At 68.3% G+C, this 56,395-nt stretch carries 55 protein-coding genes and 1 pseudogene (1 of these 56 running past the window's edge); 23 read left to right on the forward strand and 33 right to left on the reverse strand.

Annotated features, from left to right (window positions below):
- Positions 1 to 28 precede the first annotated feature (28 nt).
- The 5 genes from AC4D12_RS07670 (at position 29) to AC4D12_RS07690 (ending at position 6,727) form a co-directional block, all read left to right on the forward strand.
- Positions 29 to 391 (forward strand): VOC family protein, encoded by a 363-nt coding sequence (locus AC4D12_RS07670; RefSeq protein WP_490949298.1) that lies wholly within the window; start codon positions 29 to 31, stop codon positions 389 to 391.
- A 911-nt stretch (positions 392 to 1,302) separates the two neighbouring features.
- Complete coding sequence (locus AC4D12_RS07675) at positions 1,303 to 1,662, forward strand: heavy-metal-associated domain-containing protein (RefSeq protein WP_490949299.1); 360 nt, start codon at positions 1,303 to 1,305, stop codon at positions 1,660 to 1,662.
- Positions 1,663 to 1,792: 130 nt separating this feature from the next.
- Positions 1,793 to 3,961: a heavy metal translocating P-type ATPase gene (locus AC4D12_RS07680; protein WP_490949517.1), complete on the forward strand. Its 2,169-nt coding sequence runs from the start codon at positions 1,793 to 1,795 to the stop codon at positions 3,959 to 3,961.
- A 973-nt stretch (positions 3,962 to 4,934) separates the two neighbouring features.
- A complete protein-coding gene (locus AC4D12_RS07685) occupies positions 4,935 to 5,627 on the forward strand; it encodes a DUF305 domain-containing protein (RefSeq protein WP_490949300.1) in 693 nt (230 codons plus the stop codon).
- Between the two features lie 278 nt (positions 5,628 to 5,905).
- Positions 5,906 to 6,727 carry a F510_1955 family glycosylhydrolase gene (locus AC4D12_RS07690; RefSeq protein ID WP_490949301.1) on the forward strand — a complete coding sequence of 274 codons (822 nt, stop codon included), beginning with the start codon at positions 5,906 to 5,908 and terminating at the stop codon, positions 6,725 to 6,727.
- Between the two features lie 36 nt (positions 6,728 to 6,763).
- On the opposite strand, the gene AC4D12_RS07695 is transcribed toward AC4D12_RS07690, so the two are convergent.
- The 3 genes from AC4D12_RS07695 to AC4D12_RS07705 all read right to left on the reverse strand — a co-directional run bounded on the left by AC4D12_RS07695 (position 6,764) and on the right by AC4D12_RS07705 (position 9,221).
- Positions 6,764 to 8,338, reverse strand: a complete 1,575-nt coding sequence (locus AC4D12_RS07695; RefSeq protein ID WP_490949302.1) for an arsenic transporter — start codon at positions 8,336 to 8,338, stop codon at positions 6,764 to 6,766.
- 87 nt (positions 8,339 to 8,425) lie between these two features.
- A complete protein-coding gene (locus AC4D12_RS07700) occupies positions 8,426 to 8,848 on the reverse strand; it encodes an arsenate-mycothiol transferase ArsC (protein WP_490949303.1) in 423 nt (140 codons plus the stop codon).
- Positions 8,849 to 8,936: 88 nt separating this feature from the next.
- Positions 8,937 to 9,221, reverse strand: coding sequence for an ArsR/SmtB family transcription factor (locus AC4D12_RS07705; RefSeq protein WP_490949304.1), 285 nt, complete (start codon positions 9,219 to 9,221; stop codon positions 8,937 to 8,939).
- Positions 9,222 to 9,517: 296 nt separating this feature from the next.
- On the opposite strand from AC4D12_RS07705, the gene AC4D12_RS07710 reads away from it, so the two are divergent.
- From AC4D12_RS07710 to AC4D12_RS07730, 5 genes and pseudogenes are all read left to right on the forward strand, one after another.
- Positions 9,518 to 10,003: an arsenate reductase ArsC gene (locus AC4D12_RS07710; protein ID WP_490949305.1), complete on the forward strand. Its 486-nt coding sequence runs from the start codon at positions 9,518 to 9,520 to the stop codon at positions 10,001 to 10,003.
- 31 nt (positions 10,004 to 10,034) lie between these two features.
- Positions 10,035 to 10,499, forward strand: a pseudogene (locus AC4D12_RS07715) (NAD(P)/FAD-dependent oxidoreductase); the annotation flags it as partial.
- The gene (locus tag AC4D12_RS07720; protein WP_490949306.1) at positions 10,492 to 12,096 is read left to right on the forward strand and encodes an FAD-dependent oxidoreductase; all 1,605 of its coding nucleotides are present in this window, start codon (positions 10,492 to 10,494) and stop codon (positions 12,094 to 12,096) included. The pseudogene AC4D12_RS07715 and the gene AC4D12_RS07720, both read left to right, overlap by 8 nt.
- Before the next feature lie 100 nt (positions 12,097 to 12,196).
- Complete coding sequence (locus AC4D12_RS07725; protein ID WP_490949307.1) at positions 12,197 to 12,841, forward strand: arsenate reductase ArsC; 645 nt, start codon at positions 12,197 to 12,199, stop codon at positions 12,839 to 12,841.
- An 832-nt stretch (positions 12,842 to 13,673) separates the two neighbouring features.
- Entirely contained in the window at positions 13,674 to 13,964 is a 291-nt protein-coding gene (locus tag AC4D12_RS07730; RefSeq protein WP_490949308.1) for a hypothetical protein, read from the forward strand.
- Between the two features lie 38 nt (positions 13,965 to 14,002).
- Here AC4D12_RS07730 and AC4D12_RS07735 read toward each other — a convergent pair whose 3' ends face one another.
- Both AC4D12_RS07735 and AC4D12_RS07740 read right to left on the reverse strand, forming a co-directional pair.
- Positions 14,003 to 14,509, reverse strand: a complete 507-nt coding sequence (locus tag AC4D12_RS07735; RefSeq protein WP_490949309.1) for a DUF1990 family protein — start codon at positions 14,507 to 14,509, stop codon at positions 14,003 to 14,005.
- A 73-nt stretch (positions 14,510 to 14,582) separates the two neighbouring features.
- Positions 14,583 to 16,139, reverse strand: coding sequence for an alpha/beta hydrolase domain-containing protein (locus tag AC4D12_RS07740; protein WP_490949310.1), 1,557 nt, complete (start codon positions 16,137 to 16,139; stop codon positions 14,583 to 14,585).
- A gap of 198 nt (positions 16,140 to 16,337) precedes the next feature.
- On the opposite strand from AC4D12_RS07740, the gene AC4D12_RS07745 reads away from it, so the two are divergent.
- The 3 genes from AC4D12_RS07745 to AC4D12_RS07755 are packed head-to-tail and all read left to right on the forward strand — an operon-like array spanning position 16,338 to position 19,674.
- A complete protein-coding gene (locus AC4D12_RS07745; RefSeq protein WP_490949311.1) occupies positions 16,338 to 18,347 on the forward strand; it encodes a M3 family metallopeptidase in 2,010 nt (669 codons plus the stop codon).
- A 25-nt stretch (positions 18,348 to 18,372) separates the two neighbouring features.
- Positions 18,373 to 19,143 carry a GNAT family N-acetyltransferase gene (locus AC4D12_RS07750; protein WP_490949312.1) on the forward strand — a complete coding sequence of 257 codons (771 nt, stop codon included), beginning with the start codon at positions 18,373 to 18,375 and terminating at the stop codon, positions 19,141 to 19,143.
- Between the two features lie 30 nt (positions 19,144 to 19,173).
- The gene (locus AC4D12_RS07755; RefSeq protein WP_490949313.1) at positions 19,174 to 19,674 is read left to right on the forward strand and encodes a DinB family protein; all 501 of its coding nucleotides are present in this window, start codon (positions 19,174 to 19,176) and stop codon (positions 19,672 to 19,674) included.
- A gap of 104 nt (positions 19,675 to 19,778) precedes the next feature.
- Here AC4D12_RS07755 and pdxS read toward each other — a convergent pair whose 3' ends face one another.
- On the reverse strand, positions 19,779 to 20,693 hold the full coding sequence (gene pdxS / locus AC4D12_RS07760; protein ID WP_490949314.1) for a pyridoxal 5'-phosphate synthase lyase subunit PdxS: 915 nt from the start codon (positions 20,691 to 20,693) through the stop codon (positions 19,779 to 19,781).
- A gap of 329 nt (positions 20,694 to 21,022) precedes the next feature.
- Here pdxS and AC4D12_RS07765 point away from each other — a divergent pair, with 329 nt between their 5' ends.
- A complete protein-coding gene (locus tag AC4D12_RS07765; RefSeq protein ID WP_490949315.1) occupies positions 21,023 to 21,223 on the forward strand; it encodes a hypothetical protein in 201 nt (66 codons plus the stop codon).
- Between the two features lie 52 nt (positions 21,224 to 21,275).
- On the opposite strand, the gene AC4D12_RS07770 is transcribed toward AC4D12_RS07765, so the two are convergent.
- The 10 genes from AC4D12_RS07770 to thrS form a co-directional block, all read right to left on the reverse strand.
- Positions 21,276 to 22,223: an oxygenase MpaB family protein gene (locus AC4D12_RS07770; RefSeq protein WP_490949316.1), complete on the reverse strand. Its 948-nt coding sequence runs from the start codon at positions 22,221 to 22,223 to the stop codon at positions 21,276 to 21,278.
- Between the two features lie 252 nt (positions 22,224 to 22,475).
- A complete protein-coding gene (locus AC4D12_RS07775; protein WP_490949317.1) occupies positions 22,476 to 22,934 on the reverse strand; it encodes an ACT domain-containing protein in 459 nt (152 codons plus the stop codon).
- Positions 22,935 to 23,175: 241 nt separating this feature from the next.
- Positions 23,176 to 23,634 carry an AAA family ATPase gene (locus tag AC4D12_RS07780; RefSeq protein ID WP_490949318.1) on the reverse strand — a complete coding sequence of 153 codons (459 nt, stop codon included), beginning with the start codon at positions 23,632 to 23,634 and terminating at the stop codon, positions 23,176 to 23,178.
- 43 nt (positions 23,635 to 23,677) lie between these two features.
- Positions 23,678 to 25,081, reverse strand: coding sequence for a DUF6297 family protein (locus AC4D12_RS07785; RefSeq protein WP_490949319.1), 1,404 nt, complete (start codon positions 25,079 to 25,081; stop codon positions 23,678 to 23,680).
- 139 nt (positions 25,082 to 25,220) lie between these two features.
- On the reverse strand, positions 25,221 to 25,907 hold the full coding sequence (locus tag AC4D12_RS07790) for an ABC transporter ATP-binding protein (protein ID WP_490949320.1): 687 nt from the start codon (positions 25,905 to 25,907) through the stop codon (positions 25,221 to 25,223).
- Between the two features lie 85 nt (positions 25,908 to 25,992).
- Positions 25,993 to 26,448, reverse strand: coding sequence for a serpin family protein (locus AC4D12_RS07795; RefSeq protein WP_490949321.1), 456 nt, complete (start codon positions 26,446 to 26,448; stop codon positions 25,993 to 25,995).
- Between the two features lie 40 nt (positions 26,449 to 26,488).
- Positions 26,489 to 27,610: a spore photoproduct lyase family protein gene (locus tag AC4D12_RS07800; RefSeq protein ID WP_490949322.1), complete on the reverse strand. Its 1,122-nt coding sequence runs from the start codon at positions 27,608 to 27,610 to the stop codon at positions 26,489 to 26,491.
- 211 nt (positions 27,611 to 27,821) lie between these two features.
- On the reverse strand, positions 27,822 to 28,439 hold the full coding sequence (gene pgsA, locus AC4D12_RS07805; protein ID WP_490949323.1) for a phosphatidylinositol phosphate synthase: 618 nt from the start codon (positions 28,437 to 28,439) through the stop codon (positions 27,822 to 27,824).
- Positions 28,439 to 29,125 (reverse strand): HIT family protein, encoded by a 687-nt coding sequence (locus AC4D12_RS07810; RefSeq protein ID WP_490949324.1) that lies wholly within the window; start codon positions 29,123 to 29,125, stop codon positions 28,439 to 28,441. The genes pgsA and AC4D12_RS07810 overlap by 1 nt, the downstream gene beginning before the upstream one ends.
- Complete coding sequence (thrS, locus tag AC4D12_RS07815; RefSeq protein WP_490949325.1) at positions 29,125 to 31,137, reverse strand: threonine--tRNA ligase; 2,013 nt, start codon at positions 31,135 to 31,137, stop codon at positions 29,125 to 29,127. Before thrS ends, AC4D12_RS07810 begins: the two co-directional genes overlap by 1 nt.
- Before the next feature lie 244 nt (positions 31,138 to 31,381).
- On the opposite strand from thrS, the gene AC4D12_RS07820 reads away from it, so the two are divergent.
- The 3 genes from AC4D12_RS07820 to AC4D12_RS07830 all read left to right on the forward strand — a co-directional run bounded on the left by AC4D12_RS07820 (position 31,382) and on the right by AC4D12_RS07830 (position 33,548).
- Positions 31,382 to 31,639 (forward strand): mycoredoxin, encoded by a 258-nt coding sequence (locus AC4D12_RS07820; RefSeq protein ID WP_490949326.1) that lies wholly within the window; start codon positions 31,382 to 31,384, stop codon positions 31,637 to 31,639.
- 194 nt (positions 31,640 to 31,833) lie between these two features.
- Complete coding sequence (locus AC4D12_RS07825) at positions 31,834 to 32,919, forward strand: S-(hydroxymethyl)mycothiol dehydrogenase (protein WP_490949327.1); 1,086 nt, start codon at positions 31,834 to 31,836, stop codon at positions 32,917 to 32,919.
- Positions 32,919 to 33,548 carry an MBL fold metallo-hydrolase gene (locus tag AC4D12_RS07830; protein ID WP_490949328.1) on the forward strand — a complete coding sequence of 210 codons (630 nt, stop codon included), beginning with the start codon at positions 32,919 to 32,921 and terminating at the stop codon, positions 33,546 to 33,548. The genes AC4D12_RS07825 and AC4D12_RS07830 overlap by 1 nt, the downstream gene beginning before the upstream one ends.
- Before the next feature lie 81 nt (positions 33,549 to 33,629).
- On the opposite strand, the gene AC4D12_RS07835 is transcribed toward AC4D12_RS07830, so the two are convergent.
- The 5 genes from AC4D12_RS07835 to AC4D12_RS07855 form a co-directional block, all read right to left on the reverse strand.
- A complete protein-coding gene (locus tag AC4D12_RS07835) occupies positions 33,630 to 34,373 on the reverse strand; it encodes a lipoate--protein ligase family protein (protein WP_490949329.1) in 744 nt (247 codons plus the stop codon).
- A 51-nt stretch (positions 34,374 to 34,424) separates the two neighbouring features.
- The gene (locus tag AC4D12_RS07840) at positions 34,425 to 35,030 is read right to left on the reverse strand and encodes an alpha/beta hydrolase (protein ID WP_490949330.1); all 606 of its coding nucleotides are present in this window, start codon (positions 35,028 to 35,030) and stop codon (positions 34,425 to 34,427) included.
- Between the two features lie 286 nt (positions 35,031 to 35,316).
- The gene (locus tag AC4D12_RS07845; protein WP_490949331.1) at positions 35,317 to 36,348 is read right to left on the reverse strand and encodes an aldo/keto reductase; all 1,032 of its coding nucleotides are present in this window, start codon (positions 36,346 to 36,348) and stop codon (positions 35,317 to 35,319) included.
- 58 nt (positions 36,349 to 36,406) lie between these two features.
- A complete protein-coding gene (locus AC4D12_RS07850) occupies positions 36,407 to 36,691 on the reverse strand; it encodes a DUF427 domain-containing protein (protein ID WP_490949332.1) in 285 nt (94 codons plus the stop codon).
- A gap of 108 nt (positions 36,692 to 36,799) precedes the next feature.
- The gene (locus tag AC4D12_RS07855) at positions 36,800 to 37,576 is read right to left on the reverse strand and encodes a thioesterase family protein (protein ID WP_490949333.1); all 777 of its coding nucleotides are present in this window, start codon (positions 37,574 to 37,576) and stop codon (positions 36,800 to 36,802) included.
- Positions 37,577 to 37,890: 314 nt separating this feature from the next.
- Between AC4D12_RS07855 and AC4D12_RS07860 the strand changes: the two genes are divergently transcribed.
- Positions 37,891 to 39,513 (forward strand): DHA2 family efflux MFS transporter permease subunit, encoded by a 1,623-nt coding sequence (locus AC4D12_RS07860; protein WP_490949334.1) that lies wholly within the window; start codon positions 37,891 to 37,893, stop codon positions 39,511 to 39,513.
- A gap of 46 nt (positions 39,514 to 39,559) precedes the next feature.
- Here AC4D12_RS07860 and AC4D12_RS07865 read toward each other — a convergent pair whose 3' ends face one another.
- On the reverse strand, positions 39,560 to 40,417 hold the full coding sequence (locus tag AC4D12_RS07865; protein ID WP_490949335.1) for a Rieske (2Fe-2S) protein: 858 nt from the start codon (positions 40,415 to 40,417) through the stop codon (positions 39,560 to 39,562).
- A 361-nt stretch (positions 40,418 to 40,778) separates the two neighbouring features.
- On the opposite strand from AC4D12_RS07865, the gene AC4D12_RS07870 reads away from it, so the two are divergent.
- Both AC4D12_RS07870 and AC4D12_RS07875 read left to right on the forward strand, forming a co-directional pair.
- Positions 40,779 to 41,897: an SGNH/GDSL hydrolase family protein gene (locus AC4D12_RS07870; protein ID WP_490949336.1), complete on the forward strand. Its 1,119-nt coding sequence runs from the start codon at positions 40,779 to 40,781 to the stop codon at positions 41,895 to 41,897.
- A 61-nt stretch (positions 41,898 to 41,958) separates the two neighbouring features.
- Positions 41,959 to 42,723 carry a glycosyltransferase family 2 protein gene (locus AC4D12_RS07875; RefSeq protein ID WP_490949337.1) on the forward strand — a complete coding sequence of 255 codons (765 nt, stop codon included), beginning with the start codon at positions 41,959 to 41,961 and terminating at the stop codon, positions 42,721 to 42,723.
- Positions 42,724 to 42,739: 16 nt separating this feature from the next.
- Here the strand turns inward: AC4D12_RS07875 and AC4D12_RS07880 are convergent, their stop codons facing one another.
- From AC4D12_RS07880 to AC4D12_RS07890, 3 genes are all read right to left on the reverse strand, one after another.
- The gene (locus AC4D12_RS07880; RefSeq protein ID WP_490949338.1) at positions 42,740 to 43,741 is read right to left on the reverse strand and encodes an extracellular catalytic domain type 1 short-chain-length polyhydroxyalkanoate depolymerase; all 1,002 of its coding nucleotides are present in this window, start codon (positions 43,739 to 43,741) and stop codon (positions 42,740 to 42,742) included.
- Positions 43,742 to 43,858: 117 nt separating this feature from the next.
- Positions 43,859 to 44,482, reverse strand: coding sequence for a DNA alkylation repair protein (locus AC4D12_RS07885; RefSeq protein ID WP_490949339.1), 624 nt, complete (start codon positions 44,480 to 44,482; stop codon positions 43,859 to 43,861).
- A complete protein-coding gene (locus tag AC4D12_RS07890) occupies positions 44,479 to 45,261 on the reverse strand; it encodes a CPBP family glutamic-type intramembrane protease (RefSeq protein ID WP_490949518.1) in 783 nt (260 codons plus the stop codon). Before AC4D12_RS07890 ends, AC4D12_RS07885 begins: the two co-directional genes overlap by 4 nt.
- A gap of 240 nt (positions 45,262 to 45,501) precedes the next feature.
- Here AC4D12_RS07890 and AC4D12_RS07895 point away from each other — a divergent pair, with 240 nt between their 5' ends.
- From AC4D12_RS07895 to AC4D12_RS07905, 3 genes are all read left to right on the forward strand, one after another.
- The gene (locus tag AC4D12_RS07895) at positions 45,502 to 46,389 is read left to right on the forward strand and encodes a ribonuclease Z (protein ID WP_490949340.1); all 888 of its coding nucleotides are present in this window, start codon (positions 45,502 to 45,504) and stop codon (positions 46,387 to 46,389) included.
- Positions 46,390 to 46,438: 49 nt separating this feature from the next.
- Positions 46,439 to 46,861 carry a hypothetical protein gene (locus tag AC4D12_RS07900; protein ID WP_490949341.1) on the forward strand — a complete coding sequence of 141 codons (423 nt, stop codon included), beginning with the start codon at positions 46,439 to 46,441 and terminating at the stop codon, positions 46,859 to 46,861.
- 207 nt (positions 46,862 to 47,068) lie between these two features.
- Positions 47,069 to 48,103, forward strand: coding sequence for an AAA family ATPase (locus AC4D12_RS07905; protein ID WP_490949342.1), 1,035 nt, complete (start codon positions 47,069 to 47,071; stop codon positions 48,101 to 48,103).
- 95 nt (positions 48,104 to 48,198) lie between these two features.
- Here the strand turns inward: AC4D12_RS07905 and nrdF are convergent, their stop codons facing one another.
- The 8 genes from nrdF to AC4D12_RS07945 form a co-directional block, all read right to left on the reverse strand.
- Positions 48,199 to 49,173, reverse strand: a complete 975-nt coding sequence (gene nrdF / locus AC4D12_RS07910; RefSeq protein WP_490949343.1) for a class 1b ribonucleoside-diphosphate reductase subunit beta — start codon at positions 49,171 to 49,173, stop codon at positions 48,199 to 48,201.
- A 79-nt stretch (positions 49,174 to 49,252) separates the two neighbouring features.
- Complete coding sequence (gene nrdE, locus AC4D12_RS07915; RefSeq protein WP_490949344.1) at positions 49,253 to 51,412, reverse strand: class 1b ribonucleoside-diphosphate reductase subunit alpha; 2,160 nt, start codon at positions 51,410 to 51,412, stop codon at positions 49,253 to 49,255.
- Complete coding sequence (nrdI, locus tag AC4D12_RS07920; RefSeq protein ID WP_490949345.1) at positions 51,409 to 51,873, reverse strand: class Ib ribonucleoside-diphosphate reductase assembly flavoprotein NrdI; 465 nt, start codon at positions 51,871 to 51,873, stop codon at positions 51,409 to 51,411. Before nrdI ends, nrdE begins: the two co-directional genes overlap by 4 nt.
- Before the next feature lie 39 nt (positions 51,874 to 51,912).
- A complete protein-coding gene (gene nrdH / locus AC4D12_RS07925) occupies positions 51,913 to 52,158 on the reverse strand; it encodes a glutaredoxin-like protein NrdH (RefSeq protein WP_490949346.1) in 246 nt (81 codons plus the stop codon).
- Between the two features lie 470 nt (positions 52,159 to 52,628).
- A complete protein-coding gene (locus AC4D12_RS07930; protein ID WP_490949519.1) occupies positions 52,629 to 53,834 on the reverse strand; it encodes a class I SAM-dependent methyltransferase in 1,206 nt (401 codons plus the stop codon).
- 178 nt (positions 53,835 to 54,012) lie between these two features.
- Positions 54,013 to 55,293 (reverse strand): class I SAM-dependent methyltransferase, encoded by a 1,281-nt coding sequence (locus tag AC4D12_RS07935; protein ID WP_490949347.1) that lies wholly within the window; start codon positions 55,291 to 55,293, stop codon positions 54,013 to 54,015.
- Entirely contained in the window at positions 55,290 to 56,015 is a 726-nt protein-coding gene (locus AC4D12_RS07940; protein WP_490949348.1) for a DUF1365 domain-containing protein, read from the reverse strand. The genes AC4D12_RS07935 and AC4D12_RS07940 overlap by 4 nt, the downstream gene beginning before the upstream one ends.
- On the reverse strand, positions 56,012 to 56,395 hold the end of the coding sequence (locus AC4D12_RS07945; protein WP_490949349.1) for an NAD(P)/FAD-dependent oxidoreductase. 1,044 nt of this gene lie beyond the right edge of the window; 384 of the gene's 1,428 nt are visible here — the last part of the coding sequence; its start codon lies beyond the right edge, outside the window — the gene reads right to left on this strand; the stop codon is at positions 56,012 to 56,014. Before AC4D12_RS07945 ends, AC4D12_RS07940 begins: the two co-directional genes overlap by 4 nt.

Below are 56,395 nucleotides of genomic sequence, written 5' to 3' on the forward strand. Positions count from 1 at the left end.
GCCGGTCGGCGTCCGCGAGAGGAACATCATGGCCAAGGGAGTAGCAACAGTCTGGGTACCGGTGGAGGACATGCAGCGCGCCGTCGCGTTCTACCGCGACACGCTCGGGTTCGACGTCCGGATGCAGGACACCGACTGGTCCGAGATCGACGCCGGCGGCATGACCATCGGACTCAACGCCCGGGAGAACACGCACAAGGGATCCGGCGGCGGAGCCGTGATCAGCCTTCAGCCCGAGGGATCCATCGAGGACGAACTCGAGCAGATCTCCGGCCGCGGTGGCGCGTCCATCGAGGGCGAGATCAGCGAGTACCCGTGGGGGCGCATCCTCCCCTTCAAGGACAGCGAGGGGAACGACCTGCAGCTCTACTCCCCGCCGAGCGGAGACTGACCCTGGTGGTTCGTCCCTTCCGGCGGACGCCCCTACCGATCGTGCCACCGATGGTCCGGTCGGTCACCGCCGGCTCCGATGGGCGCTGACGCAGGGGCGGTCATCCTCGGGACGGACCGCCTGCTGCTCCGGCGTTGGGGCCCGTGCGATGCAGCACGCCAGCGTGACCTCTGGCTGGAGCGGGATCCGCGCGTCCCCCGCACCGCCGGATCGGCCCCGACGGACGGCCGATGGTCGCTGGTCACCGTCCTGGCTGCGATGATCGCGGGCTTACCGACCGCGACGGCGCTGGTCTTCGCGGAGTACGAGAGACCTCGAGGGCGACGTAGTGGGTGACGGCGGCGATGGCTCGCCGGAATGGACGTACGGGTCATGGTGATTGCCCTTCCCCTGCCTGCGGGTGAGCTGTCGGTATCGGATGGCAGTCATCCGGCCGTCCTCCCGGTCCCGCGTGCTGTCCCTGCAGGCGCGGACGCTCCTGCAGGTCCTTGGCACGGAGGCCATGGGACCGGCTCAATTCAGAAGGTCGTTGCCGCAAGGGCGTCTGGAGCGCCTGCGATGGCCCGGTGGATCCTTGGTTCCCCCGTCCCTGCCAACGGCGAGTCACGAGGGGGTGCAGCGGCAACGCTCGGCATTCTGCACGGGAGTGGGTGCCCGGCGTAATGCCATGAACACTCCCCGAGAACACCCAAGACGAGGTGTGATGCACAGCACCTTGACCGATACCCCTGGGGGGTATAAATTCGGTGCTACCTCAGAAGGTGGTCTCCCAGCCCCTCGGGACGAACGCCGTACAGGCCAACTGCACCGCTTGATGTGAACCGGGCCTCACCAGCACTCACTCGAGGCTCGCTCATTCTTTCAGTGCGGCTACCTCAACACTTGGCGGCTCACCGATTGCGGGAGACCCCATGACTGAGACTGTCAGGACCCCGATAAACCTCACCGACATCAGCGGAACCCAGAACTCCGACGCGAACTCCGCTACAGCAGGGTCGTGTGGGTGCTGCGCGCCCCGGCAGGCCACCGCAGCGTTGCCGGCGACTGAGGGCACCGTGTCGGCGGACTTTGCGGTGACCGGCCTGACATGTGGCTCCTGCGCAGGCCGTGTCAGCAGCGCCATCGGCGCCCTGGAGGGCGTAGACACCGTCCAGATCGCTCTCGTTCCTGGCGGAGTTTCAACCGTCAGTGTCACCAGCAACCAGCCCCTCGATGCGTCATCCGTTCAGGACGCCGTCGAGAAGGCCGGCTACCAGCTCATGACCGCCTGAGCCGACCGGCAGAGGCACGGGCACCCCTCCCCTCGAAGGGGCCGGAGAAAGAGCCATCATGAGCAAGAACCAGAACATCAACAACCAGCAGCACCACCCGGCCGAACCGGAATCGACGCACGGCCAGGCGATGCCCGAAAGCCATGCCCATTCGGCGATCTCCGCCAAGGAGCATCCCGATCAACGCAACGACTTCAGCCATCCTGCGGATCACAGCGGGCACGCGCGCGGCAAGGGTCGCGGGGCGCGTCATGGCGCGGATGAGGATCATCAGGTTCATTCGCACGGGGAGCACGCCGGGCACTCGACGGCGATGTTCAAGAACCGGTTCTGGATCAACCTGGTCCTCGCGGTTCCCGTGGTCGCTTTCAGCCACATGTTCACCATGCTCCTGGGGTACCTGCCGCCGGAGTTCCCCGGCTCGACGTGGATCGCTCCGATCCTTGGCACGGTCATCTTTGTTTACGGCGGTGCCCCGTTCCTCACAGGCGGTGTGACAGAGCTGAAGTCCCGACAGCCGGGCATGATGCTGCTGATCGCGATGGCGATCAGCGTCGCGTTCATCGCCTCCTGGACCACGACCCTTGGCATTGGTGGTTTCGACCTGGACTTCTGGTGGGAGCTCGCCCTGCTGGTCGTCATCATGCTCCTCGGTCACTGGATGGAGATGCGGGCCCTCGGCTCCGCCGCCGGCGCCCTGGACGCCCTGGCAGCACTGCTCCCGGACGAGGCCGACAGAGTGACCGGCACGGGCGCCGAAACAGGCGTCGAAACCGTGCCCGTCAATGCCTTGGTCGTCGGTGATGTCGTGCTCGTACGCTCTGGTGCCCGGGTTCCCGCGGACGGGCAGATCGTCGACGGTGTCGCCGAGTTTGACGAGTCGATGATCACCGGCGAATCACGCACTGTTTCCCGCTCCATCGGCGAGACCGTCGTCGCCGGCACGGTCGCCACAGATAACGCAGTCCGCGTACAAGTGAACGCCGTCGGGTCCGAGACCACTCTGGCCGGGATCCAGCGTCTGGTCGCCGAAGCCCAGGCGTCCTCCTCGAGGGCTCAGGCTCTCGCGGACCGGGCCGCGGCACTGCTGTTCTACTTCGCACTCGGCGCCGGCATCCTGACCTTCATCGCGTGGATGCTCCTCGGCAGCCCGGATGATGCGGTGATCCGCACCGTCACCGTCCTGGTAATCGCCTGCCCCCACGCCCTCGGACTGGCAATCCCCCTGGTCATCGCCATCTCGACCGAGCGCGCCGCGAAGGCGGGGGTCCTGATCAAGAACCGGATCGCCCTGGAACGCATGCGGACCATCGACGTCGTCCTGTTCGACAAGACCGGCACCCTCACCGAGGGCAAACACGCAGTCACCGCAACCACCACCATCACCGGTGTCACCGAGGCTGAACTCCTGGCCCTGGCCCGAGCAGCGGAAGCCGACAGTGAACACCCGGTCGCTCGCGCCATCGTCACCGCAGCACACACCAACCCCGCCGCGGCGGAACTCTCCTACACCGGGACCGGATTCAGTTCCATGACCGGGCGCGGTGTCCGGGCAACCGTCAATGGCCACCAGGTGGCCGTCGGTGGACCGAACATGCTCGCAAAGCTCGGCCTCACCACCCCCGCAGATATTGCTGGGACGGTGCAGGAATGGGTGGGCCGTGGTGCCTCTGTGCTCCACATCATCCGGGGAGGCTCGGTCATCGGCGCGGTCAGGCTCGAGGACGAAGTCCGCGAAGAATCCCGGGCAGCGGTGATGGCGCTGCAGGCCCGCGGGGTGAAAGTAGCGATGATCACCGGTGACGCACGCCAGGTCGCCGACATCGTCGGCAAGGAACTAGGGATCGATGAGGTGTTCGCGGACGTCCTGCCGCAGGACAAGGACACCAAGGTCACGGAGCTGCAGGCCCGCGGCTTGAAAGTCGCGATGGTCGGCGACGGCGTGAACGACGCCCCTGCCCTGGCCAGCGCCGAGGTCGGCATCGCTATCGGTGCCGGCACGGACGTGGCCATGGAGTCGGCGGGCGTGGTCCTGGCCGGGAATGACCCGAGGGCGGTACTGGCTCTGATCGACCTGTCCCGGGCGAGCTACCGCACGATGATTCAGAACCTGATCTGGGCCACCGGGTACAACGTGCTCGCTGTCCCCTTGGCCGCAGGGGTGCTGGCGTTCGCGGGGATCCTGCTCTCCCCCGCCGCCGGCGCAGTCCTGATGAGTGTGTCGACGATCGTGGTGGCGCTGAACGCGCAGCTGCTGCGCCGGATCGACCTCAGCCCGGAACGGGTCAGCTCGGACTGAGATCGCCGCCGCTTTGAGGTAGCCCACTGGAGGATCGAGCCTGCTCGACGATCTGTTCGTTGATCAGGTTGGGTGCTCGTAGCGGCACTGGTTAGGCTGGATGCCCAGGCATGAAGGCGGAACCTTCCGGCGTCGCTCGGCCACCCCTACATCGCCGTATATGTCGGGAAGCCGCGTGAAGCACAGCCACGACAGCAACGACAGCAACAAGGGAAGGACGGTGAGAGTGGTGAGAGCTGGAATCAGCTACGGACCGCGTCCTCTCGCACCGCTCCGCACGCCCCTGACTTCCCTGCTTGCTGCCCTGCTCTCATTCGTCGGTATGACAGCTGTGATCGTCGGGATCCTCGCCATGCACGTTTGGATGGGTGGACACGGGGCAACAACCCACCACAGCGCTATCACCCCGACGGTGGGCAACACGACGGTCAGCTCCACCCCCGCCCACCCCGCCTCTGCAGCAGGGTCTTCAGCAGGGTCTTCAGCGGCCTCTGCCGGCCATGCACATGACCATTCGGCGACGCAGCTGTTGCCCGCGCTGACGCAGTTGGCCGGTGATCAGACCGATCAGGGAGTGCTCGCAGGGTGCGGTGCGGACTGCGCGGACGAGATGGCGCTGAGCATGTGTGTGCTGGCCATGGTCCTCGTCGGTATCGCCTGGCTCCTCACCCGGACCCGGCGAGCCCTCACGTCCTCGCTGCTGCGTCGCGGACCACCCCCGGCGTGCTGGGCATCCCGACCAGCTCCCACCCCTTCACTGACTCAACTCTGCATCAGTCGCACGTAGAATCCGCGGCCTGCACCCCGGCATGACCGGTGGCAGGCCCAGTTATTTCGCGTGTCCGCACCCTCGACGTTTCGACCTGAATCGACCCGGTCCGACGGCGTGGCCGGCACTGCCTCGCCCCTTGGCCCTGTCCGGGGTGAGCGACTGACACAACACCCACTGTGAGCTCTGAAGGATCTGACCATCATGAAGCGTTACCTCTCCATTGCCGCCCTGAGCCTCGCCACGGCCCTCACCCTCTCCGCCTGCGGCACAGACTCGGGCACCAGCACCAGCACCAGCACGACCAGCACCGAATCTGCTGCTCCTGCCTCAAGCGCAGCCGCTGAAGCGTCCGCTGACGCGTCAGCGACCCCCGGCTCGGAGGCTGTGTCTGAGGAGCACAACGACGCGGACGTGATGTTCGCGCAGATGATGATTCCCCATCACAAGCAGGCCGTGGAGATGAGCGACATGATGCTCGCCAAGGACGGCATCAGTTCCGACACCATCAACCTCGCAACGAAGATCAAGGATGCCCAAGGCCCCGAGATCGAGACCATGACCGGTTGGCTCGAGGCCTGGGGTGAGCCCATGGAGCCCGAAGGCGGCATGGAAGGCCACGACATGGGCGACATGGGATCCGAGTCTGGATCCATGGGCAGCATGGAGGGAATGATGAGCGAGGACCAGATGTCCGACCTCGAATCCGCCGAAGGCACCGAAGCATCGCGCATGTTCCTGGAGTCCATGACAGCCCACCACGAGGGCGCGATCGACATGGCGCACACCGAGATCGAGAACGGCGAAAGCCCTGAAGCGATCGAACTGGCGGAAACCATCGTCACCACCCAGCAAGCCGACATCGACGAGATGAAGGAGCTCCTCGCGGGCCTCTGACCTCGCGCCAGCAACACCACGCAATCCACCCCTTGGACCCGCTCCGTAAGGACCGCGTCCAAGGGCTGTGATTGCTCTCTGACAGGTGCCGGTGTGGGGGCCCCGTCCCCTCCATACCGGCACCGTTCCGGCCACTCACCGAGCCCTCGATCCGCCGGTCGGTTACTCAGCGACCGTTCCTGGATCACCTGCTTCTTCTCGACACTCCCCGTAAGGACTGCCTGTTGTCTTCACCCCTGTCCCGCGTCGCACACCTTGGCTCGATCGCCGCCCTCGCCGTGGTGCTCGGCGCCTGCGCCACCCCAGTCTCGACCTCCCTGGACACACCAGCGGATGCACCGGCGGCGCCCGCGCCAGCGGCGGGCTACCCGTCCGGTCACATTCATGGCATGAGCGTCGACCCTGGTACCAATCGCATCCTGCTCGCCACCCACGACGGACTCTTCGACGTCACCCATTTGCCGGCCCGACAGGTCGGCCCGACGATCGACCTCATGGGATTCACCAGCACCAGCGACGGCACCCTCTACGCCTCGGGTCATCCAGGACCCGGCACGGATCTCCCCGACCCTGTCGGTCTCATCACCAGCACTGATGACGGCCGCACCTGGGAACCCGTGTCACGGCAGGGCGAGACGGACTTTCATGCCCTCGCCGCAACCAGCGACGGACTCATCGGGCATGACGGACAGATCATCACCAGCCCCGACGGTCGCACCTGGACCGTCACAGCTGACAACGTGCCCGCCTACAGCCTCGCCGGCGCCGGCAACAACACCGTCTTGGCTACCACCGAAAAAGGCCTCTACCGGTCCGAGGACAGCGGAACCACGTGGGCGCCCGTTGCGACCGCGCCCTTGCTGATCTTCACGACCTTCGCCGGTGAGACAGCGGTCGGTGTCACCCCTGACGGAACAATTCACATCAGCGCTGATGCCGGTCTCACCTGGAAAAGAGGCGGTGCCATTGAAGGAGAACCTGCGGCGATCGCCGCGGCGCAGACCGACAATGACGGCCACCGCATCTGGGTAGCCACCGCCGAAGGAATTGAGGTCTCACGTGATGACGGGAAGACCTTCGCGCCGCTCACTACACCGTGATCCTCGGTGAAGGTGTCTACGGAGTAGCTTCCCTCCTCAGACCCCGACGACGCTGAGCCAGCCAGCGAGGGCCAGAAGGGTGATGACCAGGACCGGGATGGTCAGGACGATGCCGGTGCGGAAGTACTGGCCCCAACCGATGTGGATGCCCTTACGATCCAGGACGTGCAGCCACAACAGCGTCGCGAGGCTGCCGATCGGCGTGATCTTCGGGCCGAGGTCGGAGCCGATGACGTTGGCGTAGATCATCGCTTCCTGCGTCAGGCCGGTGGCTCCCGCTGCGCCGATGGCGAGGGAGGCGATGAGAACGGTGGGCATGTTGTTCATCAGGGAGGCGAGGACCGCGACGATGACGCCGACCCCAAGTGCGGTGATGAGCACACCGTTGTTGCTGATGGCAGAGAACACGCCGGCGAGTTCGTCGGTAAGGCCTTGGTTCCGCAGCCCGTAGACGACCAGGTACATGCCGATGGAGAACAGGACGATCTGCCAGGGCGCTTCCCGCAGAATCCGGGGTACCGAGATCCGTCCGTCCGGGAGGACCGCCATACCGCCACCAGCTGAGGAGAGTGGTGCGTCGTCGGCGTCCGCATGGGAGGTGTCTATGTCGGCTGTGGAGTGAGCGCCGTTCCCGGTGCTCCCGGTGCCACTGGTGGAGCGGTGAGCTGCACCGACGGTCTCGTAGTCGAGGTCCGCTGCCCGATCATCAGTATCAGTTCCGGACGTGGCTGACTGCGTTGTCGCCGGTGCTACCGCTGAGGCTGCTACTGGGACTGCGGTTCGGCGGAAGAGGAACGCGGGTTTGCGGGATGCGACGAGCATGAGGACCACGGCGCCCAATCCGGCCACGGCCGAGAGGGGGATGTTCAGTGGTTCTGCGGCGAAGTAGCCGAGGAGCAGGACCCCGAGGATCACCCAGCCGGTCTTGAAGGTCAGGAGGTCCGCGATGGCGGATTTTGGTGTTCCCAGAACGCTCATGTCATAGGTGCGAGGGATGGCTTCCCTGAAGAACAGGAACAGGACGCAGAGGCTGGTGGCCACGGAGACGATGCCGACGGGAACCATGACGACGGCGTAGCGGGCGAAGCTGATGTCGAAGAAGTCGGCGGTGACGATGTTCACCAGGTTCGATACGACCAGGGGCAGGCTCCCGGCGTCGGCGATGAAACCACACGCAATCACGAACGCGAGGGACGCCTTGGCGGGGAACTTCAGGGCGATGAGCATCTGGATCACGATCGGGGTGAGGATCAGCGCGGCGCCGTCGTTCGCGAACACGGCCGCGATCGCGGCCCCGAGCAGGACGATCAGCGCGAACAGCAGCCGTCCGTTGCCCCTGCCCCAGCGCGCGACGTGCAGGGCAGCCCAGGTGAAGAACCCGGACTCATCGAGGATGAGGGAGATGACCACGATCGCCACGAAGGCGAAGGTCGCGTTCCAGACGATGTCCCACACCACCGGTATGTCCGACAGGCTCACCACCGTGGTGATCAGCGCGACGGCTGCGCCTCCAAGGGCGGACCAACCGATGCCGAGACCTCGCGGCTGCCAGATGACCAGGGTCAGGGTGGCGAGGAAGATCAGAACAGCGACCACGGTCATGGCAGTCATAGCAACAGGGCTCCTAACAGGAGGGCGGGAAGAAACGCACCGGCGAACTCGCTCATGAGCTCACAGGTGAGGAGGTGGTGCTGGGGGTCAGCGGGTGGTGAGGGTGGTATGAAGGGCGGTGACGCGCTCGAGGATGTCATCGCGGACCAGACGCATTCTCTCGATACCGTCAATCCCGCGGTCGCTGGGCTCGTCGGTCTCCCATCGCTCGTAGAGGGTGCCGTCGACCTCGTCGACCTGCGCTTCGGCGCCGAGGATGACGACGACGTCCGCCTGCTCCTGATCCTCGATCGTGATCAGCCGGGGGACGTTCTGGCTGATGTCAACGCCCACCTCAGCCAGCACCTTGGCCGACAGTGCGTTGACCGCGGACCCAGGCTTCGAGCCAGCAGAAGCAGTGGTCACGGAGTCACCGGCGACCTTGTCCATCAGGCCGGCAGCCATCTGGGACTTGCCCCCGTTCTTCACGCACACGAACAGGACAGAGGGCTTGTCGGCCTTGAAACTCACAGGGGCACTCACTTCTTCTGGTCTGACGGGAAGAAAACAGGGGACAGGAAGGAACCAAGCAAAAAACGGGCAGGACCCGCAGCGGAGGTTACTTGGGTTCGGCGAGGACGCCTGCGAGGGCGTCCAGGGCACCGGGGACGATCGAGAAGTACGCCCACACGCCGCGCTTCTCGCGGTGCAGGATCCCGGCGTCGACGAGGATCTTCAGGTGATGCGACACCGTGGGTTGCCCGAGGTTCAACGGTTCGGTGAGGTCGCACACGCACGCCTCGTTCTCGGCGCTCGAGGAAATCAACGAGACCAGGCGCAGCCGGTTCGGATCGGCGATCGCCTTGAACTGCTTGGACAACTCTTCGGCCCGCTGCGCGCTCATCGCCGGCGTTCCGGACGGTACGCAGCACCGACCCTCATCAACCGCCCCAGTGGTCGCGAGGTTTGTGGCTGTAGCCCTGGTTTCTGCCGTGGTTCGGGGCTCGGCAATCGTCGTCATGCCACCCAGCATACCCGCACATTGACAACCGTCGATATGGCTCCGCATACTCGTATCGAAGCCAGTCAATCTCTTCCAAGTGCTCGTGCACGCGAGAAACCGGGCGCTGTTGACTCCTATCCACCATTGACGAGGCCTGTCCGGAGTGCCGGGACAGGGCGAAGACCGAAGGATTTCCCATGACCACCGGAACCTCCACGGAAGCAGCAGAAACGAACGCGACGGACACCCCAACTGGGAAGAAGCCGTCGGTCCTGTTCGTCTGTGTTCACAATGCAGGTAGGTCCCAGATGGCGGCCGCGTACCTGAATCACCTCTCCGAAGGCCGTATCGAGGTCCTGTCCGCAGGCTCCCAGCCCGCCGACCAGATCAACCCCTCAGCGGTCGAGGCGATGAAGGAGGAGGGCATCGACATCACCGCCGAAACCCCGAAGATCCTCACCACCGAAGCAGTCAAGGCGTCCGACGTCGTCGTGACGATGGGCTGCGGAGACGAGTGCCCGTACTTTCCGGGCAAGAGGTACGAGGACTGGGTCCTCGAGGATCCTGCAGGGAAGGGCGTCGAGTCCGTCCGCCCGATCCGCGACGAGATCAAGGGCCGCATCCAGCAGCTCATCAGCGAACTCCTGCCCACCGGTGCCGGTACAGGTACGCAGAGCACCTGACCCTCAGCCTTTCCCGTTCGTCACTTCCAGGATTCGAAAGGCACGCATCATGACAGACCTGCGGCAGGAAAAAATCACCATTGTGGGAGCCGGCCCCGAGAAGATCCGCTTCGAGTACGCCAGCGCGATCACCATGATCCACGGGGACGCAAAAGTCACCGGCGCCACCCTCACCAACGCCATCGCCGGGGACGTCCGGGAATTGGCTCCCACAGGGATCCTCGTGGCCATCGGGCACCTGCCCCGCACCGACCTCGTCCAGGACCAGGTCATCCTCGACGCCGAGGATTACATCGTCATCGACGCACCCACCACCCTGACGAACTTTTCCAGTGTCTTCGCCCGCGGCGACGCCGTCGACCACCGCTACCGGCAAGCCGACACCGCCGCAGGCTCCGGATGCGCCGCAGCCCTGCACGCCGAACGCTACCTCGCAGCTCTCGAGGACGCCCCCAGCACCGCTACCGCTCTCATCGAGGAGAACGCCCATGTCTGACACCACCACCACCAGCACCCTCACCGCATCAGCCGCCACATCGGCGGACACGACGGGCGCCGGCGACATCACGCATCTGCCGATTGCCGTGATCGGCGCCGGACCAATCGGGCTGTCCGCGGCCGCGCATCTCCTCGAGCAGGGGCTGACACCGATCGTCTTCGAGCAGGGAGACAGCGTCGGGGCCGCCGTCCGTAAGTGGGCGCACATCCGCCTGTTCTCGCCCTGGCAGTACAACATCGACCCCGCAGCCCGGCGGCTCCTGGAAGCCACAGGCTGGTTCGAGCCGCGCCAAACCGCACTGCCGTACGGGCGGGAGCTGGTGGAGTCCTATCTCGAACCCCTCGCCGCCCTCCCCGCCATCAAGGAGACTCTGCACCTCGAAAGCCGTGTCACCGCGGTCACCCGCCTCGGAATGGACAAGACCCGCACCAAAGGCCGCGACACCACCCCCTTCCTCGTTCGCGTCAGCGGCCCCGAGGGCACCGTCGATCACCTCGTGCGCGCCGTCATCGACGCCTCCGGCACCTGGAGCCAGCCCAACCCCCTCGGCCAAGCCGGGCTGAAGGCTTCGGGTGAAGGTAAGGCAGCCCGATTCATCACCAAGCCGTTGCCCGACGTCGTCGGCACCGAACGCGACCGCTTCGCCGGAAAGACCGTGATGGTCGTCGGCGCAGGCCACTCGGCCGCGAACACCCTCATCAACCTCGGCCAGGTCGCGAAGAACGAGCCCGGTACTCGCGTCCTCTGGGCCGTCCGCGGGAGCGGCTCTGCCCAGAAGCTCTACGGCGGCGGGGACCTCGACGGCCTGCCCGCCCGCGGCGCTCTCGGCAGCCGGCTCAAGAACCTCGTGGGCGACGGCGTGATCGAGCTCGTCACGAACTTCACCATCACGAACCTCGATACGACCGATACGGGCCTGGCCGTGACTGCGTCGACGCCGGACGGACCCCGCACCATCGACGTCGACGTCCTCGTGCCCGCCACCGGGTTTCGACCGAACCTCGACATCCTGCGCGAACTCCGCCTGGAACTCGACCCCGCGGTCGAGGCACCGCGCGCGCTCGGGCCCCTCATCGACCCGGAATTTCACTCCTGCGGAACAGTCCCCGCGCACGGCGCCGACGTCCTCGCCCACCCGGAGAAGGACTTCTACCTCGTCGGGATGAAGTCCTATGGACGCGCACCGACGTTCCTCCTCGCCACCGGATACGAACAGGTCCGATCCGTGACCGCCGCGATCGCCGGCGACCTCGAGGCCGCCTCCCGTCTCCAGCTCGAACTCCCCGAAACCGGGGTCTGCAGCACCGATCTCGGCGGTTCCTGCGACACCCCGGCCGCGACCTCAACTGACTCCCAGGGTGCTGCGTCGACCTGCGGGACCGGGATCAGCGCTGATGTTTCCTGCGGGACCGACACACCAGAGAGCGGTAACACCTGTGATGTCCCTGATGCCGATGACGTCGTTGAAGCCGAGACGGCCGGTGGTGCTGATGCGGGAAGCTGCTGCTCGGCCCCGCAGCTGGTTTCCGTCGGCATCCCCCTCGGCTTTTCCACCGGCACAGTTCACGGCCGATCCGGCGACCCGGACTACTGATCAAGACCGCTTGGCTGGGTGGGGTCGGCGCACGAACGTCGATCAAGACCCGGTCGGCGATCCCGCCTGCCGGCCAGCGCACCAGGTAAGGACGAACATCATGAGCACGTCACCGACCGCCGACGCCCCCACGGGCGCGCACGAGCACGTCCTGCAGCGCATCTACGAGGAACTGGCCGCGACCTTCGACGGGCTGTTCGGACCCGAGATGGTCGAACGCTACGTCTTCGAGTCCTACACGGCCCTGGCCCGCACAGCGAAGATCAAGACCTACCTCCCGGTCATCACCCGCCGCTTCGCCGTCGACCGGCTCAACGCCCTCGCCCACGCGCAGGGCAAGCGTCCCAGCGGCGTCCCAGAAGTCCTCTTCGTCTGCGTCCAGAATGCAGGCCGCTCCCAGATGGCCGCCGCCCTCCTCAAGGACCTCACCCAAGGCGCAGTGAACCTCCGCTCCGCGGGGTCCATGCCGGCCGAGCAGCTCGACGAGAACGTCGTGACGGCCATGAAGGAGATCGGGCTCGACCTCGACGAACAGTTTCCCAAACCGCTCACCGACGACGTCGTCCGGGCAGCCGACGTCGTCATCACCATGGGCTGCGGAGATACCTGCCCCATCTACCCAGGGAAGAAGTACGAGGACTGGAACATCAGCGACCCCGCCGCCATGGACCTCGCAGGCGTACGCTCCATCCGCGATGCATTGAAAACCCGGGTTTCGAACCTCGCTTCGCAGCTCATGAGCTGACCGCTGGTCCTCATTGGACTGACGTCTCGTTGCAGGGCGTGGTGCAACTCACCGCGACACATCGTGTGGGACCTCTGATGGCACGCATACGGTTCGGCTTTCCGGAGGACACAAGGGTAGGAACGACGCAGCTCACCCGGCGCTGTCATGAGGACATAGCGGGACTGCACGAGGGCCGCTGTCCTAGGCGTCACCGCGGGATTGTGCATCAAGTGCCGGTTCCTGATCTCTTCCACGGCCCCGCTCGTGTCCTTCGCCGGCAAGGAGCACCCCCGCGACATGACCTTTCACGCGGCAGCCTGGGCATCGATCACGTCGCTCTTGACGGAGCGGCTCCGTACCGAGGCATCGCTCCACCGAACCCCGCGGCGTCATGAATCTTCGAGTGGGTGTCCACGCCGACGGTGCTTGTCCCGACAGGCTGTTCCACGGCATCGACGTAGCGGAGTTCGCGGACGCGTCACGGTCCAGCATTCCCCTCCTTCCCCTGTCTCCCCGCCCGGAAGCATGGCAGGGTCGCAACATGGGCGCATCCGGTGCAGGGAGACGGTCACGACTCACGGTGCCGGGCGGAACGGTGCTCGCGCTGATGCTGACCGGCTGTCAGCCGTTCGCCGGATTGGCCTGCCCCGCTGTCGGCTGGATCAACGTGGTCGAGATCAGGCTGGACGGTCCCGAGGACGACGTCGGGCGGGTTGCCTGGGTTCAACTCTGCGACGACCGCGGCTGCTCCACGCCGGCGGCTCCGCCGTCTCGTTCGGCAGCACCGCCGTCTCCCCCGGATGTGGGCCCACCACCACCGCCGTCCCCACCCGCGTCATCCAGACCTTCTGTGACTGATCTCCCTGGGCCGTCCGCCCTCCCCACCGACACTCCGACGTTCGCGTCCGGGCCGGAGATGCCGGTGGTGCCGGACTACTGGACGGAGCCGGACGGGGACGGGCGCTGGAGGGTGCAGGTCGGCATGTCCACCCCCGACACCGTGACGGTCCGGGCCTTCGCCGCGGAGTCCGCCGTCCTCGCGGAGTCGACGGTGGATCTGACGTGGAAGCGGGTCGGAGGGTCGGAGGCGTGCGGCGGACCGATGGCCACCGAACCGCTCGGCCTGGCCATCCCCGGCTAGAGCGCCGACCCTCCGCCCGGCGTGCTGCTGAAGATCTGTCAATCCCTCAGCGCGCGTAGGTACCGTCTGCGCACGACGCGCTGAGCGACGAGGATCAGCGGGAAGACCGCCCGCCACGGCTGCGACGAAGAGGCACGCGTGAGAGACCGGACCGTGATGAAGACCGTGTCACCGTCCCGATGCACGATGAATGCCTCTTCCCCGCGCACAGGGTGCCCCGGCCGCGTCCGGTAGGAGAAACCGATCCTGTCCGGTTTCTCCACGACGGCAACCACCTCGACCGGTTCCGCCACGGTCAGACCGAGCAGGGTCGCGGTGACGGTGAGCCGCTCTCGCGGGACGACCGGCCCCGAGCTGCGCACGGAGAAGCCGCTGCGGGTCTTCACCGCCCAGCGCAGCACCTCTGCTCCGGTCCGTTGCCAGGTCGACTCGCCATGGCCGATGACGGCTGTCACCTCGGACCTGCGGAACGCACGATCGGTGGGTGGCCACAGCGGCTGATCCGGAGCGGTGGTCGCTCCGCCTGGGCTCACGCTGCCGCTCATACATCAGAATGTAGCCGACGGCAGAGGCCCCCGCCGGAGCGAGGGCCTCCACCGTTTTAGGACGATCGCCGGATCAGGGGATGTCGCTCCGGGCGGCGTCCCGCTGCAGCTCTCGGGCGTCGTAGTCGGTCAGGAAGCCCTGCCGCTCAAGCGTCCGGGCGCTCTCCTTCACGGCCTTCACGTACGCGCCGTGGTTGCGGTACAGGCCGTCGATGACGTCCTGGGACAGCGGCCGCTCGTAGCCCGCGATGAAGCAGAACGAGGCGCCCGTCGCCGTGCCGAACCAGGTGCTGGTCGGCGCATCGAGGAAGGGCGAGCGGATGCCGCCCTGCACGTTGCCGAAGGCGTCGAGCACGGGAGCCCCGCCGCGCACGAGGATCGGCTCCGCGCGAGGAGGTGCGATCCCCTCCCTCACCCACAGGTCCAGGTTGCGGAGAGCGGCGTTGAAGAAGATGGAGCTCGGGATCCTGCTGCGCGGCCCCTCGTTACAGGAGGCCGGCGGTACGTCGCGGTCCGCCGCGAGGATGTCCGCGGAGGACGCCGAGAACGTCAGCTCGTCGGGCGTGGCGTGCCCGGCGCCCGCCATCTCGTAGTGCCGGTACTGGTCGCCGGGTGCGTCGCTGTCGGGACGGCGTGAGCCGATGCCGAGCAGGTAGTCGGACTGCGACATCAGGCGCATGATCGGCACCCCGACGTCCTCGAACTGACGGCGCTCGTCCGTGGCCGGCGGGGCGGGCTCGCACTGGTTCATCGGGTAGGCGCCGGCGAACGCACCGCCGGCCACGGCGACGAGGTACGCGTCGTAGATCGGCTCACCGTCGGACTGCACCACGAGGGGGTGCACACCGTTGATGTAGTTCACGAGGTAGCCGCCGGTCTGCGAGTAGCCGAAGCCGTAGGCGTGCTCCACGCGGGTGGTGGGCGATCCGTACCGGAGCGGGTTCGCGGCGTCGTCGCTCTTGAGCCACGCGCCGACCTGCGAGTAGATGTCCCAGATCAAGCCGTTCTCGGTGGTGCGGGAGGAATCCGCAGCAACCGTGGCGCAGTTCCGTGGGTCGGTGAGCGGCAGCGGGTTGGCGAAGGAGAGCGAGGCGTACCGTTCCGGGTCGAAGTTCTTCAGCGCGTCGACCGCGATCGGCTTCGCCGTGATCCCCACCCAGGCGTCGCCGTTCGCGACGATCTCCTCCTGCGCCACCGCCCAGCCGATGTTGAGGTCGAACAGGTTGCTCGGGTTGAGCATCTCGACCACCACGTTGCCGCTGAACTTCTGGCCCTTCGCGGGTTTCCGCACCAGAACGCGGGTGGTGTAGGGGGCGTCGGCGGTCCGGATCTGTGCAGCGCCCGGCGCGGGCCAGGTGTAGACGTTCGAGGTACCGCTGACGAGGAATTCCTCCTCCACGTACCCGAGCGCCCCGAGGTCCTGCGGGACTTCCTGGTGGTCGGCCGCGCCGAAGGGATAGGAGTCGGCGGTGCTCGCCAGCGGCCCCTCCACGACAGGGATCGGTGTGGTCGCCGCAGCTGCGTTCGGGGCGGGCGGCGTAGGGGCCTTCGCGGCCGCGGGGACCGCGGACGCACCCAGCCCGGTGACGGCCAGGGTCATGCACAAGAGGACGGACAGGCGGGATCTCATCGATGCTCCTTCTCGACGCCGGGCTGCGCTGCCCGACACGCTCCGCGACACCCGGCTCCTGTGCCGGGCGTCCCCCTGTCAGCGCGGTCCGAGGGACCGCGATCATCAGGTGGCGAAGCATTCCGACAGTAGGTACGCGGCACGAGGAGGGTCAAGGGTGGTGCGGACACGTGCACCAACGTGCAAAAGTTGATTCCCATGAGCAACCCTTTCCTCGCGCCGAGCACCCTCGACTACCAGCTGCCCCCCTTCGCCGACATCCGTGACGAGCACTACCTCCCGGCGTTCGACGCGGGGATCGAGCAGCACCTCGCCGAGATCGCCGCGATCACCGGCTCCGAGGAGGCACCGACCTTCGACAACACGGTCGTTGCGCTCGAACGTGCGGGCAGCACGCTCGACCGCGTGTCCCGCGTGTTCTTCAGCAACTCCGTCAGTCACGCCACCCCGGCCGTCCAGGACATCGAGCAGCAGATCTCGCCCCGCCTCGCCGAGCACGAGGACAACATCAAGCTCGACCGGGCACTCTTCGAGCGCCTGCGTCAGGTGCCGCTGGACGGGCTCGACGACGAGTCCGCGCGCCTCGTCGACGAGTACCTCCGCTCGTTCGTGCGGGCGGGGGCGGAACTCGACGACGACGCCCAGACGACGCTGCGGCGCCTGAACACCGAGCTCTCGAGCCTCAGCACGGAGTTCTCGCAGAAGCTCCTGAAGGACACGAACGCCTCGGCACTGCTGCTCGACGCCCCCGAGGAGCTCGACGGCCTCTCCGCCGATGCCGTCTCGGCCGCAGCCACCGCGGCGAAGGACGCCGGGCACGAGGGCAAGTACCTGCTGACGCTCATCCTCCCCACCGCGCAGCCGGCCCTCGAACAGCTGACGGACCGCGACGTCCGCCGGCGGCTCCACGAGGCGTCCGTCACCCGCGGTGCACGCGGCAACGACGCCGACACCCTGGCGATCGCCGCCCGCATGGCATCCCTGCGCGCCGAACGCGCTGCCCTGCTCGGCTTCGACTCGCATGCCGCGGCGGCGACCGACAGCCAGACCGCGCCGTCGTACGAGGCGATCATGCAGCGCATGCGGGAGCTCGCGGCGCCCGCCGTCCGCAACGCACGCGCCGAGGCGGCCGAGCTGGAAGCGGCGGCGGGTCACCCGATCGAGCCGTGGGACTGGGCGTACTACGCCGCGAAGGTGCGGAAGGCGAAGTTCGACGTCGACCTCGACGCCCTGCGCCCCTACTTCGAACTCGAGCGCGTGCTCCAGGACGGCGTGTTCCACGCGGCGGGCCGGCTGTACGGGCTGACCTTCTCGGAGCGCCCCGACCTCATCGGCTACCACCCCGACGTCCGCGTCTGGGAGGTGTTCAACGAGGACGGCTCGGGGCTCGGGCTCTTCCTCGGCGACTTCTACACCCGCGACACCAAGAGTGGCGGCGCCTGGATGAACTCCTTCGTGGACCAGTCGACGCTCGAGGGGACGCGCGCCGTCGTCATCAACAACCTGAACATCTCCCGGCCCGGGACGGGCGAGCCCACGCTGCTCTCCTACGACCAGGTGGTGACGATGTTCCACGAGTTCGGCCACGCGCTGCACGGTCTCTTCTCGGACGTCACCTACCCGATGTTCGCCGGCACCTCCGTGCCCCGGGACTTCGTCGAATACCCCTCGCAGGTCAACGAGATGTGGATCCTCTGGCCGGAGATCGTCGCGCACTACGCACGCCACCACGAGACGGGCGAGCCGCTCCCCCAGGACGTCATCGACCGCATCCACGCAGCCGGGGCCTGGGGTGAGGGCTTCGAGACCACCGCGTACCTCGGCGCCACCCTGCTCGATCTCGCCTGGCACTCCATCCCCGCCGGGACCGTCGTCGAGGATCCGCTGGCCTTCGAGGCGCGCGCGCTGGCCGAAGCCGGCGTGGACTTCGCCCCGGTGCCGCCGCGGTACCGCACGTCCTACTTCAAGCACATCTTCGCGGGCGGGTACGCGGCGTCCTACTACGCCTACATCTGGAGCGAGATGCTCGATGCCGACACGGTGGAGTGGTTCAAGACCTCCGGCGGCCTGACCCGGGAGAACGGCGACCACTTCCGGCGCGAGCTGCTCGCCCGGGGCAACAGCATCGATCCGCTCGAGGCGTTCCGGCGCTTCCGCGGGCGCGACGCCGAGCTGCAGCCCCTGCTGAAGCGCCGCGGCCTCGCGTGAGTGGTGCCGTGACGGGTGATCTCCCGTGGTGACCATCGCGCAGTGCCAGCGCCTCCAGACCGCCTGGCTCGCCGCCCTCGCGACGGCGACCGGAGGGAAGACGTTCTCGACCCACGGGAACACCTGGGTGTGGCTCCCCGCCCGTCGGGAGCTCGCCATGATGTTCCCGCCGTCGCTCAGCGCGCACTCCGTGCGTCCGGCGCTCGCCGAGGGCATGCGCCTCGGGGCCGCGACCGCGCGTGTGTGGCTGAACGGCGCCGTCGACCCCTCCGCGCTCGGTCCGCTCGGGTTCTCACCCGGCTGGCAGCCCTGGTGGATGGCTGCGCCGGTCTCCGCCGTCGGAGATCCTCGGGGCGAGCACCATGGTGCCGATGGGTCCACGGGCGAACCCGCCGGAGATCGTGCGGAGCGCCGCGCCGTTCTCACGGCCGACGTCCCCGACTACCGCGGGCCGCTGGAGCAGGAACTCCGTGTGGTCCGCTCGCAACCCCGGCAGGCATGGCACGCCGTGACCCGGGATCCTGGCGCCGGGAACATCACCGGCGCCGCCTACTCCTTCTATCCGGCCGGGGTGACGGGCCTGCGCGGACTCGGCGGCATCCATCACCTCGAAGTGCTGCCCGCGTACCAGCGGCGCGGACTGGCCACAGCACTGCTGAGCACGACGGCCCGCGCTGCGCAGGAGGCGGGCGCCGAGCACCTGGCCGTCAACGCGACGCCGCAGGGCTACGAGTTCTTCTCGCGACGGGGCTTCACGCTCCTCGGGCGTGGCAGGACCCTCTCGATGGGTCTCTGAGCGGATCATCTCGCCGCTACTGTGGGTGCAATGAATTCCGAAGAGCGAGCGTCTCCGCCCCTGGCTGCCGGTGAAGCCGCAACTCTCTCGGGCTTCCTCGACTACCTCCGCGGGACTGTCGTCCTCAAGGCGCACGGACTCCGGGACGACGACGGTGCCCGGCGGCTTCTCCCCTCCGCCTCGACCGTCTCCGGGATCGTCCGGCACCTCGCGCACGTGGAGCGCAGTTGGTTCCACGACGACATCGAAGGCGACGTGGACGGTCCGTGGGCACGGTCACGCCGCAGCCGGCACCAGGAGTTCGCCGTCACGCCCGCGGACAGCCTCGACGAGATCGTGCGCGACTACGAGGCCGCCTGCGCTGAATCGCGGGAGATCCTGGCGCGGCACTCTCTCGACGACCCGTGCCGCGGCACGTCGAACGAGCACAACGTCCGCTGGGTCGTGGTGCACATGATCGAGGAGACCGCCCGGCACTGCGGGCACGTGGACATCCTGCGGGAACTGCTCGACGGCTCCACCGGTCAGTAGATCCACCGCGTTCCTCCCCCACCGCACTCGGGAACAGCGAAGGACCGCAGCCCTTCGTAGGCTGCGGTCCTTCTGCCCCGGTGGTGCTGGTGGTGCTGGTGGTGCTACCAGCCGCGCTCCGCCAGGCGGTGCGGCTGCGGGATCTCGTCGACGTTGATGCCGACCATCGCCTCGCCGAGCCCTCGTGACACCTTCGCGATCATGTCCGGATCATCGTGGAACGTGGTGGCCTGGACGATCGCGTTGGCGCGCTCGGCCGGGTTACCCGACTTGAAGATGCCCGAGCCCACGAAGACGCCGTCGGCGCCGAGCTGCATCATCATCGCGGCGTCCGAGGGAGTCGCGATTCCACCGGCAGTGAAGAGCACCACGGGTAGGCGGCCTGCCGCAGCGGTCTCCCGGACCAGCTCGTAGGGCGCCTGCAGCTCCTTCGCCGCGACGTACAGCTCGTCCTCCGCCATGGAGGAGAGGCGGTTGATCTCGGCGCGGATGGTGCGCATGTGCATGGTGGCGTTGGAGACGTCGCCGGTTCCCGCCTCACCCTTCGAGCGGATCATGGCCGCACCTTCGTTGATACGGCGCAGCGCCTCGCCGAGGTTGGTTGCCCCGCAGACGAAGGGGAGGGTGAACTTCCACTTGTCGATGTGGTTGGTGAAGTCGGCGGGCGTGAGCACCTCAGACTCATCGATGTAGTCGACGCCGAGGGACTGCAGGACCTGCGCCTCGACGAAGTGCCCGATCCGCGCCTTCGCCATGACGGGGATGGAGACGGCCTCGATGATGCTGTCGATCATGTCGGGGTCGCTCATGCGCGAGACGCCACCCTGGGCGCGGATGTCCGCGGGCACCCGCTCGAGGGCCATGACGGCGACGGCACCGGCGTCCTCGGCGATGCGTGCCTGCTCGGCCGTGACGACGTCCATGATGACGCCGCCCTTGAGCATCTCGGCCATGCCGCGCTTTACCCTGTTGCCGCCCGTCTGTGCAGCAGCGGTCGAATTTCCTTCAACGGTGGACACAACTTGCCCCTAAGAGGTAGATGAAGCTGACATGTCATGATACGTCGCCTGAGATGCCCGCCCGCCCCGCGGGAGGGCCGCGGTCACGCGCCGTCACGTGCGGTCACCCTTGCACCACGGGCCTCCGGTTCCGCGTCGGCGAGTTCCCTCGCTCGTCCCGCGGAGCGCAAGCGGAGACCCCGGAAGAACGAGAACCGCCGACCAGCCACAGCCGCCGGCCGTGGACGCTTCCGTAGACTCGTGACCATGACCATGGGGACGAGTGGACGCGTGCAGGCATGACGAAGAGTGACCCTCGCATGGCGCCAGGACGACCGAGCATGACTCACGTGAGCCGCTCCGTGTTCGGGATCTCCCTCGCTGTCTGTATCGGCGTCACGATTCTCGGCGAGCGGTTGCCGGCGGGGTGGGGGCCCGCTTCGCTCCTTGCCATGGTTGTGGCTGCATGCGCGTTCCTGACGTGCTCCGTTCTCGACTATCGACGTGATCGAGCGGCGCTCAGCGCTGTCGAGGAGCAGCAGGCCGAATGACTGAGATGTTGACGACACCTGCTCTCTCCTCCCGAAGTGGGCGAGCCGACACTCAGTCGAGCCAGTCCGGGGGGCCGGCCAGGCCGATCCGGTAGCGCGCCGCCTCCTCGGAGGGGCTGAAGGGCCCGAGGGCAAGTTGGAAGGTCCGCAACTGCAAGCGCGTGCGCTGCAACCGGAGGCGAGCTGTGAGCGAGCCATCGCCGCGACCGGGCACCCCGGCGAGGGGGGCCACGGACGGGGACACCACCAGCGCGCCGGCGCTTGCGATACCGCTGTAGAAGACCGCCTCGGCCCTGTTCAGCCCGCCCGGGGCGCCGAGGAACGCGAGGAGCTCGGCGGGGACCGGTTCGAGTTCGGGCTCCACCGCGCGGAGGGCCTCCGCGAGCTCCCGGCGACTGCCCGGCAGGTCCACGGCCCCGAGCGCCCGGGCGCTGAGCGACCACTCGGCGACGTAGGTGTCGGCCCAATCACGGCCGAACCTCGGTGCCAGGTCGTGTCCGACGGCCTCCTGGGCGGCGAGGAAGGCGTCCGTGAAGGCCAGGTGCACCCAGCGGAGCAGGGCGGGGTCGGAGGCGGAGTAGACGCGGCCGTCGTCGGTGGTGCCGCGGACCCGCCCATGCATACCCCGGACCCTCGCCGCCTCCCGCTCGGCGAGCTCCGCCGAGCCGAAGGTGCTCACGGTGAGCCAGCGCGCTGTCCCCGCGAGGCGGGCCCAGGGGTCGCTGCGGTAGGAGGAGTGACGCGCCACCCCGGCCATCGCCAGCGGGTGCGTGCCCTGCCCGAGAAGGGCCGCGACTCCACCCACCAGGGTGGAGAGGTCGCCGTGCACCCGCCAGACGACGCCGTCGGGCTCGAACAAGCCCGGCCCCTCCCCCACCGTGGCGATGTCGCGCACCCAGTCGGGAGCGCCAGTCGGGTCACCGGAGACCCGGGCGCGGAAGGCGCGGCGAACGCGATGGCCCAGGTCGGCGGGGCGCGGTAAGTGGCTGGCAGGCATCATGCTCCAACGGTAGGTCGAGGACGACGGACACCCGGATAGGACTCCACGACGAAGCGTAGAACACGGCCCTGACACCGCCGTCGACGCGCAGCCGCGCTCGAGAAGGGCCGTGCGCAGCTCGACGGACTGGGCCCGGATCAGGGCGGCGCCGACGCCGCGCCACCAGCGAGTCGAGGCGTTGGCACGCCGACCGGATCAGGTAGTCCTGCGGAGGCGGGACCTCTGCGACTCAGCTCGGGGACAGGGCGCGCATCACCCTCGGTACTCCTGGAGGTGGTTCTTCTCATCGGGGGTGGACGTTCGATGGAGCTGGATCCGATGGCCGTCATGGCGGAGGGCGTGGAGGGCTTGCTCCAGGGACTCCTCGCGTAGGAGGAGGAGATCGCTGTCGAAGGTGGATATGACGAACACGGGCAGGCCCTGCCGGGCGACCGCAGTCGTGAGACCGGCAACGACTCCAGCCATCGTGAAGGGAATCGGCCCGTCGACGTAGAGGCAACGCCATCCCGCATCCACCTCGTCGGAGGAGAGACCGGCGCTGTCCTCCGCCACCACGGAGAGCTCCCTGGGGGTGCGGGTGATCGACCACACCCCGGTCAGTGGACCGAGGTTCTCAATGGAGCTGGACGGGTCGAAACGGTGGATGCTCAGTGAATTCGGGAGCAGTGTCAGGCTGACTGTCGGCGCGGTAGGCATTGGGTTCGTGGTCATGATTACACCGATTCGGTGTCGCGGAAGACGCTCAGGGTGGCGTCACTGTGATCGCCCGGCCACTATGACAGACGCCATCAAGGCCCTCCAACTCCGAGGGCAGAAGAGCAGGACTGGAGGCGTCATGAGGTCGCCGTCGGCCTTGGTTCTCAACGCGGTTCGTTGACCGGTGGAGACCGCGCTCGGAGTGCGATCTTCATTGACGCGCGAGGCCCGGTGGGCCGGTCCGCCGCCCGGTGGTTCACAGGAGATGACCGGCGGATGCCATGAGTCGTTCCACGGCATCAGCCAGTTCTGAAGGCGGTCGGCGTCCGTCGAGTTCGAGGGTTGCACCCTGTCGAAGCAGCGGTTCGACGTCGAGGACCTGCTGACGGATCACGGACTGTTCTGCCTCTGCGTTGCCGTAGGGATTGTTGGTACGAACGGAGACGCGCTGGATGAGCACGTCCACCGGTGCGCTGAGGAGTACGACGGCCTCGAACCGGTCATAGAACCGTCCCTGGTTCTCGACGGTTCCGGAGACGACGACGGACGAGTTCGAAGCGAGGTACGCGGCCATGCGCCTTTCGTCCCATGTGCCGTCTGCGAGCACCCAGCCGTCATCGTCGGTGTCGAGGGTCCGATGGCCCCGCCGGGACAGCTCGCCCAGCAGCGTCGTCTTTCCCGCGCCCGACATACCGGTGAGCAGGACTCGGGACATCAACTCAGCCTCACGACATTGCAGTTGCCCAGCGACCGACCCTTCATCGGCCGGTGGGGGTCGAGGCCTGGACGGCGATTGCGGTGGTACTGGCGACGAGTTGGGCGATGATCAGCCAGGGGTGGGCCGCGCCCAGGTAGAGGGCGAGGAGGAGCGGGATCATCGCGAGGACGGTCATGTCCGTTCCGCGCAGGAGCGAGGACAGCTGATTCCTCGGTACGGGGCCGAAGGGGGTCTCCACCGGCGGTGTGGTCCAGTCCGTCGGGGGGCGTGTTGCTGCCCGGGTGGCTCCGGCTCCCATACCGGCTCCGGCCAGGACCGCCAGAAGCACGAGAACAGGTGTGCCGGCACCGAGTACCACCAGTGCCCCAGCGAGGGCGCCCATCCACGCTGCCATCGCGACTGCGGGCATGAGCGTCCGGCTGCACCGCACCAGGGCCGGGCTGATGGGTAGAAGCGCGTCGAGTTCGGCGACGACTGCTGTCTGCCGTGCGACGGTCCCCGTTCCTGCTGTGACCAGGCACCCGGCGATGAGGATGACGGTCAGTTGAAGGACCACGGGGAGGGCCGGCGTCATGACGGTGACACCGACGCAGAGCCCCAGCCACACCAACGCCGCCTTGGGCGGTGGTTGTAATCGCAGGAAAGCCACGACGTCGGCGCGGACCATGGCGGCGAGTGGCCCGCGGGCATGCCGTCGGTAGTAGCGCGAGCCACGGCGGCTGACGTGTGCGGAGGGCGCGGTCACGAGGGAGCGGCGAAGCTCGTTGAGATCGACGAAGACGATGGATGCCGCTGCATGGCCTGACACCGCACCGCCACGCTGCAACTCGATGCCGCGTACGGTGCCTACGCGGGGCACCACGTAGGCAAGGAGTGCCGCGGCAAGGCTGACGACGAGGACAAGAGGCCACACGCTGGAGGTGATGAACGGTAGGGCGGCCACCGGAAGGAGAGCGAGGAGCACCGCCGCCCGCAGCCCGGTGGTCGCCGGTGCCAGTTGCAGCACCGAGGCGCCGGCAACAGCGACGACGGCACCGCCTCCGAAGGTCACCGCGGCGATCCCGTGCGCCCATGGTGAACGGTCGACCGTGGTCAGGACACTGAACGGAACGTAGGCGATCGAAGAAATGGACCCGACGGCGACCAGTCGCGTGAGGAACGACGGAAGGACCATCGGCCGGCGATCGATCGGCAGCGGCAACCACCAGGCTCCTTCGGCCTGACCGACGGTGACAGGTCCCAGCTTGCGGGCCAGGACCACCACCCCGACCAGTGCCAGGTACGCCACCACCATCCAGACGATACCGGCGGGCACCACCTGCGACTGCTCGGCCACCAGCGTGGTGTCTCCGATGTTCCTCGCCGTGATCTCGTCGCGCAGTGCCACGACGAGGGACCCGACCATCATCATCAGGCAGACAGCTGCCAGTGCGTTCGAGTACACATCGACGAAGAGATCGCGGGTCGACGAACGAGCTCTGTTGTACTGCCGGGCTGCATGCCGGGTCGAACGAACGACACACCGAGCAAGGAGCACCGAATCCCCGTCAGGCATCGCCGGTCCCGGAGATTCGCCCGGAGAATCAGGCGCCCGCAATGATCTGCGCTCCCCGCTCAGTACCCACCGTCGTCACGGTCTCGTCGATCACCAGGCACGACGTCGCCGTCCGGACCAACAGGCGCGCGTCATGAGTGACCAGGACGACCGTGGTGCCGGCATCCGCCCGCTCCCGGATCCGGCGGGACAACGCATCGCGCATCACCGGGTCCAGACGCTGCTCGGGCTCGTCGAGGAACAACAGTGACGACGGGCGGATGAAACCAGCGGCCAGAAGCAGACGCCGACGCTGCCCGGACGACAACGCATCGGGAACCGCATGAGCTCGGTCCGCGATGCCGAAGTAGTCCAGCTCGGCATCCACGGCCTCTTCGGGAGCACTCACGGAGTGACCCCGAGCAACCAGGAGTAGGTGTTCACGCACCGTCAACGACGGAAAGAACACGTCCTCGTCGAACACCGTGGCGACCTGCCGGCGGAACATCACGGCATCGGGCATCACCGGCAGACCATGGACCCGCACATCCCCCGCCACCGGGTCCTGACGCCCCGCGAGTGTGCGGACGACGGTGGACTTTCCGGCACCGTTGAACCCCACCACCGCGAGAACCTCACCTGTTGTCACACCGAGGCTCACCTCCCCGCACACAGGAGTGCCCCCGTATCCGACGAGCAGACCAGAAGCCTCGAGCACGTCCCCCACATCAGCCATACCCCAACCCTAGACAGGAACCACCCTTCGGCTGGCCAGGCCGGCAACGGCGGACTCGACGTCCGGGCAGCCCTGAGCAGGAGGGCTACGTCATCGTGCAGGAAGAACCACGCGTACATCGCGCTGTCAGCGCGGATCCGCCACCGTCCCGAGGAAGACGGGCAGGCCCGTCTTCCTCGTGGATGATCTGGTCGCCGAAGGACCTGTCGAAGGAGATGCTCACGTCGGGCACCATGGGAGCCGATGTTTCCGCCACGTTGATCTGCGTGACCGCAGCTGCCACCGTGCCTTTCTCGGCGACGGTGATGTTCGCGGACTGCGCCGCTCCTGACACGTAGGCGTCGGTCGTGATCGCGTCGACGTCGGGCTCGATTCCGATCGATTCGTCGAGGCCCATCGCCGCCAGGACCTGCACGACGACGGCACGGTCGACGGGGGCCGCGACCTGTTCGGGCGCGGAGCTCGAACACGCGGTCACGGTCACTGCCACCCCTGCTGCGGTCAGTCCGGCGGTACGCCGACACCACTGCTGATGGCGCATGGAAGAACACGAGCCCCGCGTCGCGCCGCTCCGGGCGACGTCAGGTCCAGTACAGGAGACGGGCGGCCGGAACGCGTCGCTCGAGCTCCTCGACGAACCAGGTACGCATCTCGGACATCGTCTGCTTCGGGTACACGTACTTCACCCCGCCGAACTTGGACCGCTTCTGACTGCGCAGGTCCTCGTCCATCTCGAGCTTCGTGCGGGGGTACCAGCTCAACAGCACGTCCTTGCTCGCGGGGGTGAAGCGGTGGGTGATGATCTCGGCGGTCAGGTCGAGGTCGGGGATGCCCTGGACGGCCGCCGCGACGTCGTCGAGCAGCGCACCGTACTGCTCCCGCCACCCGGGGACGGGCATGATCGGCGCGATGGTCAGGCCAACCCGGTAACCCGCGGCGGCGACCGCGCGCAGTGCGGTCAGGCGGGCGGGCATGCGGGCCGTGCCACCCTCGAAGCGATTGGCCACCTCGGCGGCATTGACGGAGAAGCGCACACGCGTCCTGCGGCCGTGGTCGAGCGTCACCAGCTCCCCGACGTCGTCGAACTTCGTGGTGAACCGCAGCGAGACGTCGTCGCCGTACTCCCCCGACCCGACGCGCGAGATTGCCGTGGCGAGTGAGCCCGTCACGCTCTCGATGCCGAGGGGATCGGTGTAGCAGGACAACTCGAAGGTTGTGCCCTCGTGGTCGCGCTCGATGGTGCCGCTGGTCACCGAACCCCTGCCCGCATGCGTGCGGATCCCACCGAGGACGTCGTCGATGTTCGCGTAGACCCGCGTGACCGGCGGACCCTGCAGCGAACCCGCGAGGTAGCAGTACTGGCAGTGCGCCGGGCAGCCCTTGGCGAGGTCGATCCGCCAGTCCGCGCTGGGTGGGATGGGCTGCGGCTTGAGCGTGCTCGGAGGCGCCACGACGACGGCGAGCGTGTTCTTCGCGGACGCGTAGGTCTCGCGTTCGGTGGCACCGCGGAGGCCCGTGAGTGCGTTGCCGGGCATGACGCGGATGTCATCGACACCGGCCATCTCGCAGCGCCGGATGATCTCGGCCGTGTGCGGCAGGTCGGCTGCGGCACGCGTGATCATCACGTGCTTCGGTACCCACAAACGGGTGGGCGACGGGGTCGAGGCGAGGGTGGTCAGGTCGATGTCCTGTGAGATCGTCATTACCCTTATCAACACCGATCGAGGCCCGGATGTTCCGCCTGGGCGGGGTCGGACGAGGGGTCGGACGAGGGGTCGGACGAGGGAGTGAGCAAGAGCAGGAGGGCGCGGAACCGAGGGTCCGGGAGCTCCCGTCGTGAGCCTCCGACCCAGCTCGACCGTCAGCGGGTACTGGGGGGTCCTTGAGCGCGGCGGAGCCGGGCGCTCCGACGCGTCAGGCGGGACGCGCCTCGATCGACTGCAGGCGCACCGTCCGGATGCGCTGGTACACGGTGACGAGGCTCGCCAGGGCGAGTACCACGAGGACACCCAGCAGGACCACCTCCGGCAATCCGAGACCCGTCAGACCGGTCACCACGAGCACGGACACGAGGCGCTCGGCGCGCTCCGCCAGGCCGACGTTCGCGGTGAAGCCCAGCGACTCGGCCTTGGCCCGGGCGTAGGAGACGAGCATCCCCAGCACGAGGCATGCGAGGGCCGCCACCGCGATCGCGGCGTTCTGGCCGCCGGTGAAGAACCAGATGGCGACGGCGGCGAACAGCGCGCCGTCCGCGATGCGGTCCAGGGTGGAGTCGAGGAAACTGCCCCACGACCCTCCGTGGTCCTCCATGCGCGCCATGATGCCGTCGATCACGTCGGAGAAGACGAAGAGGGTGATCACCACTGTTCCCCAGAACAGCTGACCGAGGGGGTAGAAGACCAGCGCCCCCGCGGCCACCCCGATGGTGCCGGTGATGGTGACGGCGTCGGGCGTCACCCCCCAGCGCAGCAACAGTCTCGCCAGCGGGGTGAACAGGCGCGTGAAGAACCCGCGCGCGTACCGATTGAGCATCAGCCGGCCGTCCCGGACGGCTCGTCGGCGGGGTCCCGGGGCGGCTCGGCGTCGCCCGTGGTCCGAGCCGTCACGGCGGGCTCGGGAATCTCGGCGGGCCAAGCCGCGGCCACCTGCTCACGCACCTCACCGAGTGTCTGGGTGATCGCCTTCGTCTGCGCGATGATCGGCAGGAAATTGCCGTCACCGCCCCAGCGCGGCACAACGTGCTGGTGGAGGTGCGCGGCGATGCCCGCTCCCCCGGTGACTCCCTGGTTCATCCCCAGGTTGAAGCCGGTGGGGCGCGACACGCGACGGAGCACCCGCATGGCCGTCTGGGTGAGCGACGCGATCTCCGCCGTCTCCTCCGGATCCACGTCCGTGTAGTCGGGAACATGCCGGTACGGGCAGACCAGCAGGTGGCCGGCGTTGTAGGGGAAGAGATTGAGGAGCACGAAGGCGTGCGTGCCGCGGTGCACGATCAGCGCGTCCTCGTCGCTGAGGTGCGGCGCACGGCAGAAGGGGCAGGTCTCCTCAGACGTCACCTGGTCCTGGCCGCCCTTGATGTAGGCCAGGCGGTGGGGGGTCCAGAGGCGCTGGAAGGCGTCGGGGACCCCCGCCAGCTCGAAGTCGTCGGTCACCGCGGCGTCGCCCTCGTAGGAGCCCGGCCCCGTTCCCGGGGTCCCTCCTGCCTCCGGCCCCTGCATCAGACGGTCGCCTCCCGGCTGCGGACCGCCTCCACGATCCGTCGGACGGCCTCGTCCACCGGGACCTGGTTGTCCTGGCTGCCGTCCCGGAACCTGAAGGAGACCGCGTTCGCCTCCTGGTCCTCGCCACCCGCGATGAGCACGAAGGGCACCTTCTCCTTGCTGGCCGTCCGGATCTTCTTCGGGAAGCGGTCCGAGCCGGCGTCCACCTGTGCGCGGATCCCCTCGGCCTTGAGCTTGTCGACGACGTCGTACAGGTACTCGTTGAAGGCCTCGGCCACGGGGACGGCCAGCACCTGCACCGGCGCCAGCCAGGCCGGGAAGGCTCCGGCGTAGTGCTCGGTGAGGACGCCCATAAAACGTTCGATCGAGCCGAAGAGGGCCCGGTGGATCATGACGGGCCGCTGGCGGGACCCGTCCGCGGCCTGGTATTCGAGCTCGAAGCGCTCGGGCAGGTTGAAGTCCAGCTGGATGGTGGACATCTGCCACGTCCGGCCGATGGCGTCGCGGGCCTGCACCGAGATCTTCGGACCGTAGAACGCCGCGCCCCCGGGATCGGGCACGAGCTCGAGCCCCGACGCCTCGGCGACCTCGGCGAGGGTACGCGTGGCCTCGTCCCAGATCTCGTCCGAGCCGACGGACTTCTCCGGGTTGCGCGTGGAGAGCTCCAGATAGAAGTCCTCGAGTCCGTAGTCCTTCAGGAGGCCGAGCACGAAGGTCAGCGTCCCCGTCAGTTCGTCCTTCATCTGCTCGCGCGTGCAGTAGATGTGGGCGTCGTCCTGCGTCATGCCGCGCACGCGCGTCAGGCCGTGCACCACGCCGGACTTCTCGTAGCGGTACACCGAGCCGAACTCGAAGAGGCGCAGCGGCAGTTCGCGGTAGGAGCGCCCGCGGGACCTGAAGATCAGGTTGTGCATGGGGCAGTTCATCGGCTTGAGGTAGTAGTCCTGCCCGGGCTTTCGCACCGAGCCGTCCTCGTTCAGCTCCTCGTCGACGTGCATCGCCGGGAACATGCCGTCGCGGTACCAGTCGAGGTGGCCCGAGACCTCGTAGAGGTGGCCCTTGGTGATATGCGGCGTGTAGACGAATTCGTATCCGGCGTCGGTGTGGCGCTGCCGGGAGTAGTCCTCCATCTCCTTGCGGATGATGCCGCCCTTGGGGTGGAACACCGGGAGTCCGGAGCCCAGCTCGTCGGGGAAGGAGAAGAGGTCCAGCTCGGTGCCGAGGCGGCGGTGATCGCGGCGCTCGGCCTCGGCCAGGCGCTCCTGGTAGGCCTTGAGCGCATCCTTGGTGGGCCACGCCGTACCGTAGATCCGCTGCAGCTGCTTGTTCTTCTCGCTGCCCCGCCAGTAGGCGGCAGCGGAGCGCGTGAGGGCGTAGGCGTTGGAGATCAACTTCGTGTTGGGCAGGTGCGGACCCCGGCAGAGGTCCTTCCAGACGACGTCGCCGGACTTGCGGTCCACGTTGTCGTAGATGGTGAGCTCGCCCGCGCCCACCTCGACGGAGGCGCCGTCCTCGTCCGTCGCGCCACCCTTGAGGCCGATGAGTTCGAGCTTGTACGGCTCGTCCTTCATGGCCTCGCGGGCCTCGTCCTCGGTCACGACGCGGCGGACGAAGCGCTGGTTCGCGTTGACGATCTTCAGCATCATCTTCTCGAGCTGCTTGAGCTCGTCGGGCGTGAAGGGCTCGTCGACGTCGAAGTCGAAGTAGAAGCCGTCCGTGATGTAGGGGCCGATGCCGAGCGTGGCGCCGGGGCGCAGCTGCTGGACGGCCTGCGCCATGACGTGGGCAGCGGAGTGGCGGAGGACCTCGAGGCCGGCCGGGTCCTCGAGCGTGACGCCCTCCACCTGGGCGCCGTCGCGCAGTTCCTGGTCGAGGTCCATCAGCTCGCCGTCCACCCGCATGACGACGACGTCGCGGCGCTCGGAGAACAGCACGGCGCCGGTGGTCCCCGTGGTCGCCTGAACCTCTTCGCCGTCGACGATGAGGTTCAGGGGCTGGGGCGCTGACACGGGAGGTCTCCTTGGGGACGGGGGGATGGTCGCCCGAGAAGGGCGCGGCAGCCACCGGCGAGGGCCGGGACCGCCCTGCTGATCGTATCGGGTGCGTCGGGAGGCGACCAACAGCCTCGCCGGGTGCGCGGGTGCCGCCGGAATGCCGGACCGCCTCCGGATGTTGTGGGGGGTGCGGGCGGCAGGAGCCGCCCGGTATCGACGAGAGCGTGCGCGTCACCAGCACGCAGAAGCGAGGAACGCCGTGGACTACACGCCGGACGCCGGTTCCATCACCATGTTCTCGACCTCATGGTGCGGCTACTGCCGTCGCCTGAAGTCGCAGCTCACCGCCGAGGGCATCGGTTACACGGAGATCAACATCGAGGAGGTCGAGGGTACGGCAGAGCTCGTCGCCTCCCTGAACGGCGGCAACCAGACCGTTCCCACGGTGATCTTCCCCGATGGCAGCACGGCGACCAATCCCTCGGTCGCCGAGGTCAAGACGCGGATCGCGGCCTGACCGGACACTGACCGGACCCTGACCGGGGGGCCGCGCGGGCGCCGAGCGGTCGCCGACGCGGCCTTCGCGGGTCGCGCCCCGTCCTGAGTGGGCCAGCCCCGGACGGGCCGCCCGCCGGGGCGGCGTCCGTCCTATGCTGGGAACGGCGGGCCGGGCATCCGGCCGCCGCTCCCCGCGGAAGGACAGCAGAGATCATGGTGCACAGAGTTCAGGGCGTCGTCGTCAGGGCGAAGGACGCCCCGGCGGCCATCGAGACCATCCTCGTCCCGGATCCGGGACCCGGTGAGGCGCTCGTGGACATCATCACCTGCGGCGTCTGCCATACCGACCTGCACTACAAGCAGGGTGGCATCAACGACGAGTTCCCCTTCCTGCTGGGACACGAGGCCACCGGCGTGGTGAGCGCCGTCGGCGACGACGTCACCACCGTGGCTCCGGGTGACCGCGTGATCCTGAACTGGCGTGCGGTGTGCGGCGAGTGCCGCGCCTGCCGACGCGGCGAGCCCCAGTACTGCTTCGACACGCACAACGCCACACAGAAGATGACCCTCGAGGACGGCACCGAACTCACCGCCGCACTGGGCATCGGTGCGTTCGCCGAGAAGACGCTCGTGGCAGCCGGCCAGTGCACAAAGGTGGACCCCGCGGCTGACGCCGCTGCCGTCGGCCTGCTGGGCTGCGGCATCATGGCCGGCATCGGTGCCGCCATCAACACGGGCAACGTCGGCCTCGGCGATTCCGTCGCCGTCATCGGCTGCGGCGGGGTGGGCATCGCCGCCGTCGCCGGGTCGAAGCTCGCCGGCGCCACCACGATCATCGCCGTCGACATCGACGACCGGAAGCTGGACCTGGCTCGCGGGCTCGGCGCCACCCACACGGTCAACTCCACGGGCGAGGATCCCGTCGAGGCGATCCGCGCACTCACCGGAGGCAACGGGGCCGACGTCGTGATCGACGCCGTCGGGCGCCCCGAGACCTACAAGCAGGCGTTCTACGCCCGCGACCTCGCCGGGACGGTCGTGCTCGTCGGCGTCCCGACGCCGGACATGACCATCGACCTCCCGCTGCTCGACGTGTTCGGCCGGGGCGGCTCGCTGAAGTCCTCCTGGTACGGCGACTGCCTGCCGAGCCGCGACTTCCCCATGCTCGTCAGCCACTACCTGCAGGGCACGCTCGACCTCGACGCGTTCGTCACCGAGCGGATCCGCCTGGACCAGGTCGAGGAGGCCTTCGAGACCATGCGCAGCGGCGCGGTGCTCCGCTCGGTGGTGGAACTCTGATGGCTGCGCGGATCGAGCACCTCGTCACGTCGGGGACGTTCTCGCTCGACGGCGGCACCTGGGACGTGGACAACAACGTCTGGATCGTGGGCGACGACGAGGAGTGCGTCATCATCGACGCACCCCACGACGCAGCGGCGATCGTGGACCAGGTCAACGGCCGGACCGTGCGGGCCATCCTCCTGACCCACGGCCACGACGACCACATCCGGGCGGTCGGGGACCTCTTCGACGCGGTACGCGCCCCCATCCACCTGCACGAGGCGGACCGCGAACTCTGGGACATGGTCTTCCCCGAGCTGAGCCCGGCCCAGTGGATCTCGGACGGCTACACGATCGACGTCGCGGGCGTCACCCTCACCGCCCTCCACACGCCGGGCCACTCGCCGGGGTCCGTGTGCTACCTCCTCGAGGCGGCCGGCACGGTCTTCACCGGCGACACCCTGTTCCAGGGCGGGCCGGGTGCCACGGGGCGCTCGTTCAGCGACTTCCCGACCATCATCGAGTCCATCCGCTCACGGCTGCTCACCCTCCCCGAGGACACGATCGCCCGGACGGGTCACGGAGAGAGCACCACGATCGGAGCAGAGGCACCGCACCTCGACGAATGGATCGCGCGGGGGCACTGACGCGGACAGCCTGACGGTCGGGCCACCCGGCCGTCAGGCTGTCGTCCGCCAGGATCACGTCCGTCAGAAACATCCGAATGCTTACGCCGTCGTCGGCTCCGTGACCGGCTCGCCGAGGCGCACGATCGCCGCGTAGGCCTCGAGGAGCGCGGCCTCGACGACGTCGACGGTCGTCTCCGGGACGAGGTCCTCCGCGGCGCCCGCCGTCGTCGGGTCCCATGGGAGGCCGAGGGACGCGTACACCCCGGTGAGCACCTGCCGGATCGGCGCGGAGTCCTCCACGACGATGACGGACGAGAACAGCCAGGCGCCTGCGACGACGCGCTGCGCGGTGCCGACGAGCTTCACGGCGGGTACGCCGTCGCGTCGGCCATGCACGCTGAACTCCCCCGGGCAGTACTCCCCCGGCACCTCGCCGACGCCGGCCTCGAGGCCCACCCGGGCGAGCACCCCCGAAAAGAAGTCGGCGAAGGCCGCGAAGCGCGCGCGGGTGCCCGCCACGGGATCCTCGGCTCTCTCGATGTGGTCGACGACGAGACAGCCGCGGTGGTACGCGGCAGCTCGTCCGCCGGCCCTGCGGACGAGCGGCGTGAACCCGAGCTCCGCTGCGGATCGGCTCGCGGCGTCGAAGCCGGGGAGCCGCGCATCGCGCTGACCGAAGGCCACCGTGGGGCTCGGTCGGTACAGGCGCAACGTCTGCGGGCGGGTACCGGCGGCCACTTCGCGCAGCAGCCCCACCCCGCGGTCGAGCTCTCCTGCCGCGTCCTCCGACACGGGGTCGACGGCGAGCGCCAGCTCGGACGCGCCCTTCCACGGAGTGCTCATCCGACCATCGTAGGCAGTGCGGGCGAGCAGGAACGACGACGGCGCCGGGCGTCAGGGCATGGGTGTGATGGTCCAGTCGAGCCAGAGGCCTGCCTCGAGGGCGATGGCGGGAGGCACGGTGTGTGGACCGTCGAACTCGCGGTAGACGACGTCGTGACCGCGGTGTTCCAGGTCCGGGACCACGCGCCTGCTCGTCGCATCGATCGGCAGCACGGTGTCCTTCGTGCCGTGCGCGACGAACACGGCAGGGTGGCCGTTCTCAGGCCCGGCGGGGATGGACCCGGGTGAGAAGGCGATGATCTTGCGGAACAGGGTCCCGTTCGCGAGGCCGAGTCCCAGCGCGTAGGACGCCCCGTCGGAGAAACCGGCGATCGCGATGCGCTCCGGATCCACGGGGACGAAGTCGAAGACCTCCTCCAGGGCGCTGTCGATGACGGCGGTGTCCGGTCCGAATCCGCCCCGCACCGCGTCCCAGGTGGAGGCTCGGGAGGCGGGCGCGAGCACGACGATCCCGAGCGCTTCGGACGCGGCACGCAGCACCGACAGCCCTCCCTGCGCATCCCCGCCCGCTCCGTGCAACGCCACGAGGAGGGGTGCTGGCCCGTCCTCCGACATCCGCTCGGGAACGAAGACGATCGGGTCCCGCGACCCCGCCACGCCCAGGGCGTGGACACCGGCCGGGGCCGTGGGGCCGACCGCTCGTCCGTCCCGGACGTGCGGTCAGGACGGCGGGATCCTCCGACGTGCTCCGTGATCGTGCAGTGTCCATCGATCCTCCTCGGCGCGCTACGTCCCGGCCGGAGGAGTGGGGAGCTCCGCTGACGGGCGGGCCCCGCACCTCCTCGCGGCGACACCTCGGAGCCCAGGGTCGCCCGGGGTGCCCGATACCGGTTGCCATGAGGCGCCGGGTCGGTCATCACCGACCAGGAAGGCGCAGCCCGGGCTAGCGGCCGCCGTCGATCCGCCGGCTGCGCTGCTCGATGCCCGGTGTCCCGTAGGGGTAGTCGCTGAACGTGGGTGCGCTGACCTCGTCCAGGCGCGCCAGTTCCGCGGACGTCAGCGTGACGTCGGCGGAGGCGAGGTTGTCCGAGAGTTGCTCCTGCGTCCGGGCTCCGAGAATGACGGACGTGACGCCGGGCTGTGCCGCCACCCAGGCCAACGCCACGTGCGAGGCGTTGACGCCGCGCTCACCGGCGATCCCCGTCACGGTGTCGATGATGCGCCAGGTCCGCTCCTCGGCATTGCGCTTCTCCCACGCCTCCATGCCGCGCTGCGGGTTCTCGCCGAGCCGTGTGGCGCCCGTGGGCTCGGTGTTCCGGGTGTACTTCCCGGTGAGCCAGCCTCCGCCCAGCGGGGACCACGGAAGCAATCCCATGCCGGCGTCGAGCACGGCCGGGACGATCTCCGCCTCGATCTCCCGCACGAGCAGCGAGTACTGCGGCTGCAGGGTGACGGGGAGCGCGTAGCCCCGCTGCCGGGCGATCATCACGGCCTTCGTGAGCTGCCAGCCGGTGTAGTTCGAGAATCCGTAGTAGCTGATCTTCCCCTGCGTGACGGCGTCGTCGAGGAAGCCCAGGGTCTCCTCGAGCGGTGTCAGCGGGTCCCAGGAGTGGACCTGGTAGAGGTCGATGTGCTCGACGCCCAACCGGGTCAGGGACGCCTCGAGTGCCCGTCGGAGATGACGTCGTGACAGCCCCAGGTCGTTCACGCCCGTCCCCATGGGGAACCGGCCCTTCGAGGCCAGCACCATGGTTCCGGCGTCCACGGGGTTGCGCGCCAGCCACCGCCCGATGATCTCCTCGGACGCACCCGCCGTGTAGACGTCGGCGGTGTCGATCAGGTTCCCGCCGGCGGCCGCGTAGTCGGACAGGATGGCGTGCGAGGCCGCCTCGTCCGACTCCGCGCCGAAGGTCATGGTGCCGAGTGCAAGATGCGACACCGAGGTGCCGCTGGTTCCGAGGTTCCTGTAGTCCACGATCTGCCTTTCAGTGGGCGGTGGCTGCGAGCGGTGGCGTCGTCGTGCGTGCTTACCGTCAGTCGGTGACGGTGACGCCCTTCCAGAAAGCGTAGTGATCGCGGATGTTCTCCGCCGCCTCTTTCGGCTCCGGGTAGGTCCAGGCGGCGTCGGTGTTCTGCTCGCCGTCGACCACGAGGCTGAAGTAGCTCGCCGTGCCCTTGCAGGGGCACACCGTGTGTGTGTCCGACGGCACGAAGGCGTCGGCGCGGATGGAGGCCGGTGGGAAGTAGTGGTTCCCCTCCACCATCACCGTCTGGTCCGACTCCGCGATGACCGTGTTCTTCCAGATCGCCTTGGGCATGACTTCTCCTTCTCGTGGTTCTCGTCGTCGAGCCCCGGGAACGGTGTTCCCGGGGTGTCCGGTGCAACCCGCACGAGGTGCCGCGCATTCCGCGGGTGGAGTGCCGGTTCAGAGCTTCCGGACGGTGAGGATCTGCTCGAGCCGACCGAAGGGGCCGTCGACGTCGTGCACCACGCTCGAGGTGAGTCCCACGCCGTTCGCGCCGAAGGTCACCCGTGTGTCGAGCCCGAGCCACTCGCCGTGGGGCAGCCGGTGCAGGTGGATCTGCAGGTCGACGTTCGGGAACAGCCAGCTCCCGCCACCCGGCGCCACCCTGGAGGCGATGCCGTTGGCCGCGTCCATCATGCCGACGAGCCGCACGACGTCCGGCGTGTCCTCCCCCTCGACCATCGTGTGCGGGTTCCGAAGCCACACCTGCCCGCGCCCCGGCCGGTGCCCGGGTGCCACCCTGACCTCGAGGGAGCGGATGAACCCGCCGGGCCACGCCGTCATCCCCTCGTACGGGCCCGCTTCCTCGGGCCCTGGCATCCGCGGGTCCTCGAGGGCGGCCACGGCGGACGTGTCCTGGGTGCCCAGGCGCCACGCCCTCGCGACGACGGCGGTGCGCCCCTGCGCTTCCATGCGCGCCTCGAGGAGTTCGATGGTCCGCCCCGGACGGACGACGGCGGTGGACACCTCGAACTCGCCTCCGGGGATCATGCCGTGGATGTCGAAGCTGATCCGTGCGAGCTGGAGTCCGTCACGCGGCTCGCACTCCAGGAGGCACCGGGTGAGCAGACCGGAGACGGGTGCCATGTGCTGTTCCTCGGGGTTCCACGCCCCCTGCGCGTGCACGGTCGACGCGAAACGGCCGGCGCCCAGGGATCGGTAGAAGGCTTCGGGCACGCTGGACTCCTCGGTCGGTGGGGTGTGCCGGTCATGGGTCGTGGCCGCCACGGCCCCCATCACCACGCGGGAACCGTGCGGCACATCCGGTCATGCTAACCGAGCCGTCCGAGGGGTTCATCCACCACCCGGCCGGTGGATGAACAGGAGTTCCGGAGGGCGCGGACGGTACGGGGGAGGAATAGACTTCAGAGGTCGGGGGTTCCCGCTCAGTAGCCGGTCGTCGTCGGGCCCGCTCGGGTCCGCCCTGTATCCGGCACCCGGAAGCGCTCCCGAGCGGGGAGCAGTACCAGAATCGAACCGAGCGGAACATCATGGCCCAGACTCCCCCCTCGCGCGTCTCCGACGCGCTCCCCAGCCCGAACGACGTCGCACTGCCGGGTACAGCCACCCGGCCCGCCGTCGAGGCGGACGCCGGGTTCACCACTCCATCCGCCACGTCATCCCCATCCTCGTCCGCCGCCCCGTCCGCCGCTGATCGACGACGTGCGCGGGCGACCGTCGAGGCGCCCGAGGCGCTGCCCGCCCGGGACAAGCTCGTCATCACGCTGCTGCTGATCTCCGGGTTCGTGGTGATCCTGAACGAGACGATCATGGGGGTTGCGATCCCCCGACTCGTCGAGGACCTCGGCATCACCGTGAGCGCCGGCCAGTGGCTGAGCACGGCGTTCATGCTGACCATGGCCGTCGTGATCCCCGTGACCGGGTTCCTCCTCCAGCGGTTCAACACGCGTCCCGTGTTCATGGCCGCCATGGGGCTCTTCAGCTTCGGCACGCTCATCGCCGCACTGGCGCCCGGGTTCGAGATCCTCGTGGTGGGTCGCGTGGTGCAGGCCAGCGGGACCGCCATCATGATGCCGCTGCTCATGACCACCGTGATGAGTCTGGTGCCGCCGGCATCGCGCGGCAGGATCATGGGCAACATCTCGATCGTCATCTCGGTGGCGCCCGCCCTCGGCCCCACCATCTCGGGGGCCATCCTCAGCGTGCTGGACTGGCGCTGGATCTTCTGGCTCGTGCTGCCGATCGCCCTCGCAGCCCTCGCCATCGGCGCCCGGAAGATGCAGAACGTCACCACGCCGCGTCGGTCCAGGATCGACGTCGTCTCCGTGATCCTCTCCGCCCTCGGCTTCGGCGGGTTCATCTACGGCCTCAGCCAGCTGGGCGAAGCAGCAGCCGATGCAGCCTTCCCCGCGTGGGTCCCCCTCGTCGCAGGCCTCGTGGCGCTCGGCCTGTTCATCGCCCGTCAGCTCATGCTGCAGCGCAGGGACGCCGCTCTGCTCGATCTCCGCGTCTTCACCTCGCGCAACTTCACCGTCTCGATCGTCGCGATCGCGGTGACCATGATGGCGCTGTTCGGGACCATCATCCTCATCCCCATCTACGTGCAGACGGTGCTCGGGCTTGACCCGCTCGACTCGGGGCTGCTGCTCCTTCCCGGCGGCCTCGCCATGGGTCTACTGGGACCGGTGGTGGGTCGCATGTACGACCGCCGCGGCCCACGCGTGCTCCTGGTCCCCGGGTCCCTGCTCGTCAGCGCGGTCTTCTGGTTCATGACGCAGGTCACGGAGACCACATCCGTGTGGTTGATCCTCGCGGCGCACGTGATCCTCAGCGTCGGGCTGGCCCTCATGTTCACGCCGCTGCTCACGTCCGCCCTCGGCTCGGTGCGACCGCACCTCTACTCGCACGGCAGCGCGGTCTTCGGGACGGTGCAGCAACTGGCCGGTGCCGCCGGCACGGCTCTGTTCATCTCGGTGATGACGCTGCGCAGTACGTCGCTTCTCGGTGAAGGCGCCGCCGAGGACGCCGCTCTCGCGGGTGGCATCCGTGCGGCCTTCCTGTGCGGTGCCGTGATCTTCCTGTTCTCGGTCGTCGCGTCCTTCTTCGTCCGCGCCCCGGACACGGACGGAGCGCCGGCGGCCCCCGTCCACTAGGCCTCCCTTCCGGCCGCGCGTCAGGGCCCGTGGCCCGGCCCGGGCGTCAGGATGCCGGTTGCCGCAGCTCGATGAAGCCGTCGCTCGTGACGCGCGTCTCGTACACGGGCTGCGGCACGGCGGCGGGTCCGCGGTAGTTCTTGCCGTCGTCGAGCCTGAACATGCTCTGGTGCCAGGGGCAAGTGATGCACCCGTCCTCGATGCTGCCCTGCTCCAGCGGGCCACCGAGGTGGTTGCACACGCTGTCCATCGCGGTGAGCCGGCCCTCATGACGCAGCAGGAGGATGGGCACACCGTTGGTCTCCACGGTGTGGCGGCCGCCCTCGACGACGTCCTCGGTCCGGGCCACGCGCGTCCATTCCTTCGGAGCTTCGTGCCATGCCGTCCGGTTGACGTTGACCCCGTTCGCGTAGCTCAGGTGCCCGCCGAGGAACGCGCTGAAGAGCATCGATCCGAGGCCGCCCAGCCCGAGCAGGACCCCGAGCGCGCGGTTGTCCTTCGCGCGCGCCACCGCCGACGCGGTGTAGAGCAGGACGGCCACGGAGTTCCCGGCGGCGTGGACGATACCCACGCGGCGCTCCTTCTCCTGGGTGTCCGACCAGTCGTGCAGGCCCGTGATCGCCGTGGGCACGGCGGAGAGGATGCCGACGGTCACCAGCATGTCGGCGGCCTTGTGCGAGTCCTTGCCGCCGGTGAGGTCGAGGAAGGACGCCATGCTCCACGCGCCCGAGGGCACGACGATGAGCATGGGGTGGAGGTGGTGGCCGATGGCCGTGCCGCTCAGCACGTTCCGGATGGCACGCGGCCGCACGGCCTTCGAGACGACGGCGGCGATCGGATCGGCGACGCGGTCCAGGACCTTCGCGTGCTCGAGCCCGTCGATCACGCTCTGCAGGATGTTCATCCACTGCTCCTTCTGATCCCGGACGCCACGACGCCGGTTCCACGGATGCTGACCGCGGTGCCGCCCGGTTCCACCGTGGCAGCCGGCCCGGATCGGGACAACCGCCGCGCAGCTGCTCGCCGTCCCTTTGGTGTTCGGCGGGATCGATGCGAGAATCCGCTGCCGGATGAGGGCCGGCACATCCGGCGGTGCTCATCCTGCCGGCACACGTGAAGCAGGAAGCGGTGCCTCCCCGTCGTTGCGGTTCCTGGCGTCCACGTGCCCACGCGGACACGTCACGCGTGCCTGACGGTCCCCGTCGCAACGCCTCGGTAGGCTGTCCGGAGAGCGCCGATGGGGGCGTCCGGTGAGGACGGATCAGATGCACAGCAGGATGTCCGGCGCGCACGGGCGGCGCGTCGATCGACGACGTAACGGTCCCGTGTCCGCCGGTCCACTCGCGATCGGCGTGGCCCTCGCGCTGACCGCGGGCTTTGCACCGTCCGCGCTGGCGCCAGGCCCGTCCGGCCCCACCTCGACCGGTCGGGCCTCGGTCAGCGCCCTGTCCGATCGCGCCGTGGATGAGGGCGCCGCCGGCGGTCCTGCCGAAGCCTCCGCCCCACCGACTGCTCCCGCAGCCTCACCGTCGGAATCCCCCGCAGCCGTCCGGGCCCCTGCCGGCGACCCCGCACGCACGGCTCCTGCAGCGTCCGGCTCCGCGTCCGATCCGTCGCGGTCCGCCCACGGGGCTCGCCGGCCGCCGGTAGGTCTGACGCCGGCGGGGAACGTCACAGCGGTCCGACGCACTCCCCCGCTCACGGTGGGCAGCATCACCATCGATGCCGTCACGGGCCGCAAGGAGACCGTCGTCGCGGCCGTGGACCGGACGGCGGTGCTCATCGGCGACTCCCAGTCCACCCGTCCGGAGTCGTGGCCGCAGCTCGCACTGCGCACCCTCGGGTACGAGGTGCACTTCGCGGGAGCCGGCGGCACGGGTTACGTCGCGGCCAACCGGTCGATCGACGCCCTGAACTACCTCGATTCCTTCGCTGGCAACGTGTGGGCGCTGCCCCATGGCGACCCATCGCTCGTCGTCGTCGCCGGTGGCGGGAACGACGCCGCGACCGGCGCATCGGACGGGGCCATCCGTGCCAATGCCGAGGCGTTGCTCGCCGGGTTGGAGCGTGAGTACCCCTCCTCCCGCTTCCTGATGATCGGGACGCTCAGCAGGAGCGCGGAGGACGGCGGCGCCAGACGCCACGAGGTGGACGCCCTCCTCGGCAGTCTGGCGGCGGAGAAGAGCATCCCCTTCGTGTCCGCGGGCGACTGGCTCACGGTCCATGGACTGGAGGAGTACCTGGCCGACGACGTCCATCTGGACGCCGAGGGAGACCGCCGCGCGGCGGGCGTCCTCCTGGGCGAACTGCACGCGCTGAACCTCGACGTCGTCATCGCCATCCGTCCCGAGCGCTCCGACCGCGAACAGCAACGGGTCGACTGACCGCTGCGCCACCCCTGATCGCGTGGTCCGGGGAATCACTCAGTCGGCTTATCGTTGAGGAATGAGCATCAGCGACCGCCTGGCCGTCGTCGTCCCCGTCTTCAACGAAGCCGGCATCGACCGCACGCTGGACGCTCTGCGGACCCAGCGTGACGACCGCCTGCACGTCTTCGTGGTGGACAACGCGTCCACGGACGACACCGCGCACCGCGTGCTGCGGTACGCCGAGCGTCACCCCGAACTGGCGCTGACGCTCGTCAATGAGCCACAGAAGGGTACCGGCGCAGCCTCGGACACCGGGTTCCGTGCGGCCATCGCTGCCGGCTACGGCATCGTGGCCCGGACCGACGGCGACAGCGAACCCGCCGCGGACTGGTCCGAGCGCATCCACGCGGCCTTCGGACGGGACGAGCGGACGCAGCTGATCGGTGGCACCAGCATCCCCCTGCGCGACCGCCACTACCGCTGGGGGGACGAACTGCTGATGCCCGGGGCACTTCGCCTGCTCCGCATCATGATGGCCACGCACCACGTGGACGCGGCCTATCTGCGCTTCGTCGCCGGGCACAACATGGCCGTCCGTTCGTCCGCCTACCTCGGGAGCGGCGGCTTCGCGCGCACCGCGATCGACACGCGCGACGAGGACATCGACTTCTCCGTGCGCGTGGCCCGGCGTCTGGGCCGCGACGCGGTGCAGATCGACCCGCAGCTCAAGGTCGCGACGTCCATGAGGCGCGTCCGCAGGTACGGCATCGGGCTGATGGGCGTGCACCACATGGTGCCGGCCCTGCGCGGACGGCTGATCAGGGCGATCGACATCCGCTGAAGGGTACCGCCTCGGGTCAGGCTCCGCGCGTGCGGCGCTGCTCGAAGAAGTCCCACATGAGGTCGTTGGCGCTGATCTCCTGCGTGGTGACGCCCGCTCCCGGGAAGGCGGCGGCGTTGCCACCGGGCCAGGTGTGGCCCCCACCGGTGATGACGTACTGCACCACGTCAGCATTCGCGCGGCATCCGCGATGCTCGATCACATTCACGTTCGTGCTCACGGTCGCCTGCCGGCTCCCCTTGCACCCGTTGATCGACGCCCAGCGCTCCGAGGCCGTGAGCGCGCCGTACCCCCAGTAGGGGGCGCCGCCGCCGCCGAAGGGATTGACCGGATCCGCGGTCCCGTTGAACGTGATCACCGGGACGCCCCGCGACGGTGAGCACGTGTCCGTGTCCGGCACGGTGCCGGCCGCGGTCGCCTCCGGAGCACCGGCCCTCAGCCCTGCCACGGGGGCGATCGCCGCCACGAGCGTGGGGTTGTCGCAGGCGAACTGCGACACCATCCGGCCGCCGCCCGAGTAGCCGGCCGCGTACACGCGGCGGTCGTCGACACAGCCGCTGCCCGCCAGGGTGCCGATCAGGTCGCGGAGGAATGCCTCGTCGTCGGGCGCTCCCGGTACGTCGGTGGCGGTGAACGGGACGTTCCACACGAAGCCGGCGGGCGCCGGGATGGCCCCCTGCGGGGCGACGACGATGAAGCCCTCGCGCTCCGCCGTCACGTCCAGCTGCGAGCGGGAGAGCTGCTCCGCGGGCGTGCTGTTGCTGCCGTGCAGGTCGAGAACCAGCGGCAGTGGCCTGTCCCCTCCCGCCGCGGGCACGTGCACCACGGCGGACCGTTCGCGCCCACCGGACATGATCGTGATCGTCGACCGCCCGGCGTCGAGGTCACATCGTGCTCTGGCATCCTGCGACGCCATCGATCCGCCGGGCGCTCCCAGCGCGGTCGGGACGTGCGCGAAGGTCGCGGCGAGGACGAGGGCCGTGAGGGCGAGGGCGGAGGGGGAACGGCGGCGGCGCATGGAGGCTCTCTTCATCGAAGCGGGCAGTCGGTAAGTCGGTCGATCCGTCACCCGAACCTATCGGCCCGCACGGAGGCGCGCCACAGTGTTACGCGGCCCCGAACCGGTAGGTATCGCTCACGCGCTCTCCACAGCGCGCACGAGGTCGAGGGCCTCCTCGACCAGGGCGACCCGGCCCTGCCGCACGGCGGCGGTCGCCCGGACGGTGCGTCGGAAGGCGGCGTCGTCGCCCCGGCCCTGCCGGAACGCGGGAAGGTGCACGAGGACGGCCGCGCGTCGCAGCCACGCCGCATCATCCGCCGCCCACCGCTCGACGACGGACCGCGCGCGGACCGCGTCCTGCCCCTCGAGGCGGAGGAGCAAGGGCCCGACGACGTCGACGGCCAGCGGATCGACGAGGTCCTCGAGCTGCGCCGTCCTCAGGAACCCCTCGACGCGCGTGAGGTCCGTGGCACGCAGGACCGGCACGAACGCCTGCAGGAGGACCACCGCGGCGAGCCGCCGCTCGAAGACAGGCCGCTGCCACAACTCCGAGGCGAGGGAGGTGACGTCGTCGTGCCCGAGCTCCGGATAGCGACGCCGGGCGTCGCGGATGGTCCCGCGGACCGCGCCCGTCGAGGCACCGTAGTGGGCGACGTCCGGACCGTGCCGCCGCTCGTACTCCTCGGCGCGCTGCCAGGTGCTCTCGTACTGCAGCGCCGCGTCGATGAAGGCCGCCGCTCCGCTCTCCCCGTCCGTCACCAGAGGAAGATGTCGAGCCATTCACGCGTGTGGGCGTGGATCAGGACGAGGAACAGCACGAGGTCGAAGAGCAGGTGCACGCAGATGATGTAGGAGAGCGATCGCGTCCGCGTGAAGATGAAGGCCTGCAGGAGCGCGAACGGGTAGATGAAGAGGGGTGCCCAGGCGTGGAACCCGAGCTCCCACAGGAAGCTCGTGAAGAGGACCGCCTGCAGGAGGTTCGCCTGCAGCATCGGGAGATGGCGGCGGAGCAGCGCGAAGACGGTGCAGATGAAGAACAGCTCGTCCCAGATGCCGAGCCCGTTGGTGCCGACGAAGAGTCGGACGATCTCGTCGGGCTCACGCGCAGCCGGCCAGTTCGTGTAGACGCCCGTGCCCAGCATGTAGGCGGGCAGCAGTGCGTATCCCAGCAGCACGACGACCGGTAGATACCACTTCTCCGCGCGCGTCCACGACTGACCGGTCCGGACGGGGTACGTGATGGCGTGGTCACGGTAGACGAAGCGTGACACCGCATACGGAACACCGACGGCGACGATCATCGCGGCCCCCATGACGGTCATGTGCTCCACGCTGATGTCGGTGGTGATGGGAACGAGGGTCATGACCAGCAGACCGAAGGCGATGAGGAGCAGATCCCTGAACAGGGCCCTGTTGATCACCGCGGCGATTCCCAGCGCGACGGCGAGCACGAGATATCCGGCGACGGCTTGATGCAGCACGAGGAGCACGAAGCCCGAGAGCGAGACGAGGGCAGCGGGAATGAGCTCCCGTGACAGGACCGTGGAGGGCCCCTGCTTCCAGTCACGCCGGACATCGCCCGAACGGGGGCGGTCCGCAGTCGATGCCTGCTGCTCCACGAGATGCTCCTTGGTCGGCGGCCTGCGCCTGGCAGGGCTCCGCGAGGTCGTCGCACCATTCTTTCCGCAGCAGGCCGCCGCGTCCACCGGGTTCTGGCGCGTGGACCGCCGATCAGCCCCTGATCCCGGTGCTGATCCGACTGCTGCCACACTGGAGGCATGCGCGAGCTCGTCGTCCTCGGAACGGCATCCCAGGTCCCCACCCGCACGCGCAACCACAACGGCTACTTCCTCCGCTGGGAGCGTGAGGGCATCCTCTTCGACCCCGGTGAGGGCACCCAGCGACAGTTCACCTTCGCGGGTGTCCCGGCGTCGCGGATCACGAGGATCTGCCTGACCCACGTGCACGGCGATCACTGCCTGGGGCTGCCCGGCGTGCTCTCCCGGATGGTGCTCGACGGCGTGCAGCACCCCGTGCACCTGCACTTTCCCGCCTCGGGCGAGGACGTGGTGCGCGCGCTGGTGTCACTCGCGACGCCCGGCCTCGATCTCCACCTCGTGCCGCACGGCGCCGCCGGACCAGTAGCCCCCGGGCTCGACGTCGAGCCCCTGCGCCACCGCATCGACGCCTTCGGGTACCGGCTGGTGGAACCCGACGGTCGAAGCTTCGTCCCCGCCCTCCTGACCGGGGCCGGGATCGCGGGGCCCGACGTAGGACGCCTCCAGCGCGACGGGCGGCTGGGCGCCGTGCGTCTCGAGGACGTCTCGGTCCCCCGCCCGGGCCGACGCTTCGCGTTCGTGATGGACACGGCCGTCTGCGACGGCGCCCTCGCCCTCGCGGACGGCGTCGATCTCCTGGTGGCGGAGAGTACGTTCAGCGCCGACGACGCCGCGTTGGCCGAACGCTACCTCCACCTGACGGCGGGGCAAGCCGGCTCGATCGCGCGAACGGCCGGCGCGGCGTCCCTCGTCCTGACGCATTTCTCCTCACGGTACGACGACGTGTCGGTGCTGGCGGCCCAGGCCCGGGCCACTGCCGGAAACGCCACGGTGGTGGCGGCTGAGGATCTCGACCGCATCGCCTTCCCGGACCGGCAGCGCGGCTGAAGCCAACAGCTCTGAGGCCCGTGCACGGGCAGGTAGCTAGGATGCGATCATGCAGCAGCATATGAACACGAGTGCCCGGATCTCCTCCTCGCCCGCCGAGAGAATCGCGGCGGCCCTGTTCCTCGTGATTGCGGCCTTCCAGGCGGGGTTGGCCGCTGGAGCGCCGTGGGGAGGCGCGTCCTACGGAGGCGGTCACCGCGGCACCCTCCCGGCGCGCCTCCGTGCCTCGAGTGCCGGGGCGACCCTCCTCTACGGCGGGCTGTCGGCCTTGACCCTGACCACCCGGAGCAGGATCGCCAAGCGTCGGGTGCTCACCGTCGTGACGGCCCTGATGGCGCTCGGGACGGCCATGAACCTCGCTTCGCCGTCGCGCGTCGAGCGCGCGGTGTGGACACCGGTGGCGGGCGCCCTCACCGTGGCGCTCGTGCGCGTCGTGCGGGACCTGAGGCACTCAGCCGAGCGGCCTACCTGATTACCACCAGGCCGGTCGACGCGCGGTCGCATGACCCATGTGCACAGAAGACCACCACCGTGATGTTCGGGTACCGCTTCACGAACTGCGATAGCGTGGTGAGGATCCCGTCGGACTGGTGGGCCCACGCCGCTCCGTGAGATCCGTGTTGACCCTTTCCCGGGGGAAATCGACGGCCGCGGACGACCAGCTGCACAGGAGGACGCCATGGCCGCCGGCCGTAATCCGCTCGATGACATCCGCGAGACCCTGAGCCACCTGACCGACCAGCTCAAGACGTCGGGCTCGGAACGCGTCGATGACCTGCGCGGAGAGTACTTCTCTACGCGTCCCGGTCCGGCTCGACCCCTGGCGGAGGTACAGGCCGAGCTCGACGCCCTCGTGGGTCTGGACACAGTGAAGGAGCAGGTGCGTGCGCTCGTCGCCCTCCTCCAGGTGCAGGCACGGCGGAAGGCGCACGGTCTGCCCGAGGTGGCGACGTCCCAGCACCTCGTGTTCCTCGGCAATCCCGGGACAGGCAAGACCACCGTGGCACGCCTCCTCGCGGAGATGTACCGCGCGGTGGGCCTGCTGCAGAAGGGCCATCTCGTGGAGGTGGACCGGTCCGGACTCGTGGGGCAGTACGTCGGGGCCACCGCCCTCAAGACCGACCGGGTGATCCGGCGGGCGCTCGACGGCGTCCTCTTCATCGACGAGGCCTACGCCCTGACGCCCGACGACGGCCGGATGGACTTCGGGCCGGAGGCCATCGAGGTCCTGCTCAAGCGGATGGAGGACCACCGTCATCGACTGGTGGTCATCGTGGCCGGATATCCGCAGCTGATGGAGGCGTTCCTGCTCTCCAACCCCGGTCTGAGGTCCCGTTTCGCCCGGGAGATCACCTTCCCTGACTACTCGGTCGACGCACTCCGGACGATCTTCCACCAGATGCTCGCGCAGCACGAGTACGTCCTCGCCGAGGGCGCGGACGAAATGCTGCGCCGCATCTTCCTGGGCCTCCACGTCGGGGAGGACTCCGGAAACGCCCGCTTCGCCCGCACGCTGTTCGAGCAGTCGCTCAACCGGCAGGCGTTGAGGCTGTCCCTCGACCCTGACCAGCAGCTCGACGCGCTCGACCGCGACGACGTCATGACGCTCACCGCCACGGACCTCGTCGAGGCCGCACAGGCCCTCGGCGGGGAGCCGGAGCCCGAGCCCGGACCGGAGCCCGAACCGTCCCGGTGGTGGAGCTGGCTTACCTGAAGCACCCGGCGGTGTAAGGGATCGGACATGGAAGTAGGCCCGGTCGGACGTCCCGACCGGGCCTACTTCTGGTTACATGAGCGGTGCGTCGAGACCTAGAAGTCCCAGTCCTCGTCCTCGGTGTTCACGGCCTTGCCGATCACGTAGGAGGAACCCGAGCCGGAGAAGAAGTCGTGGTTCTCGTCGGCGTTCGGTGACAGCGCCGAGAGGATCGCCGGGTTCACATCGGTGACGGACGACGGGAACATCGCCTCGTAGCCGAGGTTCATCAGCGCCTTGTTGGCGTTGTAGTGCAGGAACTTCTTGACGTCCTCGGCCAGACCCACGCCGTCGTACAGGTCGTGGGTGTACTGGACCTCGTTCTCGTACAGCTCGAAGAGCAGCTCGAACGCGTAGTCCTTGATCTCCTGGCGGCGCTCCGGCGTCGCGCTCTCGAGGCCACGCTGGAACTTGTACCCGATGTAATAGCCGTGCACGGCCTCGTCGCGGATGATCAGGCGCACCAGGTCAGCGGTGTTCGTGAGCTTGGCGCGGGAGGACCAGTACATCGGCAGGTAGAAGCCGGAGTAGAACAGGAAGCTCTCGAGCAGCGTCGAGGCGACCTTGCGCTTCAGGGGATCATCGCCGCGGTAGTACTCCGTGACGATGCTCGCCTTCTTCTGAAGGTTCACGTTCTCCGTGGACCAGCGGAACGCCTCGTCGATCTCCTTGGTGGAGGCCAGCGTGGAGAAGATCGACGAGTAGCTCTTGGCGTGCACGGACTCCATGAACGCGATGTTCGTGAGCACGGCCTCCTCGTGCGGCGTGATCGCATCCGGGATGAGGCTTACGGCGCCCACAGTGGCCTGCACCGTGTCCAGCAGCGTCAGTCCGGCGAACACGCGCATGGTGAGCTGCTGCTCGTCCGGCGTCAGCGTGGCCCAGGACTGGACGTCGTTGGACAGCGGCACCTTCTCCGGTAACCAGAAGTTGTTCACCAGTCGGTTCCAGACCTCGACGTCCTTGTCATCCTGGATGCGGTTCCAGTTGATGGCCTGGACCTGGTCGACGAGCTTCAGTTTCCCGCTCATGGTGTGTTCCTTGTCTGAGGTTGGTGGTACCTGGTGCCGATGATGCCACGCCGGACCGACGTCCTGGCCGCGGGGACTGCTAGAGCATGCAGGAGACGCAGCCCTCGACCTCGGTACCCTCGAGGGCCAGCTGGCGCAGGCGGATGTAGTAGATCGTCTTGATGCCCTTGCGCCAGGCGTAGATCTGCGCCTTGTTGATCTCGCGCGTCGTGGCGGTGTCCTTGAAGAACAGCGTCAGGGACAGGCCCTGGTCCACATGCTGCGTGGCAGCGGCGTAGGTGTCGATGATCTTCTCGAAGCCGATCTCGTAGGCGTCCTGGTAGTACTCCAGGTTGTCGTTCGTCAGGTACGGCGCCGGGTAGTACACGCGGCCGATCTTGCCTTCCTTGCGGATCTCGATCTTCGACGCCACCGGGTGGATGGAGGACGTCGAGTTGTTGATGTAGGAGATCGAGCCGGTGGGCGGGACGGCCTGCAGGTTCTGGTTGTAGATGCCGTGCTCCATGACCGAGGCCTTCAGCGCGCGCCAGTCCTCCTGCGTGGGGATGTGCACGTTCGCGAAGAGCTCCCGCACCCGCGCCGTGGTCGGCTCCCAGGCACGCTCCGTGTACTTGTCGAAGAACTCGCCGCTGGCGTACGTGGAACGCTCGAAGCCGGCGAACGTGCGGCCGGTCTCGATGGCCATCAGGTTCGACGCCCGGATGCAGTGGTACACCACGGAGTAGAAGTAGATGTTCGTGAAGTCCAGGCCCTCTTCGGAGCCGTAGTGGACGCGCTCACGGGCGAGGTAGCCGTGCAGGTTCATCTGGCCGAGGCCGATGGCGTGCGAGGCATCGTTGCCCTCGGCGATCGAAGGCACCGAGCTGATGTGGCTCATGTCCGAGACGGCGGACAGTGTGCGGATGGCGGTCTCGATGGAGAGAGCGAAGTTCGGCGAGTCCATGGTCTTCGCGATGTTCATCGACCCGAGGTTGCAGGAGATGTCCTTGCCCACGTGGTCGTAGGAAAGGTCCTCGTTGTACGTGGTGGGCTGCGAGACCTGGAGGATCTCCGAGCACAGGTTGGACATGATGATCTTGCCGTCGATCGGGTTGGCCCGGTTCACGGTGTCCTCGAACATGATGTACGGGTAGCCGGACTCGAACTGGATCTCCGCGAGGGTCTGGAAGAACTCGCGGGCCTTGATCTTGGTCTTCTTGATCCGGGCGTCGTCCACCATCTCGTAGTACTTCTCGGTGACGGAGATGTCGGAGAACGGCATCCCGTACACGCGCTCGACGTCGTACGGCGAGAACAGGTACATGTCCTCGTCGCGCTTGGCCAGGTCGAAGGTGATGTCCGGGACGACGACGCCGAGGGACAGCGTCTTGATGCGGATCTTCTCGTCCGCGTTCTCGCGCTTGGTGTCGAGGAAGCGGTTGATGTCCGGGTGGTGCGCGTGCAGGTACACCGCGCCGGCACCCTGACGGGCGCCGAGCTGGTTGGCGTAGGAGAAGCTGTCCTCGAGGAGCTTCATCACGGGGATGACGCCGGAGGACTGGTTCTCGATCTGCTTGATCGGCGCGCCGACCTCGCGGATGTTCGTCAGCGCGAACGCGACTCCACCGCCGCGCTTGGAGAGCTGCAGTGCGGAGTTGATGGAGCGGCCGATCGACTCCATGTTGTCCTCGATGCGGAGCAGGAAGCAGGAGACGAGCTCGCCGCGCTGGCGCTTGCCGGCATTGAGGAAGGTGGGGGTGGCGGGCTGGAAGCGGCCGTCGATGATCTCGTCCACCATCTGCTCGGCGAGCTGCTGGTTGCCGCGAGCCAGGTGGAGGGCCACCATGCACACGCGGTCCTCGTAGCGCTCGAGGTAGCGCTTCCCGTCGAACGTCTTCAGCGTGTACGAGGTGTAGTACTTGAAGGCGCCGAGGAACGTCTCGAAGCGGAACTTCTTGGCATAGGCACGCTTGAAGAGATCACGGACGAAGTTCATCGTGTACTGGTCGAGCGTCTCGCGCTCGTAGTACTCGTTCTTCACGAGGTAGTCGAGCTTCTCCTCGAGATCGTGGAAGAACACGGTGTTGTTGTTCACGTGCTGGAGGAAGTACTGGTGCGCGGCCTCGCGGTCGGCGTCGAACTGGATCTCACCGTCCGGTCCGTACAGGTTCAGCATGGCGTTGAGCTCGTGGTAGCCCAGGTCCTTGAAACGGTCCACCGTCGCGGCGGGAGCGCCCGTCTCGGTCTCTGCAACACTCATGTCCAAAACTCTTCCAATCCTCGGGTGACTCGGTCCGCGTCCTCGGACGTGCCCATGACTTCAAATCTGTACAGAACGGGGACGTCGCACTTCGCGGCGACGACGTCGGCGGCACGGCAGTAGGTCTCACCGAAATTGGTGTTGCCTGCCCCGATGACCCCCCGGAGGAGGGTGCGGTTCTGTGGTTCGTTCAGGAACTTCACCACCTGCCGCGGAACCGCCCCCTTGCCCGTGATGCCTCCGTAGGTGGGGAGGACCAGGACGTACGGGCGGGTGGCGGTGAGCGTGGGAGCCTTCGTGAGCACGGGCAGACGTGCTGCCCGGATGCCTAGCTTCTCCACGAACCGGTGGGTGTTGTCGGAGACCGACGAGAAGTAGATCAGCGAGGCGTCGGTGACGGGCCCTTCGGCCTCACCGGCGTCGGCCGCCTGGGCGACCCGCTCGTCCACTCCGGCGCTCATCGCGATGATCGTGCTGACCGGTTCCCCTCCGGGAACCGCTCAGGCCACCGAACTGACGGTGGAGTCGCCGATGGCGCTGATCTTGTCGGGACGGAACCCGGACCAGTGGTCGTTGTCCGTGATGACCACGGGAGCCTGCATGTAGCCCATCGAGCGGACACGCTCGAGAGCCGCGGGGTCCTGCGAGATGTCGACGCTCTGGTAGGCGATGCCCTTCTTGTCCAGAGCGCGATACGTGGCGTTGCACTGTACGCAGGCCGGCTTCGTGTAGACCGTGACGGTCATGTCCTGTCCCCTTTTCCTCTACTGCTGACTCGTGGTGCTGCGGGCTGTGCGCGGCCCCGGGAAGGGGGTGAAATCCGGGGATTCCCGCGCCGTGGGGCTCGTGCCCGACCAGCGGCTGTTCTGTCCTTCGATACTACATCTAGTGCGACCGACTGAGGCAGACCCCCACATGATGTATTACAAGTATGTCATTCCTGCTCCGAGTAGTCCACATGATGTCCACAGACGACGGGCCACGAAAAGCCCGGAACGGCGCTCTTCGAGGCGCGATCCGAGGCGTCGTCCACAGAGCTGTGGAGTACTTCCGCACAGGCAGAAACGACGTCGTGTCGCCGTGTCCTCGGCGTGTCGTGCTGCACCGTTCCGACGGCGGCCGGACCGTCTCCAGGTGCGCCGACCCTCTCCGGGCAGGGCAGGAACGACGACAGCCGGCACCCCTCGTGATCGAGGAGTGCCGGCTGTGCGGGCGTCTAGCGGGACGGGCGCTGCGCGAGGATCTGGTCGACGCCCATCCGACCGTCGCGGAAGGTCATGGACGCTCCCACCATGTAGAGCCGCCACACGCGGGCAACCTCCTCGCCCATCATCGCCACGGCCTCGTCCCAGTTCGCTTCGAAGCGCTCGTGCCAGGCGTCGATGGTGCGGACGTAGTGCTCCCGGAGGGCCTGGACACCCCTGATCTCGAAGCCGGCTCCCTCGATCAGGGTGACGGTGTCCCCCACCGGGCGCATGTGCATGTCGGGCGCGATGAACGATTCGATGAACGGGCCGCCGCCGGGGTGCTTGCCGTGCCGCGACATCTGCTGGACGAGCACCTTGCCGCCGGGAACCACGTTCCGGAACAGCGTGGAGGTGTACGTGCCGTAGTTCTCCTGGCCCACGTGCTCCCCCATCTCGAGGGACGCGACGGCGTCGTAGGGGCCGTCGTTCACGTCACGGTAGTCCTGCAGCCTGATCTCGACGCGGTCGCCGAGGCCGCGCTCCGCGATCCGCTGGTCGATGAACGCCTTCTGCTCCTTCGAGATGGTGACGCCGGTGACCTTCGCGCCGAAGTGCTCCGCGGCGTACAGGCTGAGCGAACCCCAACCGCAGCCCACATCCAGGAACCGCAGGCCCGGAGCGGCGTCGAGGCCCACTTTCCGGCAGACGAGGTCCAGCTTGTCGCGCTGGGCGTCCTCGAGCGTGTAGCCGGGCTCCTCGGAGAGCCAGTACCCGCACGAGTACGCCATGTGGTCGTCGAGGATCAGGCCGTAGAAGTCGTTGGAGAGGTCGTAGTGGTGACTGATCGCAGCGCGGTCCCGGAGCAGGCTGTGGAGGCGCCCCTTGATCTTCGCCTGCGACGCCGGTGCGGGCAGCGGCGCGCCGAGCGCCCCGACCTCCCGCGCGACCTTCCCGAGCTGAAGGAGGAGCTGGGGGGTCAGCCTCGGCATGGACAACCCGCGCCGGCCGATGACGGTCCAGAGATGGGTGAGCGCGTGCTCGAGTGAGCCCGGTACGTCCAGTTCCCCGGTGACGTAGGCCTGCGAGACGCCTAGCTCGCCCGGGCTCCAGAGGATCCGGCGCAGCGCGTTGACGCTGTTCAGGCGGACCTCGGGCTGGTCGGACGCGCCCGCGGTACTGCCGTCCCAGGCCACGAGGTGCACGGGCAGCGCTCCCCCGACGATCGGCGCGAGGATCGCGGCGAGCTTGCCCGCGACCCCGCCACCGGGAAGGCCCTCGACGGTCCTGTCCTGAGGGGCGGGGGTGCCGGTGGTCGTGCCGGGGTCGAGGTCTGTCACGGGGAGTTCTTTCTCACGAGGGTGGAGCAGCGGACTCGCCGAGCGTCCGCCCGGCGTGGTGGAGGTAGTGGTGGTGTCAGGGCCGTCTATCGAAGATCAACTGCTGGACGTCGAGGTACCCCGCCTGGAAACCGGCCCTCGAATAGCAGAGGTAGAACTGCCACATGCGCTCGAACGTCTCGTCGAAGCCCAGCGCGTGCACCTCCTCGTGGCGGGCGAGGAAGCGTTCCTCCCAGAGCCGGAGCGTCTGGGCGTAGTGGTCCCCCATGGACAGCCGCTCGCGGACACGGAGGCTGGTGTACCGCTCCGTGACGTCCTCGATGGCGCGGACCGACGGGATGAACCCGCCCGGGAAGATGTACTTGTGGATCCACGTGTAGGACCGGCGGGTGGCCATCATGCGCTCGTGGGGCAGGGTGATGGCCTGGATGGCTACGCGCCCGCCCGGTGCCAGGACCCGGTCGATGGTCTGGAAGTAGACACCCCAGTAGTCGAATCCCACGGCCTCGATCATCTCGACCGACACCACGGCGTCGTACTGGCCCTCGACGAGCCGGTAGTCCTTCAGCTCGACCCGCGCGCGATCGGACAGCCCCGCCTCACTGATGCGCTGCTCGGCCAGCTCCTTCTGTTCGCTGGACAGTGTCACCGACACGACCTCGGCCCCCCTGCCGGCGGCCCGGAGCGCGAGCTCGCCCCAGCCGGTCCCGATCTCGAGGACGCGCGACCCCGCGCCGACCTGGGCCTGGTCGAGGAGCCGGTCGATCTTCCGACCCTGCGCATCCGCGAGGTCGTCCCACTCGACGTTCAGGAGGTCCTTGCCCGTCGCGTCGAAGAGGGCGCTGGAGTAGGACATGGTCGGGTCGAGGAACAACGCGAAGAGCTCGTTCGAGAGGTCGTAGTGACGGGAGATGTTCGACCGCGTGTTGGCGGTGCTGTTGCGCTCCCTGCGCGGCGGCTTCGGAAGATACAGTCCGCGCAGTTTCTGCAGCGGCACCGGAACCAGGTGCGCGGCGCGCGCCGCGAAGACCTCGATCACCTCGGTGAGGTCGGACGCCGTCCAGTCCAGCGCCATGTAGGACTCCCCGAGCCCGATCAGCCCGTTGTCGCCCAGCCGCGCGTAGAAGTCCGCAGGGCGGTGGATGCGCATCTCGGGCCGCGCGCCGCCCCCCGGCGCGCCGAAGATCGTCCCGTCGTCGTAGATGACCCGCAGCTGGAGGGTGTTCACCGCAGCCGTGAAGATCTTCTCGGCCACGGTGGCCGCGATCCTGTTCCTCGGGCCGCTCGGCACACCGGCGATGCCGGGCCAGACGGCCGGGTCCACCCCGGACTGCGAGGGGACAACGGTGGTGCTCATCGAACGGCCTCCTGGTGCTGGTGACGCGGCCTGGGGCTGACGGGCAGCCGCCGCAGCCAGAGTCTAATCCCCTGCCATCTGATCTGGACGACCACGCGTAACGGGGCGACAGGAACCGCGAGCGCCATTTTCGTGATCGTGGAGGTCGTCGCCGGCAGGCGTCGGCCCGTCATCGTCGCGGTGAAGGGTGCGTGGGCCTCCCGGTGCAGGACGACGGCGACACCGAGCTTCTCGCCCGGCTCGGGTACGCGCATCTCGTACTCACCCTCCACGGGGTTGAACGGCGAGACGTACAGGCGCTTCTCGGTGCGTGCGGCACCGCGGTCGTCGACGTCGAGGAGGTAGCAGTGGCGCTCGCCGTAGGTGTTGTGCACCTCGGCGACGACGGCGGTGAGGGCGCCGGAGCGGTCGTGGCACCAGAAGAGCGACAGCGGGTTGAACACCCGGCCGAGGACGCGGCCGCCGGCCAGCATCGTGACCCGTCCGCCGTCGTCGTGCCGACCCTCGGAGCGGAGGAACTCGGCGATGTTCTGCCGGATGGTGCGGTCCGGGTCACCGAGGTGATCCTCGGGCAGGAATCGCGCGAAGGGTGCGAGCCACACGGGCAGCACGGGCAGGTCGTCGAGATCCACGAGCCAGGTGTAACTCCGGTAGGTGAACTCGTTGCGCAGCGGTGAGCGCCGGACGTGACGGATCACGGTCGGGTAGAGGAAGGCGTTCATGCCCGCACGGTGGCGCGCTCGGTGGCCGGATTGCCGTCCCAGGTCCCACCGATCCGCTCGGCGGCACGCAGGCCGGACAGGGCCCCGTCCTCGTGGAAGCCCCACCCGTGGTAGGCGCCGGCGAACGCGATGCGCTCGTCGCCGAGCTCTCCCAGGCGGGCCTGCGCGGCGAGCGACTCCGGTGTGTACTGCGGATGCTCGTACACCATGGTCTTCAGCACCGTGGCCGGATCGATCAGTTCGCCTTCGCCGAGGCTGACGATGAAACGGTGGTTGGTGCGCCCCTCGAGACGCTGGAGCCGCGTCATGTCGTAGGACACGAGCACGCGGTCCGGCGTCGCGTCGCAGGAGGGCAGCCGGTAGTTCCAGGACGCGCGGGC

The organism is Arthrobacter sp. TJ-266, from assembly GCF_058269115.1.

Coding starts and splice junctions, on each gene's coding strand:
- nrdI (WP_490949345.1), bottom strand. CDS start 51,873: ATGAGCGCCGGAGTGGACGAGCGGGTCGCCCAGGCGGCCGACGCCGGT.
- AC4D12_RS07895 (WP_490949340.1), top strand. CDS start 45,502: ATGCGCGAGCTCGTCGTCCTCGGAACGGCATCCCAGGTCCCCACCCGC.
- AC4D12_RS07830 (WP_490949328.1), top strand. CDS start 32,919: ATGGCTGCGCGGATCGAGCACCTCGTCACGTCGGGGACGTTCTCGCTC.
- AC4D12_RS07880 (WP_490949338.1), bottom strand. CDS start 43,741: ATGCGCCGCCGCCGTTCCCCCTCCGCCCTCGCCCTCACGGCCCTCGTC.
- nrdF (WP_490949343.1), bottom strand. CDS start 49,173: ATGAGCGGGAAACTGAAGCTCGTCGACCAGGTCCAGGCCATCAACTGG.
- AC4D12_RS07775 (WP_490949317.1), bottom strand. CDS start 22,934: ATGACCACGAACCCAATGCCTACCGCGCCGACAGTCAGCCTGACACTG.
- AC4D12_RS07860 (WP_490949334.1), top strand. CDS start 37,891: ATGGCCCAGACTCCCCCCTCGCGCGTCTCCGACGCGCTCCCCAGCCCG.
- AC4D12_RS07725 (WP_490949307.1), top strand. CDS start 12,197: ATGAGCACGTCACCGACCGCCGACGCCCCCACGGGCGCGCACGAGCAC.
- pgsA (WP_490949323.1), bottom strand. CDS start 28,439: ATGCTCAATCGGTACGCGCGCGGGTTCTTCACGCGCCTGTTCACCCCG.
- AC4D12_RS07695 (WP_490949302.1), bottom strand. CDS start 8,338: ATGACTGCCATGACCGTGGTCGCTGTTCTGATCTTCCTCGCCACCCTG.
- AC4D12_RS07795 (WP_490949321.1), bottom strand. CDS start 26,448: ATGCGCCATCAGCAGTGGTGTCGGCGTACCGCCGGACTGACCGCAGCA.
- nrdH (WP_490949346.1), bottom strand. CDS start 52,158: ATGACCGTCACGGTCTACACGAAGCCGGCCTGCGTACAGTGCAACGCC.
- AC4D12_RS07755 (WP_490949313.1), top strand. CDS start 19,174: ATGAATTCCGAAGAGCGAGCGTCTCCGCCCCTGGCTGCCGGTGAAGCC.
- AC4D12_RS07735 (WP_490949309.1), bottom strand. CDS start 14,509: ATGAGCGGCAGCGTGAGCCCAGGCGGAGCGACCACCGCTCCGGATCAG.
- AC4D12_RS07810 (WP_490949324.1), bottom strand. CDS start 29,125: ATGCAGGGGCCGGAGGCAGGAGGGACCCCGGGAACGGGGCCGGGCTCC.
- AC4D12_RS07790 (WP_490949320.1), bottom strand. CDS start 25,907: ATGGCTGATGTGGGGGACGTGCTCGAGGCTTCTGGTCTGCTCGTCGGA.
- AC4D12_RS07675 (WP_490949299.1), top strand. CDS start 1,303: ATGACTGAGACTGTCAGGACCCCGATAAACCTCACCGACATCAGCGGA.
- AC4D12_RS07905 (WP_490949342.1), top strand. CDS start 47,069: ATGGCCGCCGGCCGTAATCCGCTCGATGACATCCGCGAGACCCTGAGC.
- AC4D12_RS07745 (WP_490949311.1), top strand. CDS start 16,338: ATGAGCAACCCTTTCCTCGCGCCGAGCACCCTCGACTACCAGCTGCCC.
- AC4D12_RS07720 (WP_490949306.1), top strand. CDS start 10,492: ATGTCTGACACCACCACCACCAGCACCCTCACCGCATCAGCCGCCACA.
- AC4D12_RS07870 (WP_490949336.1), top strand. CDS start 40,779: ATGCACAGCAGGATGTCCGGCGCGCACGGGCGGCGCGTCGATCGACGA.
- AC4D12_RS07935 (WP_490949347.1), bottom strand. CDS start 55,293: ATGAGCACCACCGTTGTCCCCTCGCAGTCCGGGGTGGACCCGGCCGTC.
- AC4D12_RS07865 (WP_490949335.1), bottom strand. CDS start 40,417: ATGAACATCCTGCAGAGCGTGATCGACGGGCTCGAGCACGCGAAGGTC.
- AC4D12_RS07875 (WP_490949337.1), top strand. CDS start 41,959: ATGAGCATCAGCGACCGCCTGGCCGTCGTCGTCCCCGTCTTCAACGAA.
- AC4D12_RS07940 (WP_490949348.1), bottom strand. CDS start 56,015: ATGAACGCCTTCCTCTACCCGACCGTGATCCGTCACGTCCGGCGCTCA.
- AC4D12_RS07740 (WP_490949310.1), bottom strand. CDS start 16,139: ATGAGATCCCGCCTGTCCGTCCTCTTGTGCATGACCCTGGCCGTCACC.
- AC4D12_RS07800 (WP_490949322.1), bottom strand. CDS start 27,610: ATGACGATCTCACAGGACATCGACCTGACCACCCTCGCCTCGACCCCG.
- AC4D12_RS07780 (WP_490949318.1), bottom strand. CDS start 23,634: ATGTCCCGAGTCCTGCTCACCGGTATGTCGGGCGCGGGAAAGACGACG.
- AC4D12_RS07835 (WP_490949329.1), bottom strand. CDS start 34,373: ATGAGCACTCCGTGGAAGGGCGCGTCCGAGCTGGCGCTCGCCGTCGAC.
- AC4D12_RS07685 (WP_490949300.1), top strand. CDS start 4,935: ATGAAGCGTTACCTCTCCATTGCCGCCCTGAGCCTCGCCACGGCCCTC.
- AC4D12_RS07670 (WP_490949298.1), top strand. CDS start 29: ATGGCCAAGGGAGTAGCAACAGTCTGGGTACCGGTGGAGGACATGCAG.
- AC4D12_RS07770 (WP_490949316.1), bottom strand. CDS start 22,223: ATGATGCCTGCCAGCCACTTACCGCGCCCCGCCGACCTGGGCCATCGC.
- AC4D12_RS07850 (WP_490949332.1), bottom strand. CDS start 36,691: ATGCCCAAGGCGATCTGGAAGAACACGGTCATCGCGGAGTCGGACCAG.
- AC4D12_RS07710 (WP_490949305.1), top strand. CDS start 9,518: ATGACCACCGGAACCTCCACGGAAGCAGCAGAAACGAACGCGACGGAC.
- AC4D12_RS07825 (WP_490949327.1), top strand. CDS start 31,834: ATGGTGCACAGAGTTCAGGGCGTCGTCGTCAGGGCGAAGGACGCCCCG.
- AC4D12_RS07680 (WP_490949517.1), top strand. CDS start 1,793: ATGCCCGAAAGCCATGCCCATTCGGCGATCTCCGCCAAGGAGCATCCC.
- AC4D12_RS07900 (WP_490949341.1), top strand. CDS start 46,439: ATGCAGCAGCATATGAACACGAGTGCCCGGATCTCCTCCTCGCCCGCC.
- AC4D12_RS07705 (WP_490949304.1), bottom strand. CDS start 9,221: ATGAGCGCGCAGCGGGCCGAAGAGTTGTCCAAGCAGTTCAAGGCGATC.
- nrdE (WP_490949344.1), bottom strand. CDS start 51,412: ATGAGTGTTGCAGAGACCGAGACGGGCGCTCCCGCCGCGACGGTGGAC.